At 71.3% G+C, this 45,342-nt stretch carries 33 protein-coding genes and 1 pseudogene; 11 read left to right on the top strand and 23 right to left on the bottom strand.

The window, feature by feature from the left end:
* The 3 genes from FHL80_RS13760 to FHL80_RS13770 form a co-directional block, all read right to left on the bottom strand.
* The coding region (locus FHL80_RS13760) for a methyltransferase domain-containing protein (RefSeq protein WP_138733969.1) at positions 1–531 on the bottom strand (531 nt) is incomplete at its 3' end.
* 59 nt (positions 532–590) lie between these two features.
* Positions 591–2,009, bottom strand: a complete 1,419-nt coding sequence (locus tag FHL80_RS13765; RefSeq protein WP_216870707.1) for a glycosyltransferase family 2 protein — start codon at positions 2,007–2,009, stop codon at positions 591–593.
* The gene (locus FHL80_RS13770; RefSeq protein WP_138733971.1) at positions 2,006–3,268 is read right to left on the bottom strand and encodes a glycosyltransferase; all 1,263 of its coding nucleotides are present in this window, start codon (positions 3,266–3,268) and stop codon (positions 2,006–2,008) included. The genes FHL80_RS13765 and FHL80_RS13770 overlap by 4 nt, the downstream gene beginning before the upstream one ends.
* 17 nt (positions 3,269–3,285) lie before the next feature.
* On the opposite strand from FHL80_RS13770, the gene FHL80_RS13775 reads away from it, so the two are divergent.
* Positions 3,286–5,514 carry a glycosyltransferase gene (locus tag FHL80_RS13775; RefSeq protein WP_138733972.1) on the top strand — a complete coding sequence of 743 codons (2,229 nt, stop codon included), beginning with the start codon at positions 3,286–3,288 and terminating at the stop codon, positions 5,512–5,514.
* A gap of 108 nt (positions 5,515–5,622) precedes the next feature.
* The gene (locus FHL80_RS13780) at positions 5,623–6,531 is read left to right on the top strand and encodes a glycosyltransferase family 2 protein (protein WP_138733973.1); all 909 of its coding nucleotides are present in this window, start codon (positions 5,623–5,625) and stop codon (positions 6,529–6,531) included.
* 35 nt (positions 6,532–6,566) lie between these two features.
* Here FHL80_RS13780 and FHL80_RS13785 read toward each other — a convergent pair whose 3' ends face one another.
* The 7 genes from FHL80_RS13785 to FHL80_RS13815 form a co-directional block, all read right to left on the bottom strand.
* Positions 6,567–7,958, bottom strand: a complete 1,392-nt coding sequence (locus FHL80_RS13785) for a lipopolysaccharide biosynthesis protein (protein ID WP_138733974.1) — start codon at positions 7,956–7,958, stop codon at positions 6,567–6,569.
* A gap of 49 nt (positions 7,959–8,007) precedes the next feature.
* Positions 8,008–9,063, bottom strand: coding sequence for a glycosyltransferase family 4 protein (locus tag FHL80_RS13790; protein ID WP_342777332.1), 1,056 nt, complete (start codon positions 9,061–9,063; stop codon positions 8,008–8,010).
* 37 nt (positions 9,064–9,100) lie between these two features.
* Positions 9,101–10,573 (bottom strand): NAD(P)/FAD-dependent oxidoreductase, encoded by a 1,473-nt coding sequence (locus FHL80_RS13795; protein WP_246078669.1) that lies wholly within the window; start codon positions 10,571–10,573, stop codon positions 9,101–9,103.
* A 39-nt stretch (positions 10,574–10,612) separates the two neighbouring features.
* Entirely contained in the window at positions 10,613–11,845 is a 1,233-nt protein-coding gene (locus FHL80_RS13800) for an acyltransferase family protein (RefSeq protein ID WP_216870709.1), read from the bottom strand.
* A 135-nt stretch (positions 11,846–11,980) separates the two neighbouring features.
* Positions 11,981–12,973 carry a glycosyltransferase family 2 protein gene (locus FHL80_RS13805; RefSeq protein ID WP_138733977.1) on the bottom strand — a complete coding sequence of 331 codons (993 nt, stop codon included), beginning with the start codon at positions 12,971–12,973 and terminating at the stop codon, positions 11,981–11,983.
* Positions 12,970–14,382 carry a hypothetical protein gene (locus FHL80_RS13810; protein ID WP_216870710.1) on the bottom strand — a complete coding sequence of 471 codons (1,413 nt, stop codon included), beginning with the start codon at positions 14,380–14,382 and terminating at the stop codon, positions 12,970–12,972. Before FHL80_RS13810 ends, FHL80_RS13805 begins: the two co-directional genes overlap by 4 nt.
* 58 nt (positions 14,383–14,440) lie before the next feature.
* A complete protein-coding gene (locus tag FHL80_RS13815) occupies positions 14,441–15,415 on the bottom strand; it encodes a glycosyltransferase family 2 protein (RefSeq protein ID WP_246078670.1) in 975 nt (324 codons plus the stop codon).
* 374 nt (positions 15,416–15,789) lie between these two features.
* Here FHL80_RS13815 and FHL80_RS13820 point away from each other — a divergent pair, with 374 nt between their 5' ends.
* Positions 15,790–17,091: a glycosyltransferase family 2 protein gene (locus FHL80_RS13820; protein ID WP_216870711.1), complete on the top strand. Its 1,302-nt coding sequence runs from the start codon at positions 15,790–15,792 to the stop codon at positions 17,089–17,091.
* A 193-nt stretch (positions 17,092–17,284) separates the two neighbouring features.
* On the opposite strand, the gene FHL80_RS13825 is transcribed toward FHL80_RS13820, so the two are convergent.
* From FHL80_RS13825 to FHL80_RS13835, 3 genes are all read right to left on the bottom strand, one after another.
* The gene (locus FHL80_RS13825; RefSeq protein ID WP_138733979.1) at positions 17,285–18,457 is read right to left on the bottom strand and encodes an ABC transporter ATP-binding protein; all 1,173 of its coding nucleotides are present in this window, start codon (positions 18,455–18,457) and stop codon (positions 17,285–17,287) included.
* Position 18,458: 1 nt separating this feature from the next.
* On the bottom strand, positions 18,459–19,328 hold the full coding sequence (locus FHL80_RS13830) for an ABC transporter permease (RefSeq protein ID WP_138733980.1): 870 nt from the start codon (positions 19,326–19,328) through the stop codon (positions 18,459–18,461).
* Positions 19,329–19,578: 250 nt separating this feature from the next.
* Entirely contained in the window at positions 19,579–20,946 is a 1,368-nt protein-coding gene (locus tag FHL80_RS13835) for a Wzz/FepE/Etk N-terminal domain-containing protein (RefSeq protein WP_138733981.1), read from the bottom strand.
* A 278-nt stretch (positions 20,947–21,224) separates the two neighbouring features.
* Here FHL80_RS13835 and FHL80_RS13840 point away from each other — a divergent pair, with 278 nt between their 5' ends.
* From FHL80_RS13840 to FHL80_RS13860, 4 genes are all read left to right on the top strand, one after another.
* Positions 21,225–23,294, top strand: coding sequence for a glycoside hydrolase family 16 protein (locus tag FHL80_RS13840; RefSeq protein ID WP_138733982.1), 2,070 nt, complete (start codon positions 21,225–21,227; stop codon positions 23,292–23,294).
* 113 nt (positions 23,295–23,407) lie between these two features.
* On the top strand, positions 23,408–24,514 hold the full coding sequence (locus FHL80_RS13845) for a glycosyltransferase (protein WP_138733983.1): 1,107 nt from the start codon (positions 23,408–23,410) through the stop codon (positions 24,512–24,514).
* 498 nt (positions 24,515–25,012) lie between these two features.
* On the top strand, positions 25,013–26,698 hold the full coding sequence (locus FHL80_RS13855; RefSeq protein WP_138733985.1) for a glycoside hydrolase family 16 protein: 1,686 nt from the start codon (positions 25,013–25,015) through the stop codon (positions 26,696–26,698).
* 278 nt (positions 26,699–26,976) lie between these two features.
* Complete coding sequence (locus FHL80_RS13860) at positions 26,977–28,494, top strand: sugar transferase (protein ID WP_138733986.1); 1,518 nt, start codon at positions 26,977–26,979, stop codon at positions 28,492–28,494.
* A 624-nt stretch (positions 28,495–29,118) separates the two neighbouring features.
* On the opposite strand, the gene FHL80_RS13865 is transcribed toward FHL80_RS13860, so the two are convergent.
* From FHL80_RS13865 to FHL80_RS13895, 7 genes are all read right to left on the bottom strand, one after another.
* Positions 29,119–30,513 (bottom strand): acyltransferase family protein, encoded by a 1,395-nt coding sequence (locus FHL80_RS13865; protein ID WP_138733987.1) that lies wholly within the window; start codon positions 30,511–30,513, stop codon positions 29,119–29,121.
* Between the two features lie 302 nt (positions 30,514–30,815).
* The gene (locus FHL80_RS13870; RefSeq protein ID WP_138733988.1) at positions 30,816–31,886 is read right to left on the bottom strand and encodes an acyltransferase family protein; all 1,071 of its coding nucleotides are present in this window, start codon (positions 31,884–31,886) and stop codon (positions 30,816–30,818) included.
* 185 nt (positions 31,887–32,071) lie between these two features.
* Positions 32,072–33,397, bottom strand: coding sequence for a lipopolysaccharide biosynthesis protein (locus FHL80_RS13875; RefSeq protein WP_138733989.1), 1,326 nt, complete (start codon positions 33,395–33,397; stop codon positions 32,072–32,074).
* Positions 33,394–34,635: an O-antigen ligase family protein gene (locus FHL80_RS13880; RefSeq protein WP_138733990.1), complete on the bottom strand. Its 1,242-nt coding sequence runs from the start codon at positions 34,633–34,635 to the stop codon at positions 33,394–33,396. The genes FHL80_RS13875 and FHL80_RS13880 overlap by 4 nt, the downstream gene beginning before the upstream one ends.
* The gene (locus FHL80_RS13885) at positions 34,632–35,993 is read right to left on the bottom strand and encodes a hypothetical protein (RefSeq protein WP_138733991.1); all 1,362 of its coding nucleotides are present in this window, start codon (positions 35,991–35,993) and stop codon (positions 34,632–34,634) included. The genes FHL80_RS13880 and FHL80_RS13885 overlap by 4 nt, the downstream gene beginning before the upstream one ends.
* A 122-nt stretch (positions 35,994–36,115) precedes the next feature.
* Positions 36,116–38,383: a glycosyltransferase gene (locus tag FHL80_RS13890; RefSeq protein ID WP_216870713.1), complete on the bottom strand. Its 2,268-nt coding sequence runs from the start codon at positions 38,381–38,383 to the stop codon at positions 36,116–36,118.
* Positions 38,380–39,189 carry a WecB/TagA/CpsF family glycosyltransferase gene (locus FHL80_RS13895; protein ID WP_216870714.1) on the bottom strand — a complete coding sequence of 270 codons (810 nt, stop codon included), beginning with the start codon at positions 39,187–39,189 and terminating at the stop codon, positions 38,380–38,382. The genes FHL80_RS13890 and FHL80_RS13895 overlap by 4 nt, the downstream gene beginning before the upstream one ends.
* Before the next feature lie 326 nt (positions 39,190–39,515).
* Between FHL80_RS13895 and FHL80_RS13900 the strand changes: the two genes are divergently transcribed.
* A complete protein-coding gene (locus FHL80_RS13900; protein ID WP_138733994.1) occupies positions 39,516–40,121 on the top strand; it encodes a metal-dependent hydrolase in 606 nt (201 codons plus the stop codon).
* On the opposite strand, the gene FHL80_RS13905 is transcribed toward FHL80_RS13900, so the two are convergent.
* Complete coding sequence (locus FHL80_RS13905) at positions 40,099–40,314, bottom strand: P-loop NTPase family protein (RefSeq protein WP_138733995.1); 216 nt, start codon at positions 40,312–40,314, stop codon at positions 40,099–40,101. The two genes, FHL80_RS13900 and FHL80_RS13905, sit on opposite strands and share 23 nt — an antisense overlap.
* A gap of 319 nt (positions 40,315–40,633) precedes the next feature.
* Here FHL80_RS13905 and FHL80_RS13910 point away from each other — a divergent pair, with 319 nt between their 5' ends.
* On the top strand, positions 40,634–41,587 hold the full coding sequence (locus tag FHL80_RS13910) for a glycosyltransferase family 2 protein (RefSeq protein ID WP_138733996.1): 954 nt from the start codon (positions 40,634–40,636) through the stop codon (positions 41,585–41,587).
* A 612-nt stretch (positions 41,588–42,199) separates the two neighbouring features.
* Positions 42,200–43,069 carry a glycosyltransferase family 2 protein gene (locus FHL80_RS13915; protein ID WP_138733997.1) on the top strand — a complete coding sequence of 290 codons (870 nt, stop codon included), beginning with the start codon at positions 42,200–42,202 and terminating at the stop codon, positions 43,067–43,069.
* Between the two features lie 110 nt (positions 43,070–43,179).
* On the opposite strand, the gene FHL80_RS13920 is transcribed toward FHL80_RS13915, so the two are convergent.
* Positions 43,180–43,416: a hypothetical protein gene (locus tag FHL80_RS13920; RefSeq protein ID WP_216870715.1), complete on the bottom strand. Its 237-nt coding sequence runs from the start codon at positions 43,414–43,416 to the stop codon at positions 43,180–43,182.
* A gap of 521 nt (positions 43,417–43,937) precedes the next feature.
* On the opposite strand from FHL80_RS13920, the gene FHL80_RS13925 reads away from it, so the two are divergent.
* On the top strand, positions 43,938–44,837 hold the full coding sequence (locus tag FHL80_RS13925; protein ID WP_138733999.1) for a glycoside hydrolase family 16 protein: 900 nt from the start codon (positions 43,938–43,940) through the stop codon (positions 44,835–44,837).
* A 190-nt stretch (positions 44,838–45,027) separates the two neighbouring features.
* Here the strand turns inward: FHL80_RS13925 and FHL80_RS26275 are convergent.
* Positions 45,028–45,342 (bottom strand): annotated as a pseudogene (locus FHL80_RS26275) (hypothetical protein); the annotation flags it as partial.

A 45,342-nucleotide genomic window follows, 5' to 3' on the forward strand; every position in this document is an offset into this window, starting at 1 on the left:
CAGCTCCTCCAGGCCACGGGGGGTCCACCGCCACCGGTCCCAGTCACCGGCGAGCCGGCTCATCGCCGGAACGGTGACCAACGCGGCGGCGCCCGGACGCAGCGCCCGCAGGACCGTGCGCAACCCCGCAACCGGGTCCGGCACGAGCTGCAGCGTCTGGGTCACGATCGCGGCGTCGAAGGTCTCCGCCGGCAGCGTCGCCGGGTCGCACAGGTCACCGACGATGGTGGCGGCCGAGTTGTCCGGGTCGACGTCGAGGACGTCGACCCGCTCGGCGCCCAGGTCGGAGGCGTACAGGTCCTCCTTGACCTCCAGCGTCCGCCCGTGCACGAGGTCGCGATGGCTGTCCAGGAACCGCTGGATGTAGTAGCGGTCGACAGCCGTGCCCCGGTCGAAACCCCACTCGGACAGCGGGTCGACCCGCCGCGTGCTGGCCCATCGCACCCGGAAGCCCGCCCTCCGAGCACCTGCCGAGCGCCTCTCCACCGCGCGGACGACACGGACGGGGAGCTGGCTGAAGGCGAAGTCCACGGCGTGAGGCTATGCGCCGCCACCTCACCAGCTGCGCTGCTCCCGCAGCTACCGGGACGTCAGTCCGCCGGGACGAACGCCCGCAGGACCACAGGGAATGGGCCACCTGGCGCGTCGCGGCTGACCGCGTCCCACCCGAAGACGTCCCGCAGCCCCTCGGCGAGGGCCGGCACCTCGCCTCGCAGGACGACGAGCAGGACGCCGGCGGGACGCAGCGCCCGCCGGAGGTGACGCAGACCCAGGTCGCCCGCTCCGGGCGTCGCCGGGTCCTGCAACAGGACAATGCAGTCATACGCGTCGCTGTCCACGTCGGCCAGCGGATGAGCTGGTCCGACGGCGGCCTGCGGCCCCGGCCACGGTCGACATTGCACTGACGTCGCAGCGGTCGACCCGATCACCTCGGCGGGGTCCCCCAGGACCAGGACGTCACCGCGCACGTGCGCGCCGTGCCGGTGCAGGACCCGGGCCACCTCCTTGGGCCCGACCTCCGGGTCCGCCGTTCGACCCCGGCGCAGCGCGCTAAGGGCCCGGCGAGCCCCACGGCGGGCACCCGCCGGCACCGCCGCGCGGAGGAGGCCACCGAGCCGGGACCGCTGCGGCGGGGACGATGCCTCGCTCGCGCCCGCGAGCGCACAGTCGAGCAGCTCGAGGAGCTGGCTGTCGCCTGTCTCTCCCTGTTCCTCGAGCTGCTGCCGTGTCCAGGTGAGGAAGCGCCGGTATGCCCTCACCTCCTCGTCGCCGAGGCGGACGCTGATCGATCGATCGTGCATGCGATACCACGCGCTCGCGGTGCCGCTCATGACCGCGTCACCCCGCAGCTGGAGCCACGCGTTGACGACCTGGTCCTCGAAGAGTCCGGGGAACGCCTCGAGGTGTGGGACGACGCCGAGGATGGTCTCCCGCCGCGCCACCAGCGAGCAGGTCGACGTCGCGAGGGCGCCGTTGCGCAGCACAGCGGCGAGCAGTTGCTTCCCCTGCACCACCGCGCCCGGAGCGAAGGCCAGGTCGGACAGGACGTCGGTGGCCGCGGGATCACGCCAGCTGCGCCACACCCAGTCGCGACCGCACACCAGGTCGGCCTCCGGGTGCGTCGCCAACAGCGCGACCTGGTCGGCGAGATGGTGCGGCTCCCACGCGTCGTCGGCGTCGAGGAAGGCCACCAGGTCGCCGCTCGCCTGGCTGATCCCCAGAGCTCGGCTCGGGCCCGTACCCCGGTTCCGCCGGCCCTCGTGGGCCAGCACGCGCACCCGCGGGTCGGAGGCCGCCAGCTCTCCGGCGATCCGGTCACTGCCATCCGTGCCGCCGTCGTCCACCAGGAGCAGCTCGACAGCCTGCCAGCTCTGGCCGAGCACGCTCCCAGCAGCCTGCCGGAGGTAGGCAGCAGCGTCGAGGAACGGCATGATCACCGAGACGACCGGGCTCGCGCCCATCTGCGTCACAGTGGTGAGATGCTCGCCGCCCACCGGCGGTGTCGTCATGTCCGACCTCCCCGAGGTCCCCGTCCCTCCGGGTCGGCACGTCCGACAGCGGCTCGCACGATTCCGTCGACGGTCGGAGCGATGACGGTCCATCGGTACTGCCGCTGCCACAACTCCCGGGCGTGCGAGCTGAGCACCGCGCCGCGGTCCGCGTCGTCGAGCAGGCGCAGGCAGCTGTCCGCCAGCGCTCGCGGGTCGTCCGCCAGGAGCACGTGGCGCCCGTCCTCCACGTCGAGACCCTCGCAACCGACCCGGGTGCTGACCACGGGGACGCCGTGAGCGAACGCCTCCAGCACCTTGATGCGGGTGCCGCCTCCGAAGCGGAGAGGGACCACGACCAGGTCCGCGCCCGCCAGCTCGGCGGTCACGTCGGGGACCTCGCCGGCGAGTTCGACACCTCGTCCGCTGACTGCTGCGACGAGGTCGGCTCCGTGGTGGCCGACCACGCGGAACCGCACGTCCGGCCGGTGCACCCGGATCAGCGGGAGGACATCCTGGGCGAAGAACGCAACGGCGTCCCGGTTCGGCTCGTAGGTCAGCAGACCGACGAACAGCAGCACCGGACCCCCGGTGACCGACCGCGGCGGAGGCGCCGGAGCTCCGCCCGGCCGGTCGGGCAGTTCATATCCGTTCGAGAGGACCGCCACCCGGGGCCCGGCCAGCCGCCCTCGGTCCAGCTCACTGCACACCACGGTCACCCGTGCTGCCCCTGCCACCCGCTCTTCGACCCGCTCCCACAGACGCTCGTCGAGCAGGTCGGCGGCAGCGCTGGCCAGGTGCCGCGGCAGGCTGCGGGGCGAGGAACGCCTGCCCCGGCCCAGCCGCCGGAGATGGGCCATTGAGGACTCGAGGTTGTCCAGGTCCACCACGTGCGGCGCGGGCAACCGGTCTCGCAGGGCGAGGTAGGTGGGGCTGTGGGCGAACCACACCAAGTCGTACTCGTCCTCCGCCCACCGCTGCACCGCCTCGCGGGCCGGCGCCCAGTCCTGGCCGACGAGACGTCGTGGGCGCGCGGAGAGCAGCCAGCGCAGCGCCCGGGACACCGACGAGCGCGCGGCATAGCCGGCGGTCACCACTTCCGTCCGGCCGAGCCGGACGTCGGACGGCGGGTTCGGTGGGTCCGCCAACGGCTCGTCGCGCACGACCAGGAGGTCGACCGTGCCGAGTCCGGCCAGCGTGCGCACGACCCAGTGCAGTCGCTGCCGATAACCTGACCGGGCCGGCCACGGGTAGTCGTCGGCCACCACCAGGAACTTCACGAGAGGACCGGTGTTCGGTGGAGCAGCCGCGCCGCGTCCGGCTCCTGGTCTTCTGCGGTGCGGTGGCGTGGGGCGGCGCCGAGGTGGCGCTCGGCCACCTGCTGGCCGGGCTGCCGGACCACTACGAGGTCCGGCTGCTCGGTGTCGACGACATCGTGCTGCAGCAGCTCGCGGCGCGACGACCGGGCACGCCCCGCACCGTGCTCCCCCGCGTGCAGGGCTGGCGCGACCTGGGTGCGATGAGGACGCACCGGCGGGCCATGGCGGAGGCCGGCGCCGACCTCCTGCACATCAACCTCCCGGTGCCCTACGCGGACCCCTACACGGTGCTCGCGGCCTCGACACTCTGGCACATCCCCGTCGTGGCGGTGGAACACCTGCCGATGCCGAGCCCAGGCCCGCGCATCGATCGGATCGTGCGATTCACCGCACGCCGGCTGCGCGCCGTCGTGGGCGTCAGCGAGGGGGCGGCGCAGCGACTGGAGGAGGTCCTCGGCCTGCCCTCCGGCGCGGCCCGGGTCGTGCGGAACGGGGTCCCACGACCTGGTCCAAGTCAGCCGGTGGCAACACCCCCGGGTCGGCTGGTGGTAGGGGGTGTGGGCCGGCTGGACGTCCAGAAGGGCTTCGACGTGCTCGTGCGGGCCGTCGCCGCGCTGCCTGACGTCCACCTCGTCCTGGTGGGGGACGGTCCCGAACGGCAGGCCCTCGACGAGCTCGTCGCCGACCTCGGCGTCCGGGACCGGGTGATGATGACCGGCTGGTCCGCCGAGGTGTCCGCCCTCATGGGGTCCTTCGACGTGCTCGCCGTCCCCAGCCGGTGGGAGGGCCTGCCCTTGGTCGTCCTGGAGGCGATGCTCGCCGGCGTACCCGTTGTCGCGACGCCGGTAGGCGGGATTCCCGACGCGGTGCGACATGAACGGACCGGACTGCTCGTCCCGGTGGACGACCCCGCAGCGCTCACCACGGCGCTGGAGAGGCTGTCAGCCGACCCGGCACACCGGGGGCGACTGGCCACCGAGGCCGCGGCCGAGGCCCGGAGGTGCTTCACGGTCGAGGCCATGGTGCAGTCCTACATGGCCCTCCATGACGAACTCCTGAGCCGGGGTCCCCGGAGGCTCACGCACCGGGCCCGCACGTCCGAGCGGCGGGGACGCGGTGATGGAACCGCCGCGTCCCCGCCGGACGTGGACGTGGCGGCGGTCCCGGTGGGGGGCCCGTGGCCCGTCCTGGCCCCTCCGGCCGCGGCTCCCGTGCAGGCTGCCCTCGAGCCACCCAGCTTCTCAATCGTGATCGCGGCCTACCAGGCCGAGGCCACGGTCGCCGCCGCCATCGAGTCGGTCCTCGACCAGACGCGTCCGCCCCTGGAGGTCGTGGTGTGCGACGACGGTTCCACCGACGGCACCGCGGACGTGCTGGCCGGCTTCGGGGAGCGCATCCGGGTGGTGCGCCGGCCCAACGGCGGTGAGTCGGCCGCGAAGAACACCGCCGTGGCAGCTGCCCGCGGCGACTACGTGGTCGTACTGGACGCCGACGACGTCTTCCATCCGCGCCGGCTCGAGGCCCTGGCCTGGCTCGCCCAGCAGCGGCCGGACCTGGACGTCCTCACCACGGATGCGGTCGTGGAGGCCGATGGCGTCCCCGTTCGCCAGGCCTACCACGCAGACTGGCACTTCCCCGTCGACGGACAGCGAGCTGCGATCCTCGACGGCAACTTCATCCTGGGCATGTGCGCGGTGCCCCGGGAGCGATGGCTCGGGGTCGGCGGCTTCGACGAGTCGCTCGCCGTCACCGCGGACTGGGAGTTCTGGCAGCGCCTGGTGTTGAGCGGCTCCCAGGCGGGGTTGGTGGACGTGCCGCTCGCCCGCTACCGCTTGACGCAGGGGACGCTCAGCTCGGATCCCACACGTATGACCGAGGCCCGGTTACGTGTGCTCGACCGCGCCGCTGCCCGAGAGGACCTCGACCATCACGAGCGCGATGTGGTGACCCGCGCGCGCGAACGCGAGCGCCGCGAGTTGCAGTGGCGACGGCTCGAGCGCTCCCTCAGCGGCGAGGGCGATGAAGCGCTGCGCAGCTCCGCCTGGGCAGTGCTGGTCGGTCGGGCGCACCGGCCACGGAGCCGCGCGCTGGCGCTGCTCGCCCTGGCGACGCCCGGCCTGGCGCGACGACGACGGAGGTGGCGAGTCGGGGACACCGTGGAGATCGGCTCGGACGTCCGGGTACCTCGGCCCTTCGCCGCCGGATGACGGCCGCACGGGAGCGGTTCCTGTCAGCGCTGGGTGGCCGGTTACCCTCGTCCCCTGGCACTGGCCCGTCGACCTGCGGCGCCTTCCCTGGTGCGACGGAGGACCCGAGTGACTGGACCGTCTGACGACGCGAGCTCTCCGCGTATCGCGGTCGTCCTCGCCTCGGCCAACCGCCCCGAGTTGCTCGGTGCTGTCGTCGCCGACCTACAGCGGCAGACCCGGCGGGACTTCCGCCTCGTCGTCTCGGTGCCCGACCGCGACAGCCTCCCGGCGGAACCGCTGCCGGGGGGTGCCGTCGTCGTGCACGACCGGGGCCTGGCCGCTCAGCGGAACGCCGGCCTCGCCGCCGCGCCCGACGCCACCCACGTCTTCTGCTTCGACGACGACGCCGTGGTGCGATCGGACTACCTCGACCGAGCGGTGGCGTTCTTCGATGCCCACCCGGACGTCGTCGCCCTGACCGGCCGCGTGCTGCTCGACGGGGCGACCGGGGACGAGGTCCCTCGCTCGGTGGCCGACGACGCGCTGGCCGCGTCCATCTCCGAACCCCCGACCGGCGACTGGCAGCCCAGCCGTGAACTCTACGGCTGCAACTTCGCGTTCCGCCCCGACGCCGTCGACGGGGAGCGCTTCGACCCCCGGCTCCCCCTGTACTCCTGGCTCGAGGACCACGACTTCGCGCGACGGGCGATGCGCCACGGGACCCTGGCCTGGGTTCACGACTGCGTGATCGTGCACCGCGGGGTGAAATCCGGTGGCCGGATGGCCCATGAGCGCCTCGGCTACTCACAGGTGATGAACCCCGCCTACCTGCACCACGTCGGCAGCTTTCCGCTGTGGCTCACGGCCTACGAGACGCTCCCCCGCATCGGCAAGAACGCGCTGCGCGCCGTCCGGGGCGGCGAGGCCGACTGGCGGCGGGAACGGTTGCGGGGCAATCTCCGCGCTGCCGCCGACGTCGCACGTCGCCGGTTCACCCCCGAACGGGTCCTGGAAATCCCGGTCGCCGGCTCCTGAGCCCACGGTCCCGGCGGGACGGTCGCCGGACCGTGCTAGTCGGGATTCCGGTCGCTGTCGCGGGTCAGCCGGGCGCGCAGAGCGACCAGCGCCTTGTCGAGCACGCCGAGGCCCTCCCGCCAGACGAGCGCGACGTCCCCCGGCCCCGGTACGACGAAGCGGTGAGCAGGAACGCCCAATACTCGGGACGCTGTGAGCACGAGGAACAGGGACTGGAGAGCGCTCGCTGCGATGCCGGTCAGGCAGGCACCGAGGATCCCGTACCGGGGCACCAGCACCAGGAACACCGAGATGTTCACCACCAGGCTGAGGCCGAAACCGACACTGCGCAGCCCCGGTCGACCGAAGGACGCCAGACCGGCGCCGGCCATCGGGCCGGGGATGTAGAAGACCACCGACACGAGCAGGAGCTGGGTGGGCAGGACGGCGTCGGCAAAGCTCGCCCCGAAGAGCGGGACGATCCACCATGGTGCGCTGACACCGAGCGCGAGGCAGCCCACCAACCCCAGCAGCGTGGTCACGCGGGTGGCCGTCGCCACCTGGTCTGCGTTGCTGGTCTTGCTGTTCACCCCGTGCAGCGCCCCGGCAACAGCTCGCGAGAAGATGATCGGCAGGTCCATCACGGTGGAGGCCACGCTGTAGAGACCGAGATCGCGGACGCTCGCCAGCGGGGTCATGAGGATCTGGTGGATGGTCGCGGCGAGCATGCTGGCCACCGAGCCGAACCAGGTCCTCCCGCCGTAGGACATGAGCGGCAGCAGGACCCTGCCCGTGTCCTCACTGACGGGCCGCGCGGCCGAGCTGCGCGCCTTCCGCAGCAGAGGCCAGTAGGCGAAACCGGCCACAGCGGGCGCCAGGAAGGTGACGAGGACACCGATCAACACGGTCAGGTCTCCGGTGAGCCACAGCCCCACGAACACCAACACCCTCAGGGCCGTGTTGATGATGCTCTCCAGAGCGACGGCTCCCCACATCTGGTGCCCCATGGCCGCGCCCCGGAGCGCGCCGACGACCAGCATCGGGATGGAGAGAGCCATAGCGATGAGCATGAGACGGCCCAGCGCAGCGTTGCCGTCGGACAGGAAGGGCAGAAGGGCCCACGCGACGACGAAGCACAGCACACCCATCGCCACCGACAGCAGGGCCGACCACATCAGCGCACGCAGGATGGTCCACGGTCGCTTCGCGGCCAGGTAGGTCAGAGCATCAGGGAGCCCGAGCGTGGCCACGGAACCGGCCAGGACCGCCGGCACGATGGCCGCCGCCAGCTCACCGCGTCCGGTCGCGCCGAGGGCCCGGGCGAGCACGGGCTGGGTCAGCAGACCGGCGACCGGTATCAGGAAGCTGGACGCGCTCGTGAGCACGACCGCCCTGCGGAGACTGGCGCCCGGCGCGGAGTCGACGGGCACTCCAGTTGCGTCAGCCACGGGGGGAGCCTAGGTGCAGGTCAGTCAGCGCCTCGGACCGGCGGCCAGGTCACCCGACCACCGACTGGTACACCCGGTCGTAGTCCTCGGCCATCCGCCGCACCGAGAAGTAGTCCGCGTTCTCCCGTGCTCGCGCACGCCAGCGTGCCAGCTCGTCGCGGTCGGTCATGAGCCGACGCAGCACGTCGGCCATGGCCTCCGGGGCCGACACCGGGACGAGTTGACCCGCCCGCCCCTGCTCCAGGACCTCGGGGACACCGCCGACGGCCGTCGCCACGACGGCACAGCCGGCTGCTCGCGCTTCCGCGAGGCTGAGGCCGAAGGGTTCGTCCAAGGAGGCGGAAGCGAAGACGTCCGCCTGCTCGAGGAGCCGCCACGGCGTCAGGCTCGGTCCGGTGAAGTGGACGGAGGCCGAGAGACCCAGGTCCCTGGCCAGTCCTTCCAGCCGGTCACGGTCGGGTCCCGACCCGATGATGTTCAGCTGCCAAGCCGGCGCAGCTGGCTGTGCCTTGCTGAAGGCCGTGATGATGTCGCCGACGGCCTTGCGCCCGTGGAGACCACACAGGCTCACGACGCAAGGCCCGGCCAGGGAGCCGATGCTCAGATCATCGGGCAGTGCCTCGCGCGGTGACGCAACTGCCCCGTTGAGCACACAGACGACCTTGCGAGCGGGGAATCCCCGACCAATCAGACGCTGCCGCTCTGCCTCGCTGACGGCCACGACGACCGTGCCCAGCCGCATGAGCCAGGAGTGGCTGTCGAAGGAGTTGTGCATGGTCGTCACCAGAGGAGCCCGGACCACCTTACTCACCGGATGAGCGAGGACCGCCGAGGACATCATGTGTGCGTGGACGACCTCGGGCCGCGCTGCCCGAGCGACGCCCAGGAGCGCTCGCTCGCTGCGGAGCACGTCCAGCAGGGTGCTGGCCTCCGGCACGGTCGCGATGGTGACGCCGTGGGCACGGAGGAGATCGTCATAGGACCCGTGCGCATGGGCGAAGGTAACCTCGTGCCCGGCGTCTGCCTGGGCGCACGCGAGGTCGACGGCCACGTGCACGTGGCCGTTGCTGCGCCAAGAGTGCTTGATGACGTGCATGATCTTCATCGCAGCCAGGCACCCGCTCCCGGGCACGCCGACGAGGTCACGAGCTCGTGGGGCGGAGCGCCCGTTCGGCCTCGACCGTGGAGGCGCGAGCAGTCGGCTGGTACTGGAACCCACCCTGCCGGCCGAGGGACTCCAGCCCGAACTCCCGCAGGGCTTGGATGGAGTCTCGCGCTCGCTCCCCGCTGCCGCGGGTGTAGATCGGGTAGGCGTTGTCGAGGACGTGACTCCCTTCGAGGACCAGATCCCCGAGGAGGAGCTCGTTCGCTGCGCAGTGTGCCCGGAAGTCCGCCTCCGCTGTGGGCACCGAGTTGCCCACCCGCTCACCGATGACCTCGACAGTGAAGAACTCCCGTCCATCCGACGGGCCGTAGAGGTCGGAGTAGACGGTAATGCGCTTCCACGCACCTTCGCGGGAGAAGTTGTAGAGGATCGAGGTGTCAAAGCCCCGGTCGCCGGAGAAGCTGAAGAAGAGGCTGACGAGCGTCACGGTCGGGAGCGGTTCACCTGGCGCGTCCAGTGCGCACAGCTCGAGAGCCCGGTCGAGCGGGATCGTGGACACGAGCCTCGGAGCGGCAACCGGGCCGGCGCCTGTCGACACCGTGAACTGGTCGCCGGTCCTGTAGACCCCGGTCAGCCGAGTGCCGAGGGAGAACTCGACACCTCGCTCGGTCAAGCTCTGCACGGCCGGCTCGTAGAGGTGGCCGTAGCCCTCCCGAGCCCGAGCCAGCTGTCGATTGTGGCTCGGGGGCTCCGGGTCGCCCGTGACCGACCGCAGCAACCGGCGGACGAGGTTCCGGACACTGGACTGCTCCTCGAGCCACCCCAAGCGGCTCCTGGCGAACTCCAGGTCGATCTGCTCCGGCGGAAGGCCACACAGCCGCTGCATGTAGTAGCCGAGGCCCGACCGGTCGATGAAGCGGGCGCCGAGCAGGTGCTCCGCAAAGTCCCGCACGTTGTGCTGGTGTCGCTTGCTGACTCGTCCGGCCACGGCGGAGCCCGCCATGCGCAGGAGCTCGACGGGGCCCGCTCCGAGGACGTCGTCTCGGATCGAGAACGGGTAGTGCGTGACCACGCCCTGGGGGCTCAGCCTCGACCAACTCGGCTCGATCGGCACGTAGCGAGGCAGGATCTCGGGGAAGTGCGCGAGCAGCGGCGAGTCGTCCTGGAAGATCAGGCTGCCGATGTCGAAGGTGTAGCCGCCGATCGCCCGGTCGATGTGGTTGCCACCCACGTGGTCGTACTCGTCTAGGACGACGACTCGCGAGTTGCCCTGTTCCAGCAGGATGGACGCGGAGACCAATCCGCTCATGCCGGCACCGAGGACGATCGCGTCGGCGGTGGGCAACTCGTCGCTCCGAGCGTCCGCCACCGCACCGCCTCTCGTCCTCCGGACGGCACGCTCGTCGCGCGCTCCGGTGCGCATCATGTCACCCGCCCGAGACTGCTCGGCCGGATGAACGAACGACCTGTAGCCGATCGGCCCAAGCCACGGATGGGGATCCGGGCTCAATCTGAGCCTCCTTGAGCTGCGGGAAGGGTGCACGGGCATTCACGACGACCGAGTCACCCGCACGCGTTCGCGCAACCTGGTGAAAGGACGTTCGACGCCGTAGTACGTGGTTGTCGCGACCGCCGTCGTCACGCAGACCAGGACGAGCCACCACCCGATCGCCCCGGCCCACGTCTGCTGCGCGGTGCCCAGGTCGTGGGATGCCATGACGTTGAGGATCGGCACGTGCCACAGGTAGACGCTGTAAGAGATCAATCCTGCATTGCGGAGAAGCCTGGACTCCAAGACGCGGGCGGTCCAACTCGGTTGCCCGGACTGTGACGGGACGGTGGCGAGGGCAATGAGTGCGGCACTCACCAGGCCGAAGGCTAGCGCCGCCGGCACGACGGCCACCGACACAAGCGCGCAGACGGCGACCACCCACAGCAACGGCCTGATCCGGCCGACGTCCCAGGTGATCCGGCCCGCCGACAGGCCTGCCACCAGGACCGCAGCGAACATGCCGAAGGCGAAGAGGTGCGCCATGCTCAGCAGACTGCGGTCCAGCACGCCTGCCCAGGTAGGACCCCAGCTCATGGCGTACTGCTGCTCTGCGGAACCCGAGCGCAACAGTATGCCGAGGGTCTGAGCTAGACCACCGACCACGAACATCAGTGCGGGAGCCACCAGCGCGGCGGCAACCGGGGACCGGACGCTGCGGGCCACCCGGTATCCCAGGAGTCCGAGCAACGGCAGGATCGCGTAGAAGCAGAGTTCCGTGGTCAGGGACCATGAGACACCGAGGCCAGTGCCCATCGTGCCCGGCACGAGAGCCTGGACGAGCGACAGGTTGGCGATGATCTGCAGCGGCTCAGTCATTGAACCTATGTCGCCGAGGTAGCCCAGTTCGGGACTCGAGACGTAGGTTGCGCAAAGCACGTAGCTGGCGACGAGGAGCACCACCAGATAGGCGGGAAAGATGCGCACAACGCGGTTGAAGTAGAACTGCCGCGCCGAGGGTGCGGACCGCCCACTCATAAGCCTGCTGACGAACGGCAGGTAGAGCAGGAACCCCGACAGCGCGAAGAAGAGGGTGAGCCCCTGCTCGAGATCGGACAGAACTGATCGTCCGGTCGACGAGGGCTCAACGCCCGGCGACAGGTGCTGCCAGAAGTGACCGGAGAGCACCGAGAACGCCGCTATCCCCCGCAGTCCATCAAGTCCGGGGAGGTGTTTGCGCCGGGATTCGCGACTCGTCCGCGCCTCGTCGACAGACGCCCCCCGGCTCGACACCGGAGGAGCATAACCGGAATCGCGACTGATCAGCCGCGGCATGGGTGGGTCGGGGCCCGACCGCCTGTGGAGACCTCCCGGCATATCGCGCCTGGTTAGGTCTGCGTCGGTCACGCCATACGAGGCGGTGCTAAGTCAGAGGGTCGACCCGACCCTGGCGATGAGACCGCAACGTGTCAGGTCAGACGGCTGTCGGTATTCACGGGTCTCCTCGCCGACCATGGTGACCTCCCGAACCGCGTCGTAGGCGCGGTACTCCGTCGTGTGCTGCGCGCGATGCGTCTCGTCGACCATGAGCGCGGACGAGGAGGGCGTGAACTTGAAGTGGAGCAGGGCCGTCTCCGCCGTCCTGAGGCCGCCGTTGACACAGCGCGGCCAGATGAGGTGGGCGGCTCGCAGATATGCATACCGCCGCCTCCACAGAACCAGCGGCGTCTTGTTGAGCGCTGGCCCTTCCCACCGATCCGGGAAGAAGAGGCGCCCCCGCACACCGCCTTTGACCCACGTGGTTGCGGAGGGCCAGTGATGGTGACGCTCGTAGCCCGTCCCGTCGAAGAGGTTGCACACCTCCAGCGGGTCTTGACCGTCGTTGACGACGTTCTCGATCGCCGTCTTGCCGCTGTACATGTCCACCATGAGGGCCTGCAGCGACTGCCGACCGGAGTCCTCGAGCCATGAGCAGACGGCTGGGAGGTCGGGGAGGTCGGAGTCGAAGACCAAGAACTCGTCCGCGTCGACATGGACGACCCACTTGCCGCTGCAGTGACGGGACAGGACCGTGTTGAGCCAGTCGATACCGTAGCGGGCCGAAGCGAAACTTCCTTGGGCCCGGTAGATGGACACGTCCTCGCAACGCCCCAGGAGCTCGGTCAGGCCATCGGTCGACTCATTGTCGATGACGATGAAGTGCTCGACGCCCAGGCCTCGGTAGTGCCGGAGCAGAGCAGGTAGCCGATGGGCTTCGTTCTTGACCATCACAGCGGTGACCAGGTGAGCCCCCTCCAGACCGGAGCGGATGACCACTGGGCGCAGCTGTCGTGCCTTGAGGACCCGCCGCACATGGGCCTTAAGCGGCTCGATGACCGCGAAGGCGGCGCGCTCCCTGATCTGCGCAGAAGTGACGATCACCAGTTGACTCCGGACGTCGGGGGCTCCGACGGGGGTCGCCGACGGCTCAGCGGCCCAGCGCCGGCCACGACCGGTTGCCGGGACGCCCGTGATGGCTTGTCGCTCGCCGCCGCATGCGCGAGTACGCCGAGCGAGAGCCACAGGACGCCACTGCTGTCCGAGAGGTCCGGCCCGGACACCACCTTGCAGATCAGGATCGCAACCAGGGCCCATGCCGCCGGTCGCGCCGTGCGGACGTCCCAGCTCCGGCGTATCAGGGTGACGACGATCATGGCGAAGAGGACGGCCCCGAACACCCCCACGGTGCTGAGGAGTGACGCGAGGAACGACGAGGCCCGATTGGACCCCAGGCCCGCGCCCAAGCCGAAGGTGTCGAGCAGGATGTCGTACCCCCGTGAGTCCGCGGACGATCGATCGGTGTAGGACGAGGAGGCCACCTTGTCGGCGACCTGCTGACCGATGGCGTTCGCCAGGGACGGCAGCACCCACAGCAGGGCGACCACAGAGACGCAGAGGGCCGCGATCCCCGACTGGCTGATCGAGCCACCGCCGACGACGAAGGTCGTTATTGCGACTGCGATGGCCATGCCGAGCAACGCGAGCCCCGCCACGACGAAGGTCGTGGAAGTGGAGATGGAGCCGAGGAAGAGCGCCATCCCGCCGACCACGAACAGCCCGAGCCGTCGAAGGCCGTCGACCGAGTTCACCCTGGAGGCGCAGTAGGCAAGCGTGACCAGACAGGACGTGGCGAGCCCCGCAGGCTCGGAGAGGATTCCCCGTACTCGTGGTGCACCACCGGGGAGCGTCTCGATGATGGTGAAGGCGGGCGAGTTGTCGAAGAACCGCTCCGGGAACGGCACGCCGGCCGAGGTGTGGGTCCACGCCCAGAAGGACAGCAGCGTCGTTAGACAACATGCCGTGCCCACCAGTCCCGGGCCCGTCCCAGGCGAGCGAGCCAGGAAGGCGACGACCGCGAGGCTGAGCACCAGGTAGGTGATCTGCGCGAGGTTCGAGCGCGTGACCACGCCAGCGGCGAGAGCTCCCACACTGCCGTCCCCGCTGAGCACTTCCAGCCCGTCGAACAGCAGCGGAGCGACCAGCGTGACGAGGACTGAGAGGACCGTCAACAGCACCATGGAGCGACTGGCGGGCACGGGGACCGTCTCACCGGCCGTCGTGTCCCGAGAGGACTGGAGCAGCCGCAGGACCAAGCCGATGAGTGCACCGATGGCCACGGCGTAGAAGGTCGGGACCGCTACGCCACCGAAGACGAAGGCGGCACCCACCGGTGTCGCGCCGCCCAGGGCAAGGGCACGACCGTAACCGCGCCGGTTCAGCAGGCCGTAGACGATGACCGCCATCGTGACGAGGGTCAGGCTGGTGATGCCGACCTCCTCGCCATGGCGCACGTAGCCGGTTCCTGGGCCTCGGGGCTCCAAAGCCGAGCCGGACGTCTGGCGCCCGGCGTCACGACCGTCGCCATCGTAAGGCCAGCAACGGTCGGACCAGGCCCCGAGGCACCGTCAGGACGGCCAGGCACCAACTCATGATCAGCAAGCGCGTCCGCCACGACTCGGGCCCGGGGTGGGCCGGGGACCTCAGCGCGTCGACGACCAAGAGCCGGCGTCTTCCGTCACGGGCCAGCACCGCCCGGTCGGGCGAGAGCCGGGCGGTCGCAGCCCGCAACTGCAGTAGCTCGCGGCTCCGGTACAGCGGGCGCTCGTCGATTCGGTCCTCGGGGATCCCAACCGAGCGCTGGGCAAAACGCCACCTCGCCCGTGCAGCGGCCACCTCGCGCTCGAACCGCGAGTCGTCCGCGAGCAGGTCGCTGTCGTTGGCGTCGTGCTGCCGATAGCCCACCACCACGTCGGGCAGGGTGACCACCTCGCCATGGAGTGGCGCCGCAGCCAGGCAGCCTGAGTCCGCGGCCCGGCCCAGGGACGCATCGAGCGGGAATATCCGCTCCAAGAACCAGCGGGCGTAGGCGTTTCCCGATCCGGGCGGTGTCGGCTGAGCCGATGTGCGGACCATCCATCGGCGCACGTCTTCGGACGTGGGCACGCTCCGCCAGTCCGGGAAGAGCCTCCCGAAGGGCACACCAGCCTCGTCGATGCGCTGCATGCGCAGCTGCACCTTGCTGACCGACGGCGTCCACACCGCGGCCAGCCGTTCGGCGAGTTCCGGGGGGAGCAGGTCGTCGGCGTCGAGGAAGACGACCACGTCGCCCGACGTCGCAGCAAAGCCACGGTTTGCGGCCTCTCGCTGCCCGCTGTTCTCCGTGAGGATCAGGTTCACCCGATCGGCGTACTTCTGGAGCACCTGCACGGAGTCGTCCGTCGACCCGTCGTCGACCACGACGATCTCGACGTCCTCCCACCTGAGAGCAAGAGCGCTCTCCACAGCAGCGCCGACGAAACGTGCGTAGTTGTAGTTGGTGATCACGACACTGAGGCGCCTCACCGGCACTTCGCCAGGGCAGCTCGACCGCCTTGCACCAGGTCCCCTCCTTTCCCAGCAGAGCATCGGCACAGGGCCTCAGACGCCCCGTCGCCCGCAGCCTAGGTGCACGAGCTGCATGAACAGGAAGCAGTCGCGCGGTCGGCAGCTGACTCGGGGATCCCACCGGTCGCGTCGTTGGCGCTCACGGCTGCGCCGACGGAGGATCATGGCCGATTCACGAGGCGCCCGTCTCGGATCGAAGTGACTGAGCGGCTGCTGCAGTGGAGTTGACGATGTTGAGGAGAGCCTGGCGCCTCGGCCAGCGGATGTGCCGACCAGGCAGCTCCGAGCTCTACGCGTGCCTGGTGGTCGCTGACGTGGACCTCGGCACCGGAACTGCCCGAGCTGTTCCGGCTGTTACGTCTTTCGAATGCGCGCCCGAGGGCGTCCACGCGCTCATCTGGTTGCACGGGGTGCCCGTCGCCGAGCTGACGCTGCCGGGTGACCCGGCGGAACTCCTGCCGCAGCTCCCCGAACTGGCCCGACGCAGCAGCGAAGCCGCCGTGCGGGAGCACCAGGTGCAGCACACCGTGGAGGAGACAGCGGTCTCGTGCGCCCAACGGTCCCCCTGCGAGTCGGAGAAAGCATGGCGTGCTCGGGCTGACGGCTCGCTGCTCACCGTGGCCGTGTGTACGCGCGACCGTCCGGAGGACCTGGCGCGGTGCCTTGAAGCCCTGGCCTTGCTCACTCTGGACGTCGAGGTCCTGGTAATCGACAACGATCCCGAGGGCGACTGGACGCGAACCGTGGTCGGACACCACCCGCGGGCCAGATACGTGCTCGAGCCTCGCCGGGGCACGGCATGGGCGCGGAACCGTGCCCTCCTGGAAGCGCGGACTCCTCTGGTCGCCTTCGTGGACGACGACGTACAGGTACAACCTCGCTGGGCCGAGGCTCTCATCATGGCCTTCGACGCAAACCCGGACGCCGACGCCGTCACCGGTCTCGTCTCGCCCACGGAGCTCGCCACCCGTGCACAGGTGGTGTTCGAGGCGGCCGGCGGCTTCGGTCGCGGCTATCGGCAGCGGCGCCTGCAGCCGTCCTCGGCGGACCCACGGGAGGCGGCCCGAGCGGTCTACCACATCGGCGCCATGGGCACCGGAGCGAACATGGCCTTCCATCGGGAGCGGCTGATCGCCATCGGCGGCTTCGACCCGGCGCTCGGTCCCGGCACTCCTACCCGAGGGGGCGAGGACCAGGAGGCGCTGTCGCGGTTGCTCGCCACGGGCGGTTTGATCGTGTACGAGCCGGCGGCGGCTGTCCGCCATCGCCACCGACGCACCATGGACGAACTGCGCGACCAACGCCGCGCCGACGGCGCAGGTAGCGCGAGCCTTCTCATCGGGGCAAGCCGGAAGCTCGGGGCAGCTCACCACCGCCAGTGGTCGTTCCTCGCAATTCGGTGGTTTCTCAAGAGCGCGGCCTGGACGGTGGCGGCCAGTGTGCTCCGACCCTCCGCACGGCCGATGTCGCTCGTCCGCTCGAACCTCAGCGGATGGATCCAGGCGCTCGCGCGTGACCCGTACCGGCGCGCCGTCGAGCAGATCCTGCGACAGGCAGACGGGCACCCGGATGAGCCTCTCCTGGCACCCCTGCCTCTGGCCCTTAAGCGCCGCTGAGCAGCACGGCCGCGCGACCCGGCCTCACCGCCGGCGATGCCTCATTCGCTGTGTCGCAAGCCATGAACCGTCAACTCGGGGAGGCACGCCTCCGGCAGGTCACCGCGACGGCGATCTTCACCGAGAACGGCACGGTGCTGGTCTTCCGGCTGACCGCGAGTGTGGAGCCTCCACGGAGAGCGGAGGCAGTCCCTCATGCCCAGGGATTGACCTGGAAGTCCAGGTCCAGGACGACTGCCCTATTGCGTTGAGCGGGGTCGTACCCGTGCAGGGTGAAGCTCCCTGCGGTCGGTTCGAAGTGGACGTCTTCATGAGCCGTGCCGAGCCAGACACCGACCGTGTACTCGCCAGGCGCAAGAACGGCTGGCACATCCGCCGTCACTTCGTGCCGACCGACCGGGAACCGGTGTTGATGGCGGTCGCTGAGCGCCTCGTCGATCACCCGGACCCCGTCTCGATTGGTGATGACGATCCCGAGGTCCAACCCCATCCGCTCCTCCTTGACCTCGAAGCGGACCAGCACGCGAAAGGGCTCGTCGCGGACGAGAGGCCGATCGGACCCGTCAGCAGCGACGACGCGGACGTCCATCAGTCTCCCGGCCGCAGCCCCGCTGCCCAGCACGGTGCCCTGCTCCGTGGCGAACCCTGATGTCAGATAGTTCCGCACGACCGAAGTCGTCTGGCCCTCCTCATGGACCCGCCCGGCTTCCAACCAGATGGCGCGCGAACACAACCGCGAGAGCGCCACGAGGTCGTGACTGACGAACAGCACCGTGCGCCCCTCGGCCTCGGCTGTCGCCATCCGACTCATGCACTTGCGTTGGAACTCGGCGTCGCCGACGGCGAGGACCTCGTCGACCACCAGCACGTCGGGCTCGAGGTGGGCCGCGACGGCGAAGGCCAGGCGCAAGTACATGCCGCTCGAGTAGCGCTTGACCGGGGTCTCGAGGAAGCGCTCGATGCCTGCGAAGTCGACGATCTCGTCGAAGCGCCGCGCGGTGTCCGCCCGGCTCATCCCGAGCACGGCGGCGTTGAGGTAGACGTTCTCTCGGCCGGTCAACTCGGGATGGAAGCCGGTACCGACCTCGAGGAGGGCAGCCACGCGCCCCCGGGTCCGGGTCTCACCACTGGTCGGCGTGGTGATCCGCATGAGGATCTTCAAGAGCGTGCTCTTGCCTGCGCCGTTGCGCCCGACGATGCCAACGGCCTCCCCGTCCCCGACCGTGAAGCTCACGTCACGCAGGGACCAAAAGTCCTGGCGCTCGTCGCGCTGCCGACGTATGGCGGTCCCGATGGTCTCGCGCAAGTTCCGTTGTTCACCCAGGACGTAGCGTTTGCTGACCCGGTCGACCTGCACCCGGTCCACGTCAGATCACGTCCGCGAAGGCCCGCGACGCCCGTAGGAAGTAGCGAACCCCGGCCGCGAGCATCAGCACGGCCACCGCTGTCGAGACGGCAAGGACGGTTCCGGGCCACGGCCCTCCGATGAGGACGAAACGACCGAACTCGAGCACGCCGACCATGGGGTTCAGCGCGTATGCGTATCGGGCCACTCCGTGCACGGATGCAGCTGAGTAGGCGACCGGGCTCGCGAAGAGGAGCGCCTGGAGTGCTGTGGGCACCAGCTGCCGTGCGTCCCGGAAGCGGACGTTCACGGCAGCGAGGAAGCAGGTGGGACCGAGCGCTGTCAGGGCCAGGAGGAGGACCCACACGGGGAGCAGGAGCAGTGCCACCGAGGGCACCGCGCCGAAGATGGCACAGACGATCGCCAAGAGGCCGAGCCCCACGAGCAGGTCAACGAACGGCGGCAGGAGCGACGCGACCGGTGCGGTCAACCGTGGGATGTACACCTTGGTGACGAGGGAGGAGTTGGCGACCAACGCCTCGCTCCCTCGCGAGACACACTGGGACACGTAGGTCCAGCCGAGCAGCCCGGCGAGCGCGAAGGGAACGTAGGGGACTCCCCGTGTGTCCACGTCGGCCAACCGGTCGAAGACGAGGGTGAATACCGCCACCGTCACCAGAGGCTGAACCACTACCCACGCTGCGCCTAGAACCGCCTGCTTGTACCGCACCCGCAGGTCACGAAGCGCGAAGAACCCCATGACCTCGCGCGCGCGCCACAGCTCGCCCCAGTCGGTCAACCGCCCTGTCGGCGAGTTGACGGTCCACCCCGGACCGCGATCACTGGACACGCTGGCGCACGTTACGCAGTGCAGGCGCTCGGCGAGCGTCATCCGGGTTGGAACCACTCTTGCCCGAGCCGGGGGGCACCGATCCGACTCGGCCTCGAGCCTGCTGCGCCCTGCACGCGCGTATCCGAGGAGATGCCGCAGGACGACATGGCTTTAGGCCGGCCAACTGGATTCTGTGCATGGCGACTTCCCCTACCATCTCGAGGAACAGCATCGGGTCGCAGTGGGTGACGGGCCACCGAGCACCGCTGCGAGCCGCCGGACAGTGTCGGGTGGGCAGTCCGCGATCGGGTCAGATCGAGGCGACGGACTCGCGCTCCCCCACCGGGACTTGTCGGTCGAGCCGGCCACCGCCCAGGTCCAGGTCGCGGACGTGGTCGACGGCCACGCTGACCGACGTCACTCGGACCCCGGCGAGCAGCTCGAGCGCGAAGGCGAACTCAGAGCGCTTCGTGGCGCCGGATTCCACCACCAGCAGCGCGCTACCGGCCAACGCTGCGGCCACGGCCGACTCCGACCGCTCCACCAGCGGCGGGCAGGCCAGGATGACGTGGTTGAACCGGGCCTGGAGCGTGTCCAGCATGCCGCGCATGGCCTGGGTGCTCAGCCGCTGAGCTGACGAGCTGTCCACGCGCCCGGCCGGCACCTCGTGCACGCGATCACCGATGGCCAGGGTCACCACGTCGTCGATTTCTGCGCTGCCGCTGAGGACGTCGGCGACTCCGGGCCGCGGCGTTGCATCGATCGCCTCCCCGCGCCGTCTCCGCTGGCCATCTGCCGGCCGCAGGTCGAGGTCCACGACCACGACGAAGGAGCCGATCTCCCCGAAGGCAGCGGCGAGCTGGCGCGCCACGGCCTGGGCGTCCGACGCCGCCGTGACGCCAGCGACGGCGATCGTGCCCCCGACGTGCGACCCGAACTGCAGGTTGGCACGGAGCTGGCGGAAGGCCTCGAGCCGAGCATCGGTGGCCGACATGTGTCGGGAGCGCTTCTTGGGCCCGCTCGGCATGGAGGTGAGGGTGGCCAGCCCCGCCCCTCGTGGCAGGTCGGCGCTCGACCGGATCCGCGTCGAGAGAGCGTCGGCGACAACGACGACCGCGAGCCCGAGGACCAGGCCGACCGCGGTCCCGATGAAGAGGTTGTTCCGCGGTCGGGGAGCCGTCGGGTCCGCCGGCGTGTCCGCGGGCTGGACGACGGTGAGCCGCACCGCAGGGGTCGGGCCCGGCGCGTCCAGCCCCGGAGCTGCGGCCGCTAGTGCCATCGCCACCGCGTTCGCACGCGCGGCCACCACGGCCGGGTCACTGCCACTGGCCGTGATGTCGACCAGCGACGTCTCCGCACGGCCCGTCGATGAGATGGACCCACGCAGCGAAGCGACGTCCTCCATTCCGCCCAGGGCTGCCGCCGCCCGGTCCAGCACAGTCGTCGTCGTCGCCAGGTTGGCGTAGGTCGCCACCCGCTGGGTGGCGAAGGAGCTGCTGGACTGCAGGTCCGCCGGGGTCCCGTTGCTGGTGACGGAGACGTAGACGGTCGCGGTGGCGTAGTACGTGGGCGACGTCGTCTGGGTCAGCACCACCGCGGCGAGTGCACCGATCCCCGTCAGCAGGACGATCACCCACCAGCCCCGCCGCAGGACCCGCACATAGTCGGCCAGACTCACGCAAGTTCCTTCTGCCGGGAGGGACGCTGGCACGGCACGGTGCCCGTCGAACGGTCACGGGGCCTCACACGTCCGGCGAACGGTAACAGAGGCCTGACGGCGTTCCTGCTGGCGAGGGGCCGTGTTGAGCTGTGGGTCGACGGCATGGCACGTGGCGGAGGCCCGGTCACCAGCTCCGGACCGCGTGTAACGTCGAGGGAGCTGATCGTCACCGTCGATCGCCCACCCGCTCACCTCACCGCACCCAGCAGCTGCGTGCGAGTTCCAGGGGGGTTCCGATGTCCCGCAGGTGGCTCACAGCTGCCCTGACCGGGGCGCTGGTCGCGGTGCTGGCGGTCGCCGGGTTCCTGTACTTCCACCGGTCGCCCGGCCTCACCGTCTCCGCGTCCTCGACGCGCCCGGGGCTGGACGCCAACGCCCTGATCGACGGGGACAGCACGCGTGCCGGGGACGCCGGCCACGACGTGGTCTGGGAGAGCGACGGGGAGACCATCGGAGCCTGGGTGGCACTGACCTGGCCGGAGTCGACCGAGGTCGACCACGTCGACGTCCGGGCGGCCGGGGATGCGCGCACGGCCTTCACCTCCGCCACCCTAGAGTTCGATGGCGGCGCCTCGGTCCTCCTCACCACCGGCGCCGACGGCGTGGCCGCCGCCGACTTCCCCGAGCGCCAGGTCTCCAGCGCCCGGCTGGTGATCGCCACCGTGCCGGCGGACACGACCTCGGTCGCCCTGTCCTCCATCTCCGTCGACGACTCCGGGGCGGCCGTCGCGACCAGCCCCCAGGACGCCGGTCCCACGACGGCCGTCACCTCGAGCGACGGGCAGTCCGCGGGCGCCCTGGTCGACGGGGACGTGGCGCATGGCAGGGCCGGCGACGCTTGGACGGCCGCCGCCGATGACGAGGCGCCCTGGGCGCAGGTGGCCTGGGACACCCCGCGGCAGCTGGCGGCCGTGCAGGTGTTCGGCCCTGCGGAGGCGACGTCCACGCCGCTGTCGGGCGTGCTGCGCTTCGACGACGGGAGCGCCGTTCAGGTGTCGGGGATCGACGGTGGCCCCGGCACCACCGTCGCGTTCGCCCCCCGCACCACGTCGAGCGTGCGCCTGGAACTGGTCGCTCAGGACTCCACGGCTGTCTCGCTGCGCGAGTTCGCCGTCTATGACACCGGGACCACGCCGCCGCGCTGGCCCCGTACGGACGGCGCGACCACCGGCTACACCGCGACCCCGCCGGACGCCGCCGGCTGCACCACCACGTCGCCCCCGGTCGGGCAGGCGTCCGGAGACCAGTTGGCCCTGGTCTGCCCTGCACCGGGTTCGGCGGTGTCCGGCACGGCGACCGTCGTGATCGCCGGGCCCGCCGACACGGCGCTGACGGTCACTGCCTGGGTCGATCCACCGGGTAGCGCGCCCGGCGCCGAGCAACAGGTGGCCGACGGGACGACGGACCCCACAGGCCGCGCGACGCTGACCGTCGACCTGACCGCGCTGGCGGCCGGCCCGACAGCACTGCGGGTCACCAGGACGGACCCGGGTGACGACGACGTGCCGCTCTACGTGCAACTGGTCAACCGGTCGGGGGTGCAGCTGGGCACCGGCGGGCACGCTCCGCGGGGGATGACCCTGCAGTACGACGAGGAGTTCACCGACCCGCTGTCCATCAGCCAGGACGGTGCAGGTGCTGAATACGCCGCCACCAAGCCGTCCTACGAGGAGGGCGGCAGCTTCGGGGAGGCGACCTTCGCCGACCCGGCCGATGGCCGGGGCACCCTCGCCACCGTCGACTCCGAGTACCTGCGCATCCGCGCGCAGGGCACGGACCCGTCGGGGCAGGACCACGAGAGCGGGATCCTCTCGTCGGTCCGCGTGGGTGGCAGCGGGTTCGCGGCGCAGTACGGCTACTTCGAGGCGCGGATGCTCGGTGCACCTGGCACCGGCTCGTGGCCCGCGTTCTGGATGCTCGACACCGAGAACGCCACACCTCGAGGGAAGACGGCGAACGAGGTGGATGCGGTCGAGCTGTACGGGCACAACACGATCGGCAGCTGTCACACCACGCACAACTGGGGGTACGGCAGCGATGACGGGGGGGTCGCCAGGTGCCTCCAGGACAACAATTTCGCTGACTGGGCGCTGAGCTGGCACACCTACGGGGTCCGGCTCGTCCCCGGTGGGGCCGTGTTCTCCATCGACGGGCTGGAGGTCGCCCGCTCGGCGGGGCTCCGTCAGGCCGCGGACGCGTACTACTTCATGGTCGACCTCGCGCTCGGCGGCGGCTGGCCGGTCGACCTCTCTGCGACGGGCGAGGTCACCGACCTCTACGTCGATTGGGTGCACGTCTACACCTGACCGGCCTGACGGCGCGGCTGAACGCCGACCCACCGGCATCATAGGCGCGTGCAGAACCCGCGCCGGCCGCATCGGGCCCCGTCGACGAACCGCACGGCCGACGGGCGCCCTCGATGAGCGGCCCCCGCGTGACCCTGGTGCACGAGCGGTTCACCGAGTACGCCGGCTCCGAGGCGGTCGTCGAGCAGCTCGCGCGCGAGTGGCCGGACGCGCCGATCTTCGCCCCCATCGGCCGGCCGGGTGTCCTCCCTGCCGACCTCGACGCCCGCCTGCACACCACCCGGCTCAGCAGGCTGGTGCGGGGCACCACCTACGCCCACTTGCTTCCAGCTCTCCCGGTCGCGATGGCCCGTCTCCCGTTGCCACCGTCGGACGTCGTAATCGCGTCGCACCACGCCTTCGCCACCCAGGTTGTCCGCACGACGACGGCGCCGGTGGTGGCTTACGTGCACACGCCGGCCCGCTGGGCCTGGGACCCGTCCATGCGCGCCGGCGAGGCCGGTGGGCGGGTGGGCGAGGCCGTGCTCGCCGCCTTCTCCACCGCCTTCCGCCCCTCCGACCGCTCCGCCGCGGCCCGCGTGCACACCCTGGTCGCTAACTCCTCCGCCGTCGCCGAGCGGATCAGCACGTGGTGGGACCGCGAGGCCACGGTCGTCCACCCGCCGGTCGACACGGAGTACTACGTCCCGGACGAGACCGTCCCCCAGGAGGACTTCTTCCTCCTCGCCGGGCGGTTGGTGCCCTACAAGCGCCCTGACCTGGCCGTCCGCGCGGCGGAACGAGCCGGAGTCCCGCTGGTCGTGGCGGGGGAGGGTCGCATCCGCGGGGAGCTGGAGCGCCTGGCCGGCCCGGACACCCGATTCGTCGGTCGCGTGTCCGACGACGAGCTGCGCGACCTCTTCCGGCGCTGCCGGGCGCTGCTCATGCCGGGGATCGAGGACTTCGGCATCGTCCCGGTGGAGGCGCAGGCCTGCGGAGCCCCGGTCATCGCCGTCGACGCCGGCGGCGCCCGGGACTCGGTCCTGCCCGGACGAACCGGCGAACTCATACCGGTCACCAGCTCCCAGGACGAGGTCGACACCTGGGCGCGAGCGCTGAGGGCGTTCACCCCTGGTTCCTACGCCGGCGCCGACGTCCGCCGACACGCAGAGACCTTCTCCCGCGCGCGCTTCCGGCAGGCGATGGGCGACGTCGTGACGAAGACCGTGAGCTCCCGGTGAGCTCACGGCCCGGCGCGGCCGCCTCCCGCACGCGGCCCTGGCTGGGAGAGGGCGGTGCGAGCAACATCGGCGCACACGTGGTGCACGCCCTGCTCGACTCCGGCCGGCGGGTCGTGGTGGTCGACGACCTGTCCCCCGGACTTGCCGGGAGCAGCGGCGGAGGGACCCGGCGCGGATCGTGGGCCGCGTCGACCGGATCGCCAGCGACCTGAACGGGACGGCGGAGCATGACCTGACGGACATGATCGCCGGCGCCTGGACCGCCGAGGTCAACTGCACCGGCGGTTGAGCACGCCCTGTCGTCAGGCACCTCGTGGGCGTCCCTCGTCCGAGGGACGCGCCGCTTGGACTACCGGACGATGGCGATGTCTCACCGTAGTCTCCTGATTGCGAAGCGTGATGGGCGATGACGCCCTCCGCCGACCCGCCCAGGGTCGCGCACGAGGTGGCGAGGGGGTCCCGGTGTCCGGGAGGTGGCGTACCGCGATCTGGTCGGCGATGGCCGCATCACTGCTGCTGGTGGTGGTCAGTGCTCCCGGTCCGGCCGGCAACTCAGGAACCCTGCTGGCCGGGAAGACGACTCCGTTGCCCACGGCGACCGCGAGCACGTCGGCCGCCCCATCGACCACCGCCGCCCTCGTCGACGGCAGCGTCGCCACCGGCCGGACGGGGAACGAGTGGACGGCAGCCCCGGGCGACGCGTCACCCTGGGTCCAGCTGTCGTGGAGCACCCCGCGGCGGCTCGCCAGCGTCCAGGTGTTCGGGCCCACGGCCACCGCCGTCGACCCCGCGGCACCGTGGAACGCGCCGCTGCACGGCCTGCTCCGGTTCGGTGACGGGAGCACCGTCGTCGTCTCCGGCATCTCCGGTGGAGGCGGGCAGGCCACCTCGATCGCCTTCGCGCCCCGCACCACGACCACGGTCCGCCTCGAGCTGGCGAGGACCGTGTCGACCGCGACGGTCTCCCTCCGGGAGGTCGCTGCCTACGAGGTCGGTACGACCCCGCCGCGGTGGCCACAGCCCGCCGGCGGCTACGCCACCTCGTCGACCCTCGCCGGGCAGTGCGGCGGCACCACCCCGCCCGTCGGCCGGGCCAGCGCACGCCAGCTCGGGCTGATCTGCCCGGCTCCCGGCTCCGCGGTGTCCCGCTCGGCGACCATCGCCGTCGCCGGCCCGGCGAGCACGCCCGTCCAGGCCACGGCCTGGGTGGACCCTCCGGGCAGCATGCCTGCGGCCGAGCGCACGGTCGCCACCGGCGTGACCGACGGCCAGGGCCGGGCCGTCCTGACGTTCGCCACCACGACCCTCCCCATGGGGCCGTTCGCCGTCAAGGTGGCGCGTACCGGGCCCACCGCGCAGGCCTCCGACGTCCCGCTGTACGTCCAGCTGGTCAACCGCTCCGGGGTCACCCAGGACACCCGGGACCACGCCCCCAGCGGCATGACCCTGCAGTACGCCGAAGAGTTCACCACCCCGCTGTCGGTGAGCCAGCGGGGCACCGGCACGACGTACGCCGCCACGAAGCCCTCGCACGTGGCCGGCGGGAGCTTCGGCGACGCCTGGTTCGCCGACCCGGCGGAGAGTGCCAGCAGCCTCTCGACCCTCGATTCCCAGTACCTGCGGCTCCGCGTCCAGCCGTCCGACCCGGCCACGACACCGTGGGGTCTCGAGCACACCGGCGGCATCGTGTCCTCCCTCCGCGTCGGCGGCAGCGGGTTCGCGGCGCAGTACGGCTACTTCGAGGCCCGGATGCTCGGAGCTCCCGGGATCGGTTCGTGGCCCGCCTTCTGGATGCTGGACACCGAGAACGCCACCCCCCGGGGCACAACCGCCGTCGAGGTCGACGCCGTCGAGCTGTACGGGCACAACACGCTCGGCAGCTGCCACACCACGCACAACTGGGGGTACACCACCGGGGACAGCGGCGTGGCCAACTGCTTCGACCGCAACGGCTTCGCCGACTGGGCGCTGAGCTGGCACACCTACGGCGTCCGGTTCGTCCCCGGGGCTGCCGTCTTCTCCATCGACGGCGTCCAGGTCGCCAGCTACACAGGGCTGCAGCAGACGGCGGACCCGTTCTACTTCATGGTCGACCTGGCTCTCGGGGGCGGCTGGCCGGTCGACCTGGCCGCGACGGGGAACGTCACGGACCTCTACGTCGACTGGGTGCACGTCTACACCTGAGGCGGGCTCGCACGGCCGACTGGACCCGCAGACCGGGCGGTCTTCCCTCTGAGAGGGGGCTGGCACACCCGATCGAGTGACCCTGTGTGCCGAAAGCGAGTGCCATGCGTGATCCTGTGATGGACATTACGGCCGTGGAACTCCGGGTTGGGGATCTGCACTGGTCGGTGCCGCATTGCTCGGTTACCGTCCTCCTGCCAGGCCAACGGGGATGTTGCCGGCAATCCAGCAGTGGATCACTGGGCCGCGACTGCCCAGACGGCAACGGGGACGGCGCCATGGCTCTGCTCGACCTGCGTGACCCGATCGCGCTCGACCAACCTCCGACGCAGCGGTTCTGGCGGGTGTTCCCTGCGGCGAGGCTGCGCGGCGAGGGCACGGTCGCCCGTCGGGCATGGCGGCCCGCCTACGTCCGGCGCATCGTCGTCCTGGACGCCCTGTGCGCGGTGTTCGCCTCCTACGTCGGCTTTGCAGCGCCGGTGGGTCACGGGGTCGCGGTCAAGAGCATCGGCGCGGCGATCGGCTTCATGACCGTCCTCCCGGTCGTGTGGGTGCTCGCGATGCTCATCGCGCGCAGCTACGAACCCCGTTTCCTGTGGGTCGGCGTCGAGGAGTTCCGCCGCGTCTTCTCGGCCGCCACACTCCTGCTGGCGTGCGTGGCGACCATCGCCTGGGGTCTCGAGGTGCAGGTGGCCCGTGGCTTCGTCGTCGTCGCCCTGCCCCTGGCCACCGCGCTCACGCTGCTCCAGCGGTGGGGCAACCGGGTCTGGCTGCACCGGCGGCGAGCGCACGGCCACTACCAGCAGACAGCCGTCATCGTCGGCCACCGCTCCGGCGTGGCCGCCATGCACGCCCAAATGGACCGCGAGGCCCACCACGGCTACCGGATCATCGGCTGCTGCCTCCCACCCCACACCGCCGGCAAGGACGAGGTCCTCTTCGACGACCTGCCGGTGCTCGGCGACCTCAACGAGGTCGTCGACGTCGTCCGCCGGTACGAGGTGGACACGGTCACGGTGCTGCCGTCGCCCGAGCTGGACGGGAGCGTCCTGCGCCAGCTCGGCTGGGACCTCGAGTCGACGCAGGCAGAACTACTCCTCGCGCCGGCGGTCACCGAGGTGGCCGGCCCCCGGGTGCGCATCCGCCCGGTCAGCGGGCTCCCGCTCATGCACGTCGAGCGCCCCGAGCTCCGCGGAATGCGCCGGGTGACCAAGGAGGCCTTCGACCGGGTCGTGGCCGCCACGGCGATCGTGCTGCTGGCCCCTGTCCTCCTGGCGGTCGCCCTCACCGTCAAGCTCACCAGCCCCGGGCCGGTCTTCTACCGGCACGAGCGGGTCGGCAAGGGCGAGACGCCGTTCCACGTGCTCAAGTTCCGCACGATGGTCCCCGGAGCAGACAAGGTCGTCGACACACTGCTGGACCAGAGCGACGGCAACGCGGTCCAGTTCAAGATGAGGAGCGACCCGCGGGTCACGCCGGTCGGCCGCGTGTTGCGGCGGTTCTCGATCGACGAGCTCCCCCAGCTGTTCAACGTGCTCAGTGGCACGATGTCCCTGGTCGGTCCGCGGCCGCACGTCACCCGCGAGGTCGAGCAGTACGGCCACGACATGCGGCGCCGGCTGCTGGTCAAGCCGGGCATCACCGGTCTGTGGCAGATCAGCGGACGCTCGAACCTGTCCTGGGACGACTCCGTCCGCCTGGACGTCCGCTACGTCGAGAACTGGTCGCTGACCTTCGACCTCATGATCCTCGCCAAGACGCTCGGCGCGGTCTTCCGTGGTTCCGGCGCCTACTGAGGCGCCGCTTTAAATCGCGCCTGCTCCGCGACAGAGCGACGGGCGCTGACATCGGGCAACGGCTCAGTGGCGTACCTGCGGATCAGCGTGTCAATCGAGCCGTCTCCACTCTCCCGCTGCCAGAGCTCCACCCGCGCTGCGCATCGCATCTTCGCCTTCGCCACCCTCGCAACAATGGCCGTGTCTGTTGCTCGCCCGCTCCTCCAGCGGCCTCCGCCTGCACGACGCCGTCGCCGCCGAGATGGCCGCCCGCCCCAGTGAAGCCGAGGACGCCCCCGAGGCGCTCGGCCGCGGCGGCAACCTCGGGTGGCGCCGTCGCGCCGACCTCGGCCCGCTGACGGACGTCCCAGAGGGCGGCACCGCCCCGTCGTCGGGCTCCCGCCGGGGCCGCCTCCGGCGCTGCCGACCGAGCCACGGAACCTCGCGAACCCGGTGGGTCAGCCAGATGCCGGATCGCGCGGCCGCAATTGTGAACCTCGGTACGAGGGCGTCGGCCGTGACCTACGTGTGGGTCCTTGAATCTGGCGCGCGGTGCCAGCCGGGTGGTGCTCAAGCCCTCGACCACCATGTCCATCCGCCGGGTCGAGGCGCCCCACAGATCGCCGGCTGGGACCCCGGTCTCGGTCAGCCGGCCTGCACCGTCTGCGGCGGCTTGGCCCGATTCGTTCCTCGAAGCCTGCGCTCGAAAGGCTTCTCCACCAGGACGTGCAGCAGCCAGGCCGCCAGCAACGACAGTGTGAGAGCGACGAGGGTCTGCACGACCGCACCGTTCCAGCTCGCAGCCCCGCCCAGTACTCCCAGGCATCGAATGACCATCTGATGGACCAGGTAGAAGCAGAACGACACTTCGCCCAACCAGACGAACACCCGACCGGACAGCAGCCCACCTTCGTTGCGCTGATCCCGCCAGCAGCCCGCCGCGATCAACGCCAGGAACGGGAGGACCGGCACCGCCGACATGCTGAAGGTCGACGGCCAGATGCAGCACATCACATACATCGCAGCAACCACGAGCAGGGTCCACCGGAAGTTGAGGCGGGACCATTTTCCGTCCCTGACGTCCAGCGCCACGGTGATCCCGAGAACGAACTGGAACGCAGTCAAGATGGGCGCGTGCCCCTGCAACCATCCGGCGTGCGGGAAGGCATCGAGTTCCACAGCCAGTGCGGCAGCGACCAGCACAGCGAACGAGCCCGCCTGGACTAGTCGCCGTACACGCGTCGAAGCGTGCACGAGCGCCACGATGAGGGCCGGAAAGCACGCGTAGAAGAAGGCCTCGCACGACAGTGACCAGCCCACGCCGTTCAGTGAGAAGTAGTACTTCTCGTCGGGCACCCACGACTGCGTCAGGGTCAGCTGCGCCAGGAACGGCCCAACGAGGTCCCTGAGGCGATCGTAGCTCTGGACCGCACTCACGCCGTCACGGCCGTGAGAGGCGACGGTCAGGAGCACTCCCCCGAGCAACGCGACGAGGTAAGCCGGGTAGATCCGAGCGAAACGGCGCCGCCAGAATGGGGCTGCCGTGTCACCGCTGCGGTAGGACCATGTCAAGATGAACCCTGACAGCGCGAAGAAGAACGTGACGCCCATGCCGCCGGCATTCGAGATGTAGGCGAAAGCGTGCGCCGGGTCTCCACTGAGCCGCGCTTGCATGTGAACTGCGAAGACGGCGAGCGCCGCGAGAGCACGAAGGCCCGTGAGGGTGTTGAGTCGAGATCGCCCTCCCACTCCACGTGAGCTTCTTCCAACCGAGCGCACGAGAAGTGAATCTTCAACTGTCACTCGGGCATCCTGCGGGTGACCGGACCGTTCGGCCCGTAAGGGGCGGAGGCCGTCACCCCAAAGTGGCACCCCCACCACCTGAAACTGACTTGTCGCCAGACCGCAGCCGTCGATCACCGCCTCGGACGAGCTTGCCCATTGTTTTCGCCACACCCCCCGACTCACCGGCCACTCGGAGCGCATCCCCCTCCCCGAGCCGGCGTCCCTGGCAGCGCAGGACGGATCAGCCGCCTTCATCCCCTCACTCCAGGGGTGGTTACCGGGGGTCGATCCGGCGCCGCAGGCAACGGGGCGATGAGGCAGCTATGCCGATCGCCGCCCACTGGGTCGCTGGCGAGGCTCTGCTGCCGCTGACCTGGAGACCACCGACGCCATCACGTTCGTGCCCGGTCGTGCCGCGTTGATCGACCAACCGGCTGCTCGGATCGTCGTGGGCCGGCGTGCCCGGTCAGACAGGCTGCTCTCCGCGATCACCAGAAGGGTCGGGGAGACGACGGGAGGTCCGGGAACCTGCGCAGGTGCCGGGTTCGCGGTGCCTGCTACGCGACATCGAGCCGCGCCGGGGATGAAGGTCGTCGGGGCCGTAGCCGCCGCTCCCCAGGCACCTCCACTGCGCGATGCAGAAGCCACGCCGCACACACGGAGCCGAGGAGGGCGCCGCAGACGGCAAGCACCAGCCCGACGCCGGTGAGCTCTGAGTGCACGATCCCGGCCCGGTTCAGGCCTTCGAACCACGCCCGCATGACGAGGGGGTGCATGAGATAGACGGCGTACGACCAGGTGCCCAGCGCCACGAACGGGCCTGACCGGAACACCGATCGCCGACCGGCCAGGTCGGCGCGTGCAGCTGCCCAGACGAGCAGGGCGAAGGGCACCAGGGTCACGGCGACGTCCCGGAAGGCCGCCGGGACGTGGTTGGCCAGGAGGAAGGCGCCGCCGGCCACGGCGACCGCAGCGCCGAGCGACGGTGACCAGCGAACTCCGCGGGCGGCCAGCACCCCGAGCAGGACGCCGACGGCGAACTCTGCGGCACGGGTGACCGGGAAGACCACGGCGAGCCAGTGCAGGATCGGTCCACCGCCGGCTCCCCAGACGGCCAGGGCCAGCAGCTCGACAGCGACCACGAGGACGACGATGCCCAGCAGTGCTCGCCGCACGGTCCAGGACCGGACGACCCGGTAGATCCAGGGGAAGGCGAGGTAGAAGAACGCCTCGCACGACAGCGTCCAGAACACCGCGTTCGTGGCCCAGTACACGGTCTCGGAGGGAACCCACGACTGCAGCAGTGTCAGCGGCGCGAGATCGACGAGGCCGGGCTGCCGGCCCGCGGCCACCATGGCGCCGAGGGAGAACACCCAGGTCACCGCGTACGCGGGGTAGACCCGGGCGAACCGGCGGCGGTAGAAGAGGACTGCGGTGTCGTCGTCGCGCGCCGTCCAGCTCATCACGAAGCCGCTGACGATGAAGAAGAACGAGACCCCGGTCGTGCCGGCGATGAGCAGCGCCTCCGCCGCCGCACCTCCGCCGTAGTTCAGCGCGTGCAACCCGAACACCGCCAGGGCTGCGACGAAGCGGAGCCCGGTCAGGGAGTCGAGGCGGGGCCGCGGCATGGCGGCGCTCCGTTGCGGCGTCAGGTTCGGGCTCGCGGGGGAGAGCGACTCGGCGTGCCCCGTCAGTGCCTGCGCTCCAGCAGCGGGGCAGCCATGGTGCTCCCCGAAGGGCCTGCCGCGGACGGCATCACCGTCAGGGTGGAGGCCAGGCGCACCCTGCGCAGACGCCGGAGCGCGGTCGGCGGTCACTGCGAGAGCCCGGCGTCATGACGGCGCTGCAGCCGGACCAGCGCCGCCCAGGACAGCACCACGAACACGAGCTCCGCTACCAGCGTCGCCGCCACCGCCCCCCGCCAGGCCCACAGCGGGATGAAGACGCCACACATGAGGGCGGCGACCGCAGCCGCAGACCCGACGGCCAGCAGGCGCGTGCCGTGGGCCCGCAACCCCATCAGCCCGTTGAAGCAGAACATGCCCAGACCGCGCAACAGCACGAGGACGCCGAGCAGGCGGACCATCTCGACGGAGCCGGCGTAGGCCGGCCCCAGCACCACCGGCAGGAGCGGTGCCACCAGGACCACGGCGACCGCAGCGAGGCAGCCGTATCCAGCGCCGAGAGCAGTGAACCGCGCCGACCGCTGGACGTGCTCACCTCGACGGGTCGGGTCGTGCTCGAGGAAGCGGCGGTGCGACGCAGCCTGGAGCGCGCGGAGCGGGGCCACCGCCACCTGCACCGCCCGATAGGCAGCCGCGTACAACCCGGCGGTCACCGGGTCCGCCAGCCGCACCAGAAGGATCTTGTCGGCGTCCTCGTGGACCGAGAACGCCAGCAGCGCCGCCGAGAACGAGAAGGTGTCCCGGACGTCGGTCCGCGTGGGCCACGCCAGCCGCAACCGGTGGCCGTTGTGCGCCCGCAGGTGGACCAGGACGGCGGCTGCAGCGAGCAGGCCCAGCGTGCCGTAGGCCCAGGCCACCGCCTCGAGGGACAACGCCTGGCCGGTCGCCAGGAGCAGCAGGGCGGCGGCCCGCAGGACGAGCAGCAGCATCCGCAGCGCCACGGACAGGCGATAGGCGTCGAGGGCCTGGTGGTGGCTGGACGCGAGGGCGACCACGCCGGAGCCGACCAGCTCGGCCAGCGTCAGCAGCGTGAAGACCAGCAGCCCCAGCTGCGGGAACAACAGCGGCCGCAGCAGGAACCCGGCGGCCATGGCGACGGCCGTGCTCCCGACGAGCAGCGTGAGGCACCGCGCGAGGACCTCCTCCGCCGGCCGGCGGTCGCGGACGACGCCCTGCAGCAGGAGCTGGCCCACCGATGCGTAGGAGAACATGCCCAACGTGGCGGCGAGGGCCTGGGCGCCGACGAACTGCCCGTAGTCCGCGGGACCCAGCCGGGTGCTGATCAGGTACATCGCCAGCAGGCTGGCGATCAGCGTCAGCAGCTCTGCTCCGAAGGCCCAGCCGGTGTCACCGGCCAGCCGGCCGAAGCGGCGTCGCGGGCCGCCCGCGTCGCGGGGCTGGTCCGCCCCCACGTCCCGCGCGTCGGCCTGCTGCTCGGTCTCGACCGCGCTCACGTCCGCACCACCTCACGTCGCTCGTCCGCCAGGGTCAGGACGGTGTCCGGTCCGGTGCCGGGGCACGCCGGAGGGCGACCGAGGCAACTCGCCAGGAGGGCGATCAGCAACAACCCGTTGCCGGTGAACGGGGAGCTCTCGGTGATCGATGTCAGCAGCAGCAGCACCAGCACACCGAGCGCCCAGGCGCCGACCGCGCCACCACACCGCACCGCGCCGACGGCGATCGCGGCGAGCACGAGGACGAGGAGCACGAGGCCCACCCAGCCGACCTGCAGCCGGATGTCCAGCCACCCGTTGTGGGCGTAGAAGGCGTCGAACCGGGACTCGCGCCAGATGGCCAGCGTCACCGGGGAGGTGGGCCCCCACACGCCGCCGAACCCGTGACCGGTGAGCGGCCGGTGCTGCACCTGGTCCAGGACGGCGATCCAGATGGCGCGCCGACCGGTGAGCGAGCTGTCCCGGCCCAGCAGGCTCAGCACCAGGTCGGGCAGCACGAATGCCATCGCCGTCAGCAGACCGGCGCCCGCCGCCGCCGTGACGTCCACCAGCAGGCGGGCACCGGCCGCGTGGCGGTCGCGGACCCGGGACCAGAGCACCACCACTATCGCCGCGACGGTCGCCCCCAGCGCACTCGCGGAGGCACTGCCGAGCAGCAGCACGAAGGTCAGGAGCAGCCACGCCCGCCGCCGCCAGCCGCCGGGCAGCTGTGTCCACAGCGTGACCGCGGCGAGGGCGCAGAAGAAGCCGAGGTCGTTCTTGTGCGGGAAGAGCCCGTGCCAGCCGGGAGCCCCGTCGACGCCCGCCGCCGTCGCCCAGCCAGGAGCGACGACGAGCGTGACCACCGTGGCCGCCAGCACGTAGCGGACGGTGAGGGCCAAGTTCGCCGCGACCGGAGCGCCGCAGATCTGGCCGGCGACCCAGCCCACGGCGGTCAGCGCGACCAGGTCGATCAGCCGGCGGCTGCTGGTCGTCGGGTCCGCGCTCCAGGCCGCGGACAGCAGGCACCACAGCACGAAGGCCGCCAGCGGCACGGACAGGCGCAGCCGGGCACGTCGGGCCTGGGGCAGGGCCAGCACGATCAGGACCACCCAGATCGGCAGGGCGCGGACCATCCAGCGCGCCACCACGAACTCCGACCACTGCGACAGCACGAAGGCGGTGGCCAGCAGCAGGGCGGCGGAGCGCTCGACGCGTCCCGCGGCCCGCGGGAGCCGGACCGCCTCGGCGGTGCTCACGGCGTGGTGACGACCACGTGCTGCCGGGTGCCCGGCATCGTCCCCAGGACGTCGACAGCCAGTCGCAGGTCGGCCTCCAGCTGGTCGCCGACCGGGACCACCAGCACCGCCCGTCCGCTCTCCCGGACCGCCGCACCGGCGAAGGTGGAGTCCAGCAGCGAGCCGGCGTCCACGAGCACCACATCGGCCCCGTTGGACCAGTCGGGCAGCGCCTTGACGAAGTCCTCAGCGGTGAGCTCGCCGGGTTCGGCGTGCGAGAAGACGGTCACGCCGGTCCCGATCGTCCCGGACTGCCACCCGCGGTCGGCCTGGCCGGCCAGCTCCGCCTGCGGAACCAGCGACCGGTCGCCCGGACGCCGCGGGATCACCGCGACGACCCGCCGTCCCTCGGCCGCCAGTCGCGTGGCCAGGGCGCCGGCGACAGCGGAGCGCCCCCGTGCGGCCCCCGCATCGCAGACCGAGATCACCAGCGGCCGGTCCTCCGGCTCCACGGGCTCCATCAGCGCGACCAGCCGCGTGGCCGGTGCCACCGCCCGACCGGGTCGCCGGTCGGCACTGCGGAAGACCGCCTCGACGGGGCGTCCGGTCAACTCCTCGACCCGCCACTCCCCCGCGACCCGCGGGCGGCGGACCGCCCGGGTCACCGCCACGAGCAGTGCCACGAGGCCGCAGAGAGCGGCCGCGCCCAGCACGCTGAGCGGCAGGCTGACCGGCCGCACCGCGGTGGCCTGGCGGGCGTCGTCGGCCACTCGCGTGGCGTCGCGCACCGCACCGGGCTGGGACAACTCGGCGAGGTCCGCCGACACCTGCGCGAACTGGATCTGCAGGGCAGATGCCAACGACGCCGACAGTCGCTCGTCCGTCAGCCGGTCGGTCAGCTCCCCCGCCTGCTCCTGCAGCGCAGCGCGCTGCCCGTCCACTGCGGACCGTGCGGCGTCCTGCCGACGGTCCACGTAGGAGTTGGCCACGGCGTTGGCCAGGGCGACCGCTGCCGCCGGCGAGTCCGCCGCAGCCGTCACGGTGACCACGTCGCTGCCGGTCACGTGCGACAGCTGCAGGTCGTCCAGCACCTGCCGGGCGGTCGGACGCGGATCGAGCAGCTGTGCCGCCGCCGTCGCGGCCGAGAAGCTCTGCAGGGACTCGAGCTCACCGGTCACGTACCGCTCCGGGTCGCCGGTGAACGGCGTCTGCCCGGGCACGGTCACCGCCGTGCTGTCCATGACCAGCACCGCGGACGCGTCGTAGCTGACGGGCAGCAGCCGCCAGGCCGCCGCTCCGAGCGCCGCCCCCAGCACGACGAAGGTGACGATCAGGACGAACGATCTCCGCGCGGCCTGCGCGAGCAGTTGCAGTTCCACCAGGTGCCTCTCTCAGGTGCGCCGATGCGGCGCGACTCGCGGTCAAGGATGGGTGCGGCGGCTCCGGATCAGCCGCATCCGGCGGCGGCTCTGCCCCGGGGGAGTGAGCGTCGGCGCGTCGATCAGGCAGCGGGGGTGGCCTCTGCCGCCTCGCTGCCCACCCCGGCCACCGCCAGGAACCGGTCCAGCTCCGCGTACGCGCGGCCGGGAGAGAAGAGCCCCGCAGCCGTGCGGGCAGCGGTCTCGACGTCCCGGCGAGCCGGGCCGTCGGCGAGGAGGTCGACCACGGCGTCGGTGAACTCCCCGGCCGAGTCGGCGAGCCGGTAGGGAGCCGGCCGCAGTCCACCCAGCCCCTGCGCCCCGACCGTCGTGGTCACGATCGGCACGCCGTGACAGATCGCCTCCACGACCTTCACCTTCAGCCCGCTCCCTGCGCGCAGCGGCGCCACCGCCACCGCCGCACGCTCGTACTCCTCGGCCAGCGACCGCACCTCTCCGCGCAGGACGACCCCGGCCGGGACGCTCCCCAGCCGGGCGCACACCGTGCCGACGACGTGCAGCTCGGCGTCCGGCCGGCGGCGGCGCACCTCGGGCCAGACCTCCCGCAGGAACCACTGGAGGGCCTCGACGTTGTGCAGCGAGCCGCTCCCGACGAACAGACAGCGCCCCGAGCGGACCCGCTCACTGGACACCGGTTCGACGTCCACCACGACGGGCGTCACGACGACGGCCGCACCGGGCGCCAGGGCGGCCAGCGTCGCCACGTCGTCCCACTGGATGGCCAGCACCAGGTCCATCCGGGCGAGCACGGCGGCCTCGTGCTCGGCAGCGAAGTCGGCCGGCTCGACCCGGTGCCCTGCAGCGCGGAAGCTATCGGCGCGTTCGTGCACCACGTCGTGGCTGATCAGCCCCGTCACCCGGACCGTGGGAGGGAGGACCAGCGGCTCGGGCACGGAGAAGATGGTGTTGAACAGCACCAGCTCCGGAGCCACGGTCCCCAGTTCGCGGGCGACCCACCCGGAGGTCGCCGGATCGAGCCACGTGCCCAGGACGTGGTCGACGTCGGCCCGGGACCGCCGCGCGGTCCGGACCCGGTCGATCGCCGTCTGCACACGGTGCGGCAGCCGGCGGAAGACGGCCCAGGCCACGTGCCCGGCGACCGCTGCCGGGCTGGTGACCACCTCCCAGCCGCCCACTGTCCGCAGGCCCGGCGCGCGGTAGGTCAGCCCGTCCTGCCCGGCCCGTCGGACGAGGAAGCCGGTTCGCGGTCCGGTGAGCAGGAGGGCGACGTCGTAGCCGAGGTCGCGGTGGTGGGCGAGGATGCCGCGGAGGTGCTGGCCGTGACCGGCTCGCTGGTACTCCGGCCCCTCGGCGGCGACGACGGCCACGCGGGGCCGCTCGGTCGCCCGCGCCGGCGCCGGCGCTGCCCCGTAGAGGTCGTAGGTGCGTCCGCGCAGGCCGGCGACCATGCCTGCTGCGCGGGTCACCTTCATCAGCGCCTCGACCAGCCGGGCCCGGTCGCGCATCACGGCGGCCCGCACCACGGCGGTCAGCCCGGCGGCGGCCCAGTACCCGGCGACCAGCACCCGCCGCACCGGCCGGCCCGCAGGCCAGCCGGGCCGTGACCGGTCGAGGATCCCGAGCGTCCCGCCCTTGCGGTACTCCCGACGGAGCAGGTAGCGCACGGACAACCGATCGGCGGGAACCGGTTCGTGGACGACGGCGGACGGCTCGAACCAGATGCGCGCCCCGGCTGCCACTGCCTGGCGGGAGAACAACTGGTCCTCCCCGCCCGAGCGCCCCAGCGTCTCGTCGAAGCGCAGACCCAGCCGCCGGACCAGGCCGGTGGACAGCAGCAGGTTGCCGGCGTGGGCCTCCGCGACCCAGCCGGGGCCGTCGCCGACCACCGAGTGGAAGACCGGTCGCCGCACCCACTGCGGCGCCTCGGTCGGGTAGTCCGCCAGGACGGGGCCGATGACCAGGTCGGCCGAGGTCCGCTGCTGGGCGTCGAGCAGCCGGTCCAGCCAGTCAGCAGCAGGCAGCTCGTCGTCGTCGATGAGCGCGAGGAGCGGTGCGCGCCCGACCGCGTGCGCCAGCACGGCGTTGCGGCCGCTGGCGATGTTGCCCGCCCCGTGCGCCACGTACTCGACGGTGAACCGGTCGGGCAGGGTCGTCGTCGCGACGACGGGACGTGCCTCCGAGTCCGGGGAGTTGTCGACGACGAGCAGGAGCACCCGCGGCGTCCGGTCCCCTGCAGACTCCAGCTCGGCGAGTCGGTGCAGCAGCGCCCGCAGCGGTCCGGGTCGGCGGTGGGTCACGATGCCGATGACGACGTCCGCCAGGAGTGTCTCCCCGTCGCTCTCCACCGGGCGGTCGAGCGTGCTGGTCACATCGCCACCGAGCGCGACCGCACGTGGACCACCTGGGTCGGTGCGCCGGCGAGGGAGGCCGCCACCATGGCCTCGTAGGGCCGGCGCCCCTGCTCGCGCAGGTAGCTCCGGACGACGTCGGCAGAGCGGATGCCGCGGACTGCCTCGACCGTGTAGCGACGCCACAGCCGGCCTGGCTCGCGCAGGACGCGGAACAGCCAGTTCATCTTGAGCCGGTAAGCCCACGGCGGGTAGTAGCTCGGATCGCTGACCTGGTCGAGCCAACCGCCTGCGGTGACGAGGACCTGCTCGGTCATCCCGTGTTCGACCAGCTCCAGGAGGTAGGAGTCCTGGCGCGGAGCACCCAGCCCGAGGACGACCACGTCGACCCCGAGGGCGCGGAGTCGGGTCGACATCCGGGCCGGCGGGAGCAGCTCCTCGAACCCGTCGCAGGTGAAGACGACGACGGGAGCGGAGGGCAGTGCCTCGAGGGTCTCCTTGGCCGCGGCGAGGTTCTCGGCGCGACTGCCGATCAGCGCGACCCGAGCACCGGGCGGCAAGGAGCCCAGGAGCACGGGGAGCACCAGATCGGCGCTCGTGCGGGGCGCACCCGGAGCGGCCAGCCACCGGAGGAAGAAGCCGTCGATGCCGACGTGGTCGAACCGGGACACGTCGACGTCCGCGTCGATCGACCGCAGGACGGAGGCGTGGTTGTACCAGGTGACCCGGGCACCACGGCCGGTCAGGAGCGCCTCCCGGAGATGACTGGCGACGTTCACCGCCCATCTGCGCTCGTCCAGCAGGACGGGCCCCCGCACTTCGCCCACGACGCTCCCCCTTGCACATGTGCGGGGAGGGGCACCACGGACGTGGCTCCAGCCGAGGTCGGAGCGCGACGCTGCGCGAGGTGATGGACCTGGCCGCCGACGTAGCTCCCCGGCAGTGACCTCAAGATCACAAGCCGGTGGGCACCTCGGGAAGGCCTGGGCCGGAGCAGTCATCCAGAGGAGGGAGCTGCAGCAGGACCGCGCCCCGTCCGCCTCCTCGCAGCGTCGGCTCGGTTGTCCGCACCGGTCACCGGTCGTGGGCGGGTACGGTGCCGGGACGTGCGCCGAGCCTCTCCAGTGACGAGCCCGACCGTGCCCCGCTGCCGGTGACCCGCCCCGCCGCGCCACCGCGGGCGACGCCGCGCTGGCTCGAGGCGGTCAGCGACTCGCGGTGGGTCGTGCTGCTGCCGCTGTGCGGCCTGCTGTTCGTCGTCGCGCTGGACGCCGCCCTGGCCTACCGGCACTGGCCGGTCGCCCTCGCCGGGCTGATCGACGAGCCGGGTCACCTGGTCACCGCCGCCCTGCTGCTGGCGGCACTGCTCCCCTGGCGCGCCCGCGCGCTCGCACCCTGGGCACTGGCCGGGTCGGTCCTGCTGGACGTCGACCACGTGCCGCTCTACTCGTTCTGGCCCGGCATCGCCGCCGAAGGCGGGGGTCGGCCGGTCACCCACTCGCTGATCACCGCAGCCGTGCTGCTCGCCGGTGCGGCGGCGGTCCGGCGGTGGCGCATCCCGCTCATCGGCCTGTCCACCGGCGTGCTGCTGCACCTGGTCCGGGACCTCGCCTCCGGCCCGGGCGCACCACTGCTGTTCCCCTGGACCGAGGAGTGGGTCCGGGTGTCCGAGCGGAGCTACCTCGCGCTCGTGGCGGTGGCGACCGTCGTCGCCACCGTGCGGCTGGCGCGGGCCGTCAGCGCAAGAGGAAGCGGCTGAGGAACGGCCGCGAGTACTTCGCGCACGAGCACATCGCGCAGTCGCTGCCCCGGCGGTAGTGCTGGTGGGCCTGCTTGCCGTGCCCGCACGAGCAGGGCTTGGCCGCAGGAGCCATCGCCTGCCGGACCGACGTGCGCGACGCAGCAGCGCGGCGGGCCGCGGCCCGGTCGGCGGCCGGGGCGAACAGCAGCACGTTGCCCCCGAGAACGGCGGAGCCCCCTCCCGGGACGACCGACGGAGACAGACCAACCTGGAGACCGCGCACGGGTCCTGCCTTTCGCTGCGGCCCTCCCCCAGCGGCGCGAGCGTTCTCGCAGGAGGGCGAGCGGACGCTAACGCGGTACGGCGCTGCCAACCCGTCAGGTGACGGAGCAGTCACGGCGCGTCGTCTCCCCCGTCCCAACCGACCCAGCCACACCGGCCCGCAGACGGCGTCCGGCCAGGTCACCCGGACGGGGGGCGGCCCGCCGCACGGCCGTCCGGAACAGGAACGGCCTTGTAACCTGGCCCGCATGTCGGTCGAGCGCTCCACCCCGGCCGGGCTGACGTTCACGGCCATCATCTGCGCGTACACCCTCGAGCGCTGGGACGACATCAGCGCCGCCGTGGCCAGCCTGCGCGCCCAGACCAGCCCCGTGGACGAGATCCTCCTGGTCTCCGACCACAACGACGAGCTGCTCGCCCGCGCCACCGCCGCGTTCCCCGACGTCCGCTGCCTGCAGAACACCGGCCCGCAGGGCCTCTCCGGTGCCCGCAACACCGGCGTGGCCGCCGCGACCGGCGACATCGTCGCCTTCTTGGACGACGACGCCGCGGCCGAGCCCGGCTGGGTGGCCGCCCAGCGCGACGCCTACCAGGACGAGCAGGTGCTCGGGGTCGGCGGCACCGTCCTGCCGGCGTGGAAGGCCCCGCGCCCGGACTGGTTCCCCGACGAGTTCCTCTGGGTCGTCGGCTGCAGCTACGCCGGCCTGCCCACCACCCGGGCGGAGATCCGCAACCCGATCGGCGCGAACATGAGCTTCCGCCGCAGTGCGTTCTCCATCGCCGGCGGCTTCGACCCGATGATGGGCCGGCTGGGCAAGGACGCCGCCGGCTGCGAGGAGACCGAGTTCGCCATCCGTGCCCGCGGCGCCTTCGACGGCTCGCGGATCGTGATGGAGCCGGACGCCGTCTGCCGGCACAACGTCTCCCCCGACCGGGTGACCCGCGCCTACTTCCGGCGCCGCTGCCAGGCCGAGGGCCGCTCCAAGGCACTGGTCAGCCAGCTCACCGGCAGCGACACCGCGCTGTCCAGCGAGCGCACCTACGTCTCGCGCACCCTGCCGCTGGGGATCCTGCGGCACCTGCGGTCCGGCGGCCGCGCCGGCATCGGCCAGGCGTGGGCCATCGTCGAGGGCACGGCCCTCACCGCATCGAGCTACCTCCTCGCGCGGCTGCGCGCCCGGAAGGCCTCCGCCGGGGCGTGACTTCGGTCATGCTCTGACGTCCTGCGCGGTCCTCCCCGGCGCCACCGGCCGCTGCTGGAACCGAACTCCGTCGGGGCTGCGTATCTCACCCAGCGTTCGGTTCACCTCCGCGAGTCGTGACCCCGGGTCGTCGGGGAAACCGCCGTTCGTTGTCACGGTGGGTTGTCGGTAACTCCCTGAACGTCACTGTTGATCATCCGTGCGGTTGCGATCCGTCACGGAAAACGGTGACTCACGTAGGCGATGTCAACACGCAGAGTGTCCGAAACGCCTTCAGAGCGCCACTGTGACCTGCGTCAAGGCTTCGGTGACATCACCACCGGTACGGGTGAACGGATCAAGATCCGGTTTACAGGACCAACCCGCTCGGGTAGAAAAGTTCTCGAACGACGACCACGCAGAGTGATGGCGGGTCGTCGCGGGCGTCCCCCGGTCAACCGACCGGATGGCGCCCGGGCGGGAGGTGGTGGCGCATCGTCACCGGCTCCGTGCTGTCCACCCAGTACATGCACAACGGGAAAGCGATGACCCGCCGGGCGCAATTGGTCGCCTTAGCCCGGCGGTGAGCAGAGGCGAAACCGGCCCGTTCCTTTTCCAGGAGGAGTCCGGCTCATGCGCCGAAACACCGTGGTCGAGATGAAGGCCTCGCGCACGAACGACAGCCGCACCGCCCCCAAGGTGAGCGTGGTCGTCCCGACGTACAACGAGGCCAAGAACCTCCCCCACGTGTTCTCGCTGATGCCCGAGGACATCCACGAGATCATCGTCGTCGACGGCCGCAGCGTCGACGACACGATCGAGGTCGCGAAGTCGCTGCGCCCCGACGTGAAGATCGTGCTGCAGAACCGCCTGGGCAAGGGCAACGCCATGGCGTGCGGCTTCGAGGCCGTGACCGGCGACATCATCGTCATGCTGGACGCCGACGGCTCCGCCGACCCGCGCGAGATCCCGCTCTACGTCGCCGCGCTCACCGCCGGCGCCGACTTCGCCAAGGGCACCCGCTTCGCCAACGGCGGCGGCAGCTCCGACATCACCCGCGTCCGCGCCTGGGGCAACCGGTGGCTCAACCGCTCGGCCAACGTGCTGTTCGGCACCAGCTACACCGACCTCTGCTACGGCTACAACGCCTTCTGGACGCACTGCCTCGACGTGCTGGAGCTCAACGCCAGCGACAACGGGCAGACCGAGCGCACCTGGGGCGACGGCTTCGAGATCGAGACCCTGATCAACACCCGGGTCGCGAAGGGCAAGCTGCGCATCGTCGAGGTGCCGAGCTTCGAGTACGAGCGGCTGCACGGCACCAGCAACCTCAACACCTGGCGCGATGGCATGCGCGTGCTGCGCGCGTTGGTCATCGAGCGGCTGAACAACAAGGGCAAGGTCACGCGCAACCGGTCGCTGCAGGCCACGACCACCCCGGCCGCCCGGCTCGTCGCGACCAACGTCGCCGACCTCCAGACGGCCGACGCCCAGTCCGCCTGATCGCAAGAGACCCCCTGGGTCCGTCGCTCGTGCGACGGGGCCAGGGGGTCTCCGGCATCTCCGGGGTGGCCACGGCCGCCCGCGGAGCGGACGCCGTCAGCAGGCGGTGCTCAGGCGCGGAGCAGGAACCGGGGCCCGGACCGGTCGAAACGGAAGCAGGAGCACATCCCGCAGTCCGAGCCGCTGCGGTAGTGGTCGTGGGCCTCGCGGGCGTGCGCACAGGTGCACAACTGGGCCCGGCCGTTCCGGGGCGCCTTCCGACGCACGTCGTCGGCCGGCGGCGCGGGGGTGGTGACCACGTCGGGGACCACGTGCAGGTGGCGGGCAGGGGACGTGCCGGAACTCACGCGCATGGTGGGACCCCCTCCGCAGACCGTCATCATGGTCAACTGTCCATGCGACTGACCAACCAAACCAGATGGACGCCCCGTTGCGAAGACCTCGGACGAGATCTGCAGCGGAAACCACGGCGGACCGGGCCGCGAACAGGGAGGCTGGGCACCATGGAGGGCATGGCGACCGGGTGCTCGCGCGGCGGGTCCGGGCTCAGCGTGGTGAGCGGCGGAACCGCGCGCGCAGCGAGCGGTGGAAGCGCCCGCAGTCGCACAGCGCGCAGTCGCTGCCCGCGCGGTAGTGCTCGTGCGCCTGCTTCCCGTGCCCGCACGAACACGGCGCACCGGCGGGCTCCGGCGGAGGCGTCTTCGCCACGGCCAGCGGCGGCGGAACGCAGTGGAGGCGGAACTGTCCCGATGGGCTCCCGGCCTCAGCCTCGAAGGGCATCCCAGCCTCCGTTCCTCCGGTCCTCCGTGAGACGGAACGGTACGGCACCCCAGCCCCAGCAGCACCCCCATGCTGCACGGACGTGCAGGTGAGCGCGCCGGAGACGGTCGCCGCCGACCGTGCGCCGGAGCCCCGGCCGTCGTGGTGGCACCGCGCGCGCCGCCGTCCGTGGATCTACCTCGCCGCGGTCGGCGTCGCGGTGCTCGGAGGACAGCTGCTCACCGCCCCGGACTCGAGCGCGCCCGACGAGGACCTGCCCGGGTGGGACCTGGTCCTGTCCGAGGACTTCAGCACCGACGCCGGCTCCGGCGACTTCGCCGACACCTACCCCGGCTGGGCCGGCTACGACGGCGCCCGGGACACCTCGCGCGACCTGGGTCGGCCACAGGCCACCCAGGGCCTCTACGACAGCGACAGCACCACCACGGTGGAGGACGGCGTCGTCGACGTCCGGGTGCACACCTCCGGGACGACCCCGCAGGTGATGGCGCTGACCCCGACGCCGGACGGGCAGTGGTGGCCCGGTCAGCAGTACGGGCGGTACTCCGTCCGGTTCAAGACCGACACCGTGCCCGGCTACAAGCTCGCCTGGCTGCTCTGGCCCACCAGCGACAACTGGACCGAGGGCGAGATCGACTTCCCCGAGGCCGACCTCGGCGACGACATCTCCGGCGCCTCGCACGACATCACCGGCGACCCGAGCGTCAACGCCTTCAAGATCGACACGGAGATGTCGACGACCGACTGGCACACCGCCACCATCGAGTGGCTGCCCGGCCGGCTGACCTTCCTCCTCGACGACGAGTCCTGGACGACGACCGACCCGACGGCGATCCCGGTCCACCCGATGCGCTGGGTGCTGCAGACCGAGACCCAGCTCGAGCAGGCGGGGCCCGACCCGAGCGCGTCCGGGCACGTCTACATCGACTGGGTCGCCGCGTGGTCCATGTCCGACGCCGCCGGGGACGCCGCCCGCGCGGAGGAGTGACCCCCGACGTCCGCAGGGACAGTCGTCGCCACTCCTGCCCTCTGCGATCCCGTCGCCTGCTGGGAACGGACCGGACCGCCCGGCTCAGTGACTCACCGTCTCAGCGCGATCACCGATGGTGCAGCTGTGACGGATGATGTGGCTGTGCGCACATGTACCAATCCGCTCTGTGTTTTTTGTAGTTACACAGCTAACTTTCGACGCGATGAAGACGAACCGATCTCGCCGCCGCCTGTTCGCCGGGTCGGTCGCCCTCGCTGCCACCTTCTGCGGAACCGCCATCTCGCACCACGCCGGTGACCGTCCCGAGCCTGCATCGGCCACCGCGGTGAGCGACGCCGCGGCCGGCTCCAGCTGGGACGAAGAAGCCGCCGTCCGGGCGCACCACGTGCAGCAGCAGGTCGATGCCGGCGGCGTTACCGGCCGAGGTGAGCACGTCGCCGTCGTCGACGAAGAGCACGTCGGGGTCGAGGCGGACCTGCGGGAAGAAGCCGGAGAACGCGGC

The sequence above is a fragment of the Modestobacter excelsi genome, assembly GCF_005930495.1.
Classification (GTDB): domain Bacteria; phylum Actinomycetota; class Actinomycetes; order Mycobacteriales; family Geodermatophilaceae; genus Modestobacter; species Modestobacter excelsi.

Coding starts and splice junctions, on each gene's coding strand:
- FHL80_RS13765 (WP_216870707.1), bottom strand. CDS start 2,009: ATGACGACACCGCCGGTGGGCGGCGAGCATCTCACCACTGTGACGCAG.
- FHL80_RS13790 (WP_342777332.1), bottom strand. CDS start 9,063: ATGAAGATCATGCACGTCATCAAGCACTCTTGGCGCAGCAACGGCCAC.
- FHL80_RS13830 (WP_138733980.1), bottom strand. CDS start 19,328: ATGACGCTCGCCGAGCGCCTGCACTGCGTAACGTGCGCCAGCGTGTCC.
- FHL80_RS13840 (WP_138733982.1), top strand. CDS start 21,225: ATGTCCCGCAGGTGGCTCACAGCTGCCCTGACCGGGGCGCTGGTCGCG.
- FHL80_RS13845 (WP_138733983.1), top strand. CDS start 23,408: ATGAGCGGCCCCCGCGTGACCCTGGTGCACGAGCGGTTCACCGAGTAC.
- FHL80_RS13855 (WP_138733985.1), top strand. CDS start 25,013: ATGGCCGCATCACTGCTGCTGGTGGTGGTCAGTGCTCCCGGTCCGGCC.
- FHL80_RS13860 (WP_138733986.1), top strand. CDS start 26,977: ATGGCTCTGCTCGACCTGCGTGACCCGATCGCGCTCGACCAACCTCCG.
- FHL80_RS13865 (WP_138733987.1), bottom strand. CDS start 30,513: ATGAAGGCGGCTGATCCGTCCTGCGCTGCCAGGGACGCCGGCTCGGGG.
- FHL80_RS13870 (WP_138733988.1), bottom strand. CDS start 31,886: ATGCCGCGGCCCCGCCTCGACTCCCTGACCGGGCTCCGCTTCGTCGCA.
- FHL80_RS13910 (WP_138733996.1), top strand. CDS start 40,634: ATGTCGGTCGAGCGCTCCACCCCGGCCGGGCTGACGTTCACGGCCATC.
- FHL80_RS13915 (WP_138733997.1), top strand. CDS start 42,200: ATGCGCCGAAACACCGTGGTCGAGATGAAGGCCTCGCGCACGAACGAC.